General features: G+C 34.2%; 49 protein-coding genes and 3 pseudogenes (1 of these 52 running past the window's edge). 19 read left to right on the forward strand and 33 right to left on the reverse strand.

Annotation, left to right across the window (positions count from 1 at the left end; translation table 11 throughout):
* Window positions 1-509: 509 nt before the first annotated feature.
* From DN393_RS10845 to DN393_RS10860, 4 genes are all read right to left on the reverse strand, one after another.
* Entirely contained in the window at window positions 510-1,268 is a 759-nt protein-coding gene (locus tag DN393_RS10845; protein WP_103655100.1) for a MerR family transcriptional regulator, read from the reverse strand.
* A gap of 38 nt (window positions 1,269-1,306) precedes the next feature.
* A complete protein-coding gene (locus DN393_RS10850) occupies window positions 1,307-2,284 on the reverse strand; it encodes an agmatine deiminase family protein (protein ID WP_103655099.1) in 978 nt (325 codons plus the stop codon).
* 359 nt (window positions 2,285-2,643) lie between these two features.
* A complete protein-coding gene (locus DN393_RS10855) occupies window positions 2,644-3,801 on the reverse strand; it encodes an agmatine deiminase family protein (RefSeq protein ID WP_149173490.1) in 1,158 nt (385 codons plus the stop codon).
* A 238-nt stretch (window positions 3,802-4,039) separates the two neighbouring features.
* A complete protein-coding gene (locus tag DN393_RS10860) occupies window positions 4,040-5,167 on the reverse strand; it encodes a serine hydrolase domain-containing protein (protein ID WP_149173491.1) in 1,128 nt (375 codons plus the stop codon).
* A 262-nt stretch (window positions 5,168-5,429) separates the two neighbouring features.
* Here DN393_RS10860 and DN393_RS10865 point away from each other — a divergent pair, with 262 nt between their 5' ends.
* The gene (locus DN393_RS10865; protein ID WP_064476904.1) at window positions 5,430-5,660 is read left to right on the forward strand and encodes a hypothetical protein; all 231 of its coding nucleotides are present in this window, start codon (window positions 5,430-5,432) and stop codon (window positions 5,658-5,660) included.
* A 109-nt stretch (window positions 5,661-5,769) separates the two neighbouring features.
* Here DN393_RS10865 and DN393_RS10870 read toward each other — a convergent pair.
* Window positions 5,770-6,992 (reverse strand): annotated as a pseudogene (locus DN393_RS10870) (MFS transporter).
* An 85-nt stretch (window positions 6,993-7,077) separates the two neighbouring features.
* Here DN393_RS10870 and DN393_RS10875 point away from each other — a divergent pair.
* The 3 genes and pseudogenes from DN393_RS10875 to DN393_RS10885 all read left to right on the forward strand — a co-directional run bounded on the left by DN393_RS10875 (window position 7,078) and on the right by DN393_RS10885 (window position 9,202).
* Entirely contained in the window at window positions 7,078-7,929 is an 852-nt protein-coding gene (locus DN393_RS10875) for a LysR family transcriptional regulator (protein WP_098112116.1), read from the forward strand.
* Window positions 7,922-8,431, forward strand: a complete 510-nt coding sequence (locus DN393_RS10880) for a DUF3916 domain-containing protein (RefSeq protein WP_098112117.1) — start codon at window positions 7,922-7,924, stop codon at window positions 8,429-8,431. The genes DN393_RS10875 and DN393_RS10880 overlap by 8 nt, the downstream gene beginning before the upstream one ends.
* Window positions 8,432-8,524: 93 nt before the next feature.
* Window positions 8,525-9,202, forward strand: a pseudogene (locus tag DN393_RS10885) (YdcF family protein).
* A gap of 44 nt (window positions 9,203-9,246) precedes the next feature.
* On the opposite strand, the gene DN393_RS10890 reads toward DN393_RS10885, so the two are convergent.
* The gene (locus DN393_RS10890) at window positions 9,247-10,191 is read right to left on the reverse strand and encodes a glycerophosphodiester phosphodiesterase (protein ID WP_064476907.1); all 945 of its coding nucleotides are present in this window, start codon (window positions 10,189-10,191) and stop codon (window positions 9,247-9,249) included.
* Window positions 10,192-10,571: 380 nt separating this feature from the next.
* On the reverse strand, window positions 10,572-12,191 hold the full coding sequence (locus DN393_RS10895) for an FAD-dependent oxidoreductase (RefSeq protein ID WP_064476908.1): 1,620 nt from the start codon (window positions 12,189-12,191) through the stop codon (window positions 10,572-10,574).
* A gap of 516 nt (window positions 12,192-12,707) precedes the next feature.
* On the opposite strand from DN393_RS10895, the gene DN393_RS10900 reads away from it, so the two are divergent.
* The 5 genes from DN393_RS10900 (at window position 12,708) to DN393_RS10920 (ending at window position 17,216) form a co-directional block, all read left to right on the forward strand.
* Complete coding sequence (locus DN393_RS10900; protein WP_064476909.1) at window positions 12,708-13,052, forward strand: ArsR/SmtB family transcription factor; 345 nt, start codon at window positions 12,708-12,710, stop codon at window positions 13,050-13,052.
* Between the two features lie 18 nt (window positions 13,053-13,070).
* On the forward strand, window positions 13,071-14,069 hold the full coding sequence (locus DN393_RS10905) for an NADP-dependent oxidoreductase (RefSeq protein ID WP_064476910.1): 999 nt from the start codon (window positions 13,071-13,073) through the stop codon (window positions 14,067-14,069).
* 178 nt (window positions 14,070-14,247) lie between these two features.
* On the forward strand, window positions 14,248-15,714 hold the full coding sequence (locus tag DN393_RS10910; RefSeq protein WP_064476911.1) for a protein adenylyltransferase SelO: 1,467 nt from the start codon (window positions 14,248-14,250) through the stop codon (window positions 15,712-15,714).
* 222 nt (window positions 15,715-15,936) lie between these two features.
* Window positions 15,937-17,031: a Rap family tetratricopeptide repeat protein gene (locus DN393_RS10915; protein ID WP_064476912.1), complete on the forward strand. Its 1,095-nt coding sequence runs from the start codon at window positions 15,937-15,939 to the stop codon at window positions 17,029-17,031.
* Entirely contained in the window at window positions 17,028-17,216 is a 189-nt protein-coding gene (locus tag DN393_RS10920) for a Phr family secreted Rap phosphatase inhibitor (protein ID WP_064476913.1), read from the forward strand. The genes DN393_RS10915 and DN393_RS10920 overlap by 4 nt, the downstream gene beginning before the upstream one ends.
* A gap of 74 nt (window positions 17,217-17,290) precedes the next feature.
* Here the strand turns inward: DN393_RS10920 and DN393_RS10925 are convergent, their stop codons facing one another.
* The 6 genes from DN393_RS10925 to DN393_RS10950 all read right to left on the reverse strand — a co-directional run bounded on the left by DN393_RS10925 (window position 17,291) and on the right by DN393_RS10950 (window position 21,870).
* The gene (locus tag DN393_RS10925; protein ID WP_064476914.1) at window positions 17,291-17,890 is read right to left on the reverse strand and encodes an FMN-binding negative transcriptional regulator; all 600 of its coding nucleotides are present in this window, start codon (window positions 17,888-17,890) and stop codon (window positions 17,291-17,293) included.
* Window positions 17,891-18,024: 134 nt separating this feature from the next.
* On the reverse strand, window positions 18,025-18,552 hold the full coding sequence (locus tag DN393_RS10930; RefSeq protein ID WP_064476915.1) for a GrpB family protein: 528 nt from the start codon (window positions 18,550-18,552) through the stop codon (window positions 18,025-18,027).
* Between the two features lie 23 nt (window positions 18,553-18,575).
* Window positions 18,576-18,923: a DUF4260 domain-containing protein gene (locus DN393_RS10935; RefSeq protein WP_064476916.1), complete on the reverse strand. Its 348-nt coding sequence runs from the start codon at window positions 18,921-18,923 to the stop codon at window positions 18,576-18,578.
* A gap of 12 nt (window positions 18,924-18,935) precedes the next feature.
* Window positions 18,936-19,904, reverse strand: a complete 969-nt coding sequence (locus tag DN393_RS10940) for a bile acid:sodium symporter family protein (protein ID WP_149173493.1) — start codon at window positions 19,902-19,904, stop codon at window positions 18,936-18,938.
* 4 nt (window positions 19,905-19,908) lie between these two features.
* Window positions 19,909-21,300 (reverse strand): FAD-binding oxidoreductase, encoded by a 1,392-nt coding sequence (locus DN393_RS10945; RefSeq protein WP_064476918.1) that lies wholly within the window; start codon window positions 21,298-21,300, stop codon window positions 19,909-19,911.
* Window positions 21,301-21,471: 171 nt separating this feature from the next.
* Window positions 21,472-21,870, reverse strand: a complete 399-nt coding sequence (locus tag DN393_RS10950; RefSeq protein WP_061677712.1) for a DUF2871 family protein — start codon at window positions 21,868-21,870, stop codon at window positions 21,472-21,474.
* Window positions 21,871-22,125: 255 nt separating this feature from the next.
* On the opposite strand from DN393_RS10950, the gene DN393_RS10955 reads away from it, so the two are divergent.
* Complete coding sequence (locus DN393_RS10955) at window positions 22,126-22,629, forward strand: GNAT family N-acetyltransferase (RefSeq protein WP_064476919.1); 504 nt, start codon at window positions 22,126-22,128, stop codon at window positions 22,627-22,629.
* 468 nt (window positions 22,630-23,097) lie between these two features.
* On the opposite strand, the gene hlyIIR is transcribed toward DN393_RS10955, so the two are convergent.
* The 4 genes from hlyIIR to DN393_RS10975 all read right to left on the reverse strand — a co-directional run bounded on the left by hlyIIR (window position 23,098) and on the right by DN393_RS10975 (window position 27,692).
* Complete coding sequence (hlyIIR, locus tag DN393_RS10960) at window positions 23,098-23,703, reverse strand: hemolysin II regulator HlyIIR (protein WP_064476920.1); 606 nt, start codon at window positions 23,701-23,703, stop codon at window positions 23,098-23,100.
* Between the two features lie 465 nt (window positions 23,704-24,168).
* Entirely contained in the window at window positions 24,169-25,407 is a 1,239-nt protein-coding gene (hlyII, locus tag DN393_RS10965) for a hemolysin II HlyII (RefSeq protein ID WP_064476921.1), read from the reverse strand.
* Between the two features lie 302 nt (window positions 25,408-25,709).
* The gene (locus DN393_RS10970; RefSeq protein WP_064476922.1) at window positions 25,710-26,945 is read right to left on the reverse strand and encodes an N-acetylmuramoyl-L-alanine amidase; all 1,236 of its coding nucleotides are present in this window, start codon (window positions 26,943-26,945) and stop codon (window positions 25,710-25,712) included.
* A gap of 453 nt (window positions 26,946-27,398) precedes the next feature.
* Window positions 27,399-27,692, reverse strand: a complete 294-nt coding sequence (locus DN393_RS10975) for an ArsR/SmtB family transcription factor (protein WP_064476923.1) — start codon at window positions 27,690-27,692, stop codon at window positions 27,399-27,401.
* A 712-nt stretch (window positions 27,693-28,404) separates the two neighbouring features.
* Between DN393_RS10975 and DN393_RS10980 the strand changes: the two genes are divergently transcribed.
* Window positions 28,405-28,770, forward strand: a complete 366-nt coding sequence (locus DN393_RS10980) for a hypothetical protein (protein ID WP_064476924.1) — start codon at window positions 28,405-28,407, stop codon at window positions 28,768-28,770.
* Window positions 28,771-29,135: 365 nt separating this feature from the next.
* Here DN393_RS10980 and DN393_RS10985 read toward each other — a convergent pair whose 3' ends face one another.
* Window positions 29,136-29,576 carry a hypothetical protein gene (locus DN393_RS10985; RefSeq protein ID WP_064476925.1) on the reverse strand — a complete coding sequence of 147 codons (441 nt, stop codon included), beginning with the start codon at window positions 29,574-29,576 and terminating at the stop codon, window positions 29,136-29,138.
* 634 nt (window positions 29,577-30,210) lie between these two features.
* Here DN393_RS10985 and DN393_RS10990 point away from each other — a divergent pair.
* Window positions 30,211-31,464 carry a sensor histidine kinase gene (locus tag DN393_RS10990; protein WP_103655085.1) on the forward strand — a complete coding sequence of 418 codons (1,254 nt, stop codon included), beginning with the start codon at window positions 30,211-30,213 and terminating at the stop codon, window positions 31,462-31,464.
* Window positions 31,465-31,915: 451 nt separating this feature from the next.
* Here DN393_RS10990 and colA read toward each other — a convergent pair whose 3' ends face one another.
* Both colA and DN393_RS11000 read right to left on the reverse strand, forming a co-directional pair.
* A complete protein-coding gene (gene colA / locus DN393_RS10995) occupies window positions 31,916-34,831 on the reverse strand; it encodes a collagenase ColA (protein ID WP_149173494.1) in 2,916 nt (971 codons plus the stop codon).
* Window positions 34,832-35,034: 203 nt separating this feature from the next.
* On the reverse strand, window positions 35,035-35,712 hold the full coding sequence (locus DN393_RS11000) for an MgtC/SapB family protein (protein ID WP_064476928.1): 678 nt from the start codon (window positions 35,710-35,712) through the stop codon (window positions 35,035-35,037).
* A gap of 303 nt (window positions 35,713-36,015) precedes the next feature.
* On the opposite strand from DN393_RS11000, the gene DN393_RS11005 reads away from it, so the two are divergent.
* Both DN393_RS11005 and DN393_RS11010 read left to right on the forward strand, forming a co-directional pair.
* Complete coding sequence (locus DN393_RS11005) at window positions 36,016-36,534, forward strand: GNAT family N-acetyltransferase (RefSeq protein ID WP_064476929.1); 519 nt, start codon at window positions 36,016-36,018, stop codon at window positions 36,532-36,534.
* Complete coding sequence (locus DN393_RS11010) at window positions 36,531-37,448, forward strand: hypothetical protein (RefSeq protein ID WP_064476930.1); 918 nt, start codon at window positions 36,531-36,533, stop codon at window positions 37,446-37,448. Before DN393_RS11005 ends, DN393_RS11010 begins: the two co-directional genes overlap by 4 nt.
* 21 nt (window positions 37,449-37,469) lie before the next feature.
* Here the strand turns inward: DN393_RS11010 and DN393_RS11015 are convergent, their stop codons facing one another.
* Window positions 37,470-38,378: a VOC family protein gene (locus DN393_RS11015; protein WP_142387354.1), complete on the reverse strand. Its 909-nt coding sequence runs from the start codon at window positions 38,376-38,378 to the stop codon at window positions 37,470-37,472.
* Between the two features lie 175 nt (window positions 38,379-38,553).
* The gene (locus tag DN393_RS11020; protein ID WP_064476932.1) at window positions 38,554-39,465 is read right to left on the reverse strand and encodes a VanW family protein; all 912 of its coding nucleotides are present in this window, start codon (window positions 39,463-39,465) and stop codon (window positions 38,554-38,556) included.
* 363 nt (window positions 39,466-39,828) lie between these two features.
* Here DN393_RS11020 and DN393_RS11025 point away from each other — a divergent pair, with 363 nt between their 5' ends.
* Window positions 39,829-40,170 (forward strand): hypothetical protein, encoded by a 342-nt coding sequence (locus tag DN393_RS11025; RefSeq protein ID WP_116480664.1) that lies wholly within the window; start codon window positions 39,829-39,831, stop codon window positions 40,168-40,170.
* 115 nt (window positions 40,171-40,285) lie between these two features.
* The gene (locus DN393_RS11030) at window positions 40,286-41,377 is read left to right on the forward strand and encodes a DUF3900 domain-containing protein (RefSeq protein ID WP_000345047.1); all 1,092 of its coding nucleotides are present in this window, start codon (window positions 40,286-40,288) and stop codon (window positions 41,375-41,377) included.
* Window positions 41,378-41,557: 180 nt separating this feature from the next.
* Here DN393_RS11030 and DN393_RS11035 read toward each other — a convergent pair whose 3' ends face one another.
* Complete coding sequence (locus DN393_RS11035; RefSeq protein ID WP_064476933.1) at window positions 41,558-41,905, reverse strand: hypothetical protein; 348 nt, start codon at window positions 41,903-41,905, stop codon at window positions 41,558-41,560.
* A 253-nt stretch (window positions 41,906-42,158) separates the two neighbouring features.
* Between DN393_RS11035 and DN393_RS32390 the strand changes: the two are divergent.
* A pseudogene (locus tag DN393_RS32390) lies at window positions 42,159-42,281 on the forward strand (hypothetical protein); the annotation flags it as partial.
* Window positions 42,282-42,572: 291 nt separating this feature from the next.
* Here the strand turns inward: DN393_RS32390 and DN393_RS11045 are convergent.
* From DN393_RS11045 to DN393_RS11075, 7 genes are all read right to left on the reverse strand, one after another.
* The gene (locus DN393_RS11045) at window positions 42,573-43,418 is read right to left on the reverse strand and encodes an exonuclease (protein ID WP_149173495.1); all 846 of its coding nucleotides are present in this window, start codon (window positions 43,416-43,418) and stop codon (window positions 42,573-42,575) included.
* A 192-nt stretch (window positions 43,419-43,610) separates the two neighbouring features.
* Complete coding sequence (gene cspB, locus DN393_RS11050) at window positions 43,611-43,811, reverse strand: cold shock-like protein CspB (RefSeq protein WP_001179147.1); 201 nt, start codon at window positions 43,809-43,811, stop codon at window positions 43,611-43,613.
* Between the two features lie 216 nt (window positions 43,812-44,027).
* A complete protein-coding gene (locus DN393_RS11055) occupies window positions 44,028-44,927 on the reverse strand; it encodes a WD40/YVTN/BNR-like repeat-containing protein (RefSeq protein ID WP_000449520.1) in 900 nt (299 codons plus the stop codon).
* 16 nt (window positions 44,928-44,943) lie between these two features.
* Window positions 44,944-45,387, reverse strand: coding sequence for a flavodoxin (locus DN393_RS11060; RefSeq protein ID WP_001062763.1), 444 nt, complete (start codon window positions 45,385-45,387; stop codon window positions 44,944-44,946).
* A gap of 139 nt (window positions 45,388-45,526) precedes the next feature.
* The gene (locus DN393_RS11065; RefSeq protein ID WP_000070921.1) at window positions 45,527-46,147 is read right to left on the reverse strand and encodes an acetate uptake transporter; all 621 of its coding nucleotides are present in this window, start codon (window positions 46,145-46,147) and stop codon (window positions 45,527-45,529) included.
* Between the two features lie 86 nt (window positions 46,148-46,233).
* Complete coding sequence (locus DN393_RS11070) at window positions 46,234-46,629, reverse strand: NUDIX hydrolase (RefSeq protein ID WP_064476935.1); 396 nt, start codon at window positions 46,627-46,629, stop codon at window positions 46,234-46,236.
* Window positions 46,626-46,967: an ASCH domain-containing protein gene (locus DN393_RS11075; RefSeq protein WP_000639513.1), complete on the reverse strand. Its 342-nt coding sequence runs from the start codon at window positions 46,965-46,967 to the stop codon at window positions 46,626-46,628. Before DN393_RS11075 ends, DN393_RS11070 begins: the two co-directional genes overlap by 4 nt.
* A 135-nt stretch (window positions 46,968-47,102) precedes the next feature.
* Between DN393_RS11075 and DN393_RS11080 the strand changes: the two genes are divergently transcribed.
* Window positions 47,103-47,660, forward strand: coding sequence for a CatB-related O-acetyltransferase (locus DN393_RS11080; protein ID WP_149173496.1), 558 nt, complete (start codon window positions 47,103-47,105; stop codon window positions 47,658-47,660).
* Window positions 47,661-47,707: 47 nt separating this feature from the next.
* Here DN393_RS11080 and DN393_RS11085 read toward each other — a convergent pair whose 3' ends face one another.
* Window positions 47,708-55,180, reverse strand: coding sequence for a DUF7507 domain-containing protein (locus DN393_RS11085; RefSeq protein WP_149173497.1), 7,473 nt, complete (start codon window positions 55,178-55,180; stop codon window positions 47,708-47,710).
* Window positions 55,181-55,297: 117 nt separating this feature from the next.
* On the opposite strand from DN393_RS11085, the gene DN393_RS11090 reads away from it, so the two are divergent.
* Window positions 55,298-56,047, forward strand: a complete 750-nt coding sequence (locus DN393_RS11090) for a (S)-benzoin forming benzil reductase (RefSeq protein WP_001271045.1) — start codon at window positions 55,298-55,300, stop codon at window positions 56,045-56,047.
* A gap of 35 nt (window positions 56,048-56,082) precedes the next feature.
* Here DN393_RS11090 and DN393_RS11095 read toward each other — a convergent pair whose 3' ends face one another.
* Together DN393_RS11095 and argH are read right to left on the reverse strand one after the other, a co-directional pair.
* A complete protein-coding gene (locus DN393_RS11095; RefSeq protein ID WP_064476938.1) occupies window positions 56,083-56,916 on the reverse strand; it encodes a GNAT family N-acetyltransferase in 834 nt (277 codons plus the stop codon).
* Between the two features lie 66 nt (window positions 56,917-56,982).
* Window positions 56,983-57,671, reverse strand: the 3' portion of a protein-coding gene (gene argH / locus DN393_RS11100; protein ID WP_149173498.1) for an argininosuccinate lyase. It continues 820 nt past the right edge of the window; only the last 689 of its 1,509 coding nucleotides appear in the window; its start codon lies beyond the right edge, outside the window; its stop codon occupies window positions 56,983-56,985.

Consider the following 57,671-nt stretch of genomic DNA (forward strand, 5'->3'; position numbering starts at 1 on the left):
CATTATTATTCTTACCTCATTAAATCTATCGTAGCACATACGTTCGATAGGTTCAATGAGGTTTGATAGATTTAATTAAATGTATCTCGTTCAACTAAGGGCGCAATTCCTTAGCCAGTTCTCTTATGAACTTCTCATGTTTTCACATGAGCGCAGACTATATGTTTATCTCTTTAGAGATAGAGGATTTTTCCACCACCATAGGCTTGTGGTGTACTCTCGTCAGTTATACGAGATAGTCGTTGAACGTTCATCTTATCCATTTTGACTTAGATGATTCGAGGCGGAAGACCCATTGTTCTAATGTTTAGGATTTAACCTTGCACCATCTGATTGATTTTTTCTGCTTTCGCGACATTCACGCTCGCCATTTCTAGCCACGTTGTAGTTCAATCAGCTTTAGGGATTGCCCGCAGTTAACCCTCACTACTAGCCAATCACTTGACTAGCAGGGCTTACTGATATATTTAATTAACTTTCGTTATAATTGGTTAAATAAATCGTAACAGTTAGTTACCCTTTACGTAGACCTCATATGGTGAACCATCTATTACATAACCATTTCTTTCAATCCATTTTTCTAACGCAATATAAGCGTAGCCTATATAGTCATAACTTCCATAATGCATAGTAGTAACGATTTGATGTGGATTTAATTTTTTTATTTCATATTTTTGTACTATATCTTTATTGTTCCCATGCATGACCGGAATCCTTAATTCAACATCACTTTCATTTGGAATATACTCTTCATCATAAAAGACCGTAGAGGGCGAACCAACTATTTGTAAGTTATGCTTTTGTACTTTTTCATATAAGTCATAAAAATAATCATCCATATCATCTATATTTATTTGCAGTCTTTGAGCAATTACTGTTATTTCATTTCTCATTCCAATAAATATATCGTAATTTCTATGACAAGCAGTATTTAAAGCATGATTCATATTTACCATTTCATTCATTTCTGAAATAACCTGTAAATTTTGTTTTACTTCATGAGATAACTCTATAATTTGTGCTTGCATATGTTTAATAAATGAATCTTGATCTGACGACTGCAGAATGATTTTAATTTTCGGTAGAGGGAACTTATACTCCCTTAACTTTTTTATTTTCAACGCTATTTCTAACTGCCCTTGCTCATAATATCTATACCCATTTTCCGGGTTCACATATGCTGGTTTTAATATATCCTCTTTGTCATAATGCCTTAGCATCCGTGTACTCATTTTACAAATCCGCGAAAATTCAGTAATTGTATACATATACTTACCCCTTGAATACATTTTCTTATACGCTTATTTTAAAACCAATCAAAAATCTTCCTAACTGAAAAATCTTCATTCTGATTGTTCAATCTTTTCATTTTTGAAGGTAACAAATGATGAGGACAATACCACGTTAAACAATTTATTGCGCCTCCCATTGTCGATATTTCTCCTACATGAATTTGAATAGCTTGTTTCTCCGTATGCTTTTGAATATATCGTAACACTTCCCGATCTTTAGCTAATCCAAACTTAGGAACGTAAATCGTATCACATGTTTCTAACATATTTATATACAACCCTTTTGCCGATGCTATTTCTTGATCATATTGTCCCTTTTCTGTATATGATGATGGAACAACTATAAATTCAGCTTCTGGCATTTGCTCTTGAATAACCTCTTGAACATTATATCTAAATTCATGATCTCCTAAAAAATCACTAATAAACATCGTATGTTCATCAATAAATTTAACCATTCCGTCTGCATGCGCAAGTACGTCCCCTTCTTCAGCAGGAATAATAATAACGCGGCTCACATCCAAATCCCATTCCAGTTGCTCTATAATTTCTTCTTCCGTCCAATCATCATTATCATCAAATATGCGTTCCGTTAATATAACAGTATCTTTTTTATTCCAAATAAGATTTCCACCGTCTAATATCAATGGAGACTTCACATATTCAAAGTCGTTCTTTTTCAACCATTTATTAAATTGTTGATCTAAATATCGCCATTGATCTTTCGGTAAGTAATTTGGTTGATATTTAAATTTAACTAAATGATTTATTACAACTGGCGCAACATCCCTTAACCAAATATCATCATACTCAAAAAAGCTTGTATGAAAGCCTTGCTCTTCAACAGATAAAGAAACAAGTTGATCAGTACATGCTTTATTTTCATTTAAGTATTCATTAAAATAAATCAGGTCTTCATAAAATGGTCGATAATACTCATTTGATTTATCTGGTATTGCAGTAAAAATAATTCCATTATGTTTTTGTTCCATAATATTTACCTCGCTTTTTAATAATGGTTAAATAACTAATTTCACTATGCCAACTATTTCTCTTTTCATAACAATTTTCGAAACGTGCACATTTCATGAATGGATTATAGCACGGAGAAATATTATATATTTATATAAAAAATATATAGCCGTGGTTGAGCGAAAAATTGACTCTTGACAGTATTTTAAATAGGAAAGTATGAAATTGAATAATAGAATCATCAGCCCTATCATTATGAAACTAGTTAATATTATTCCTTTCAATGCCCTTGCTCCTTTTTGCGAAAAATAAAACATGACAAAATAGATAAAGGTAACAATGTACCTATTTTGTCGGAAGGTTGCTGAATTTCAATCGATTATTTCAATTGAATCGGTTGTTGCTGTGTAACACAATGAATCATGCCACCATTTTTATACAGCTCTCTCACATCAATACCAACTACTTTACGATCTGGGTATAACTTCTGAATCGTATCGTTTGCGATTTTATCATTCGGATCATTATAATTAGGCACCAACACCACAGTATTACCAATATAATAATTGATATACGATCCTTTATAATCGAGAACTTTTCCATTTTCTAAAGCAACTTTATCTTTACTAAGCGGTAAGTATTCATACTTATATTTCTTTCCTGACGCATTTTTTGCATCTAACAACGTATCCATATCTTTGTTTGACAAACCCCATTCGGCTAGGTCATCTTCTTTCATCGTTACAATCGTAGATTTACCATGGAATTTAGCAAAACCATCAATATGAAAGTCAGTAATATCTAAATTAGGCACCCCGTCTAACCAAATAAAGTTTGTTACCCCAAGGTCACTTATATATTTTTCAATTTCCTTTTCTGATAAATCTGGATTTCTATTTTTATTCGTTACAGCACTCCGGGTTAATAATGCTGTACCGTTGCTGTCTAATTCAATTGCGCCGCCTTCAAGGACAAATTTTCCCCAATCAATTCTTTCGATCCCTAATTGTTTACTAACATTCTCACGAATACGAGCATCATTTTTATAAGGAGTTTTCTTCCCCCAACCATTAAATGCTGGATCTAATATTTTAAGATTTTTATTATTGTCATAAACAAAAATTGGTCCACTATCTCTTGCCCATACATCATCAGTAGGGGCGATAAAGAAATCAACTTTATCCATATTCAGTCCTTTATCTATTAAAAGCTTATTAATTCGCTCTTTCTCCTCCTCATCGTATGCAACAATGTGGACTTTTTCACCTTCAGTTAAAGAGCTTGCCATCTTAACCCAAATCGGTTCAACTTCCTGCTTATACTCTTCACCATATGTGTATTCATGAGGCCATTGCAGCCATGTACCTTCATGTTTATCTTTTTCATCTAGCATCGTATATTTCCCAACTTTTTTCTGTACCTCTACTTTTCCATTCTCTTTGCCTTTTACATTTTCTTTACCACCTTCAAAAGAACAACCACTAATAATCGTTGTGGATAATACACTTATTAAACAAAACTTTACTACTTTTTTCATTTTTTCAACCTCCTGTTCCTATCTCCAATACTGTAAAGTTTCACATAGTGTGAAGCTCAAGCTTTTTCTGCAACGTAAAAATTACCAATTATCCTTTACATTCATATCATTTAACTACCTATATAGATTTATTCAAATATCAACCACCTTTCTCACCTACTTAGTCAGCAAATAGAACATGACTAAATAAAAAAAGTCGGTATTGATAATTACATATCAATACCGACTTTTAAAATTATTATTTTCCTTCTATTAAATCATTCGCCATTTTCCTAAACTCCTGATTAAACGTATCATTCATACCATTTTGTACGTTAGAGAATAATATTACAAACGTTCGTTTATCCCGATTAAAATTATTAAATGTATTCCAACCAGCTAATACACCATGATTATGATAATAATCTGGATTAGTATAGAAACTAAATCCATATTTTCTTACAGATGATGCAGTAAACATATCTGATACACTTTGTTTAGAAATCAACTTTCCATCCATAATAGCCTCATCTAATCTTTTCATATCTTCAACAGTCGTATACATTTCACCACACCCATACAGCCAATTCATTTTTAACCGAGGCGCAGCTATTAACTCGTTTTCTTTTTTCGTATAACCTTCTGCTAAAAAAATATCTTCAGGGAGAGTTGCACCCATTCCAGATTCATGCATTTCAACAGGCGTAAAAATATTTTCTTTCACATATTCAGCGAGCGGTTTATTCGATATCTTTTCTACAATATACGCAAGCACCATATAATTATAATCTGTATATTTCCACCCAGTCCCTGCAGGAAATTGCAATTTTTGTGCACCAATCCACGTTACTAACTTTAATCGTGACGCCGCATCAACCCTACCTTGTCCCTGATCTGGCAACCCAGACGTATGTGTTAACAAATTTCGTAACGTAATGTTTTTATCTGCCGGAAATGATGGAATATACTTATTTACATTGTCTTCAATATTTAATTTCCCTTTTTCTTTTAGCTGCATAATAGATATTGCAACGACTGTTTTCGTAATAGAACCAATGCGATATTTCGTTCTTGGCGTTGTTACTACTTTATCTTTCACATTCGCATATCCATAACCTTTTCGTAAAATTACATGATCTTTACTAGCTACAAGAACACTCCCATTAAATCCTTTATCTTTTAAATATTGATCTAGTTTTCCAGCTGCAACTTCATAGCGCTTTTTCTCATTTGCATCAACTTCTTGCATATCGTCCTTTTGCTTACTATTTACATTAGAAAATGCCTTTATATCATATTTCTTACCTTTATGTGCATGTATTAGTGCAACGACACTCCCACAAAAAATAGCAAAAATAAAGAAAACGATTAACCATTTCTTTAACATACTAGGAACCCTCTTTTATCTAGTTTCAATTAACGTACATCCATTTTGTTCTATATCTTTTAATTTTCAAATATTTTATAATACTACCTATCTATTATTCACCTATTTAAACTAGATTCCTTTTTCTCATATTCAGTTTTTGGCTACTCTCTATTGTATTTCTTTCTTGCAAAATTTCCACCTTACAATCGGATACACCCTACTATAATTTCAACAGCTTATGTAACATTTGTTCCACATACTAAAAAATGGAGTTGTTACGATGAAAAACACTGATAAACGCAATCGTTTAAATGATATGATGTTCCATTACAAAGTAACAAAAAATAACATAGTTTTAATTGAATATTACGGAAAACAAATTAAAGTGTTAAAAGGAAATGATGCTGAAAAATTTTTAAACAAAATAAATCATGCACATAACGATACAGAAAAACAACTCATTATGGCTAAAGTAACAGGTAATTTCAAAAGAGGCAATGAACGTCATTGAAAACGAATCTCATTTATCTTTTGATTATACAACATATAAAAAAGAAATGTCGCACATTCGGCATTTCTTTAGATTTTCTTCATATAAAATTTACATTACTAACTTTCTTTTATTTTTTGTTTTTACTATATAAACTCACTGCCGAGATACATAGTAATAACACTATACATAACCACGCATACGTATAGCCTTTTTCATCTACAATATAACCAAATAAAACAGGTGCAACAACAATCGCAATTTGATTGAATGTAAGTGCCAAACTAACTGTTATTCCAACACATTCTTCACTTGCCAATTCAGCAACTTTGACGATAAAAAGACTAAACCATCCAATTGAAAAGAAGCCTAACAATGCACTTACACCATACAATACTCCACTCGTTACTGTATGTATGCACATTACTACCAATAGAATCAAACCGATAGAAGCGCAGACAGCTATAAATAAAGGTATGCGCCGATTCCCCTTATAAAACAAATCACTAATAGCTGCTAATGCAACACGACCAATCATTCCAGAAAAGAACATCACTGAAAATACGGTTCCAGCTACAATAGATGTGATAGATTGTTCCTTTACTAAAAGTGCCCAACTAACACCATTTGCAATGAAATCATGCAAATACCCGTTATATAAATTGGATACAACTCTTTTTTGCATATCACTACTTTTAGCTGCGTCCAAAAAGAAATTTTAATATGTTCTTTCCTTACTTCCTCCTGAACATATGGCTCTTTATAAAACATAAAAAATAATAAACCTCCAATTATACAAATGCATGCCATACTATTTATCCCGTAAGTCACATTATATTGTATTGTAAGAAAAGGGATTAATACTCCTGCTAAAGCACCACCAATCGGTATACCAGCTTGCCTTATTCCCATCGCTAATCCACGATTTTCTTTTGAGAACCATTTTAAAATCACTTTACTTCCTCCTGGCTGGGAAACACTATAAAACATCCCTACTAATAAAAGTACAAATAACAGTCCATTAAATCCATTTACTATATTAGTTAGTAAAAGCGAACCTCCTAGCAAAAATGAACTTATAGAAATTAATAATTTTTCATTATATTGATCAAGTAGCCGACCGACAAACAGCATACAAAATAGCGGTCCAATATTTACAACACTTACTAACAATCCACTCTCCGTATTCGTAAGTCCATATTCTTCTTTCCAAAATAACGCCAAAACTCCAACACCATACGTTATAAGTGTCGCTGTTGTTTGAGAAATCGTCGCAACAATTAACATCATCCACTTATAATTTCTATTCATCCTTTCTTTGATTAACAAAATAATCCCTCCATCCACTTCCATTGTATGAAAGTTCTGATATCATATAAAATAAAGATTCATTATATAATCCATCAAAAAAAATGATACCTTTTCGGAGGGATACTACGTGGACATAAAAGATTTAACTGTATTTTACGAAGTTGCGAAGGAAAGTAATATTTCTCACGCAGCTAAAAATTTGAACTATGTACAATCCGGCGTAACAATGCGTATGAAACAACTAGAAAATGAATTAGGTGTGCCTTTATTTTACCGTAACGGAAAAGGTGTAACTTTAACTTCTAACGGTGAAATTTTATTAACATACGCTAAACAAATTATCCACTTAATGGATCAATCTATAAAAGCGGTTCAAAGTAATGGAACTGAGCCAAAGGGCACGTTGAAAATTGGATGTACAGAATCTACAACTGCGGTAAGGCTTCCCTCTATATTAACGGCCTACTATGAGAAACACCCAAAAGTCGAATTGATTTTAGAAACAAATACGACCGAACAACTAATTAGGCTAGTGTTAGAAAGAAAACTAGACGGAGCGTTTATAGCTGGCTCTACTCAGCACGCTGAACTTCATACAAGTGTATTTCGTGAAGAAGAATTAGTTCTCATTAGTAAAAAACCTTTACCCTCTCTTAAAGACATAGAAGATATGAATTTACTCGCTTTTAGTCACGGTTGCTATTATAGAAGTTTATTAGAAGACTGGCTTCAAGAAGTAGGAATCTCACCTAAACGAGTATTAGAGTTTGGAACAATTGAAGCGATACTCGCATGTGTAAAATCAAATATGGGCGTAGCAATTATGATGAAATCTATTTTAAATGATCATGCACATAACTTATCATTCAATCCTTTACCAAATAGATTCAAAAAAGTTCCTACTACTTTTATTATTAGAAAAGATCTATATTACTCAGCTGCATTACAAAAATTTATGGAGATGATTCACAATGCGTGAAAAGAAAATACGTGGGATGAAGCGTAAAACAAATACGATGATAAAGCGAATTGAAGAACATACAAAAACGTTCCCTTCTGCTTTCTATGACGATGAATATTGGTATATGCTATTACCAGTTTCTCAAGCTTTTATCAATTCATGTAAAACACCTAGCAAAGTAAAACGATTGTGTATACAAACCTTATTAAATCAAGCACAGCATTTAATAAAAATAAAACCGAGCGATACACATACATATCGAGTTGTTGTTTTAATTTCTATAGAAAATTTATGGAGATCGCAAATTATCGTATTTAAAAACGATGACTACTTTCAAAATTTTTTCAATAGAAATAATGAATTTCAAAAATGGATTCCTCTTTCAAATGAGTCTGATTTTTGGAAGACATGGGGAATTTCAATTTGTCCTACTGTCCAAACATTGCACTTTGAAGAAGTCATTTATGATGAGGATGCAATCGATGAAAAAGAGATTTGGTTTGTTGGAGAATTATCTTAAAAGGGGTACTTTCAAATGAAAAACTTCCCTTTTTCCACTTAATAAAATCGCTATATAATGAATTTATCATTTTACTATATAGGAGGTTTTCACATGGTAATCCCTAAATATCCTGATGTCCCTACTCTTACGAAAAAACAAATCTACCAAATTACAGAAATCACTTTTCTAAAAGAAATAACACCACAAAAATGTGATGCCATTTTCGTTTTCGGCGGTTCTCATTCTGGCAATTGGCAAACTCCACTAAAAGCTTATCAACAAGGTTTAGGAAAGCAAATTATCGTTACAGGTGGTACTAGTTTGCATGGCATGAAGCATCCGAGCTGGAATTACGGGGAATTGTCAGAAGCAGGAGTAATTGTAAATAAATTAATTGAACATGGCGTACCAAAAGACGCTATCCTATTCGAGACAAACTCCCTCCATTCTATTGCTAATGTAATTGAAGCGAAAAAGATTTTTGATTTCACAAAGATTAATCGGCTACTATTTGTATGCAAAAGTTTAGGAGCTGGTCGGCAATATAGAGTATTAAAAAAACATCTACCTAAAACTATTACTTGTATCCCATATACATTTGATACAAGTTTCGATGGTTAGTTTATAATGAATAGATATAATTGAATGGAAGATGAAAAGAGTCGCTCTATGATTTTTGGAGAATACTTGAGAAATGTTTGCTACGGTAGAAAAGACGGCATTGAGCCACCTGAAAAAGAAGTTCAAGGTTTAGAGGAATATGTATCCTACTACTATAATCTAGCATAATAGAAAAAGGTATACCCAAAACAACGGTATACCTTTTCACCTATTTATTTTTCCTTTAGCACACTATGTAATCGATCAGGATAATTTGTAAACATTCCTGTAGCACCCCATTTAATTAATAATCTCATATCTTGTTTCTCGTTAATTGTATACGGGTGAATTAACAATCCATTTTTCCTAGCCATTTTCATATATGACTCATCAATAATTAGTTCTCCGTTATCATTACGTAAGTTCGGTCCAATACCAACTGCATACTTTTTAATTTCTTGAAAATCATCATTCGTTACACTTTTCGGTTCATGTGTAATACCAGACCATTCAACAATCTCATTGTTTTCATTTGGATAATACCAAAGCAGTTGAACTAACGGAATATTTTTATTCATACTATGAATCTTTGTTAAACTATCTTTACTAAATGATTGAATCATAACACGACTAGATGACATGTTTTGACCTACTAAATTATATTTATTTAACAATGCTAACAATTTCTCTTCCATTCCTGGATACACATCTGGTGATTTTGTTTCAATGTAATACTTCATGCTTCTACCGTACTTTTGGAAGATTTCTTCAAGAGTCGGAACTTTTTGACCAACGTACTCTTGCTTAGCCTTTTCTGGATAAGCTTTATTGAACCAAGATCCAGCATCTAAGCTCTTTATTTCATTTAACGTTTTATCTCGTACTTCACCTGTTCCATTTGTAGTACGATCAACTGCTGTATCATGCATTGCAATTAATTGGCCATCCTTAGTTAATTGAATATCTAACTCCAAATAATCCGCTTTCATTTTTTTCACAAGATCATAAGAAGCAAAAGTATGCTCCGGTGCATGTCCACTTGCTCCACGATGTGCAATGTTTAAAAATTTATTCGTATTCCATTCATGCTTCCCTTCTACTTTCGCATGAACAGCTCCCCCAGCAAAAACACTTCCCATCGTAAAGAAAATAACTAATACGCTAATAATTTTTCTCATCCTTCTAACCCTTCCTACGTTGCAAATTTCAACAAGTTAATGAGATTTACACGAAATAGAAGATATACTTTTATTATTTTTATAAGTTTATATTAAAATTCCAATCTTACAAATATAATTCCCCTATGTTATTACTATACTATTTATTTTCTTTATCCCTCCTTTTACATGTAACCCCCTACTGTTTACTGTTCGTTCAATAAAAAAAGCCATAAATTATTTAGAGGACACTTCTGTATCCCTAAATAAATTTATGGCTTATCTCAAATATCTCCGGCCTCGATTAACTTGTCGAAATTAATCATACCAAACCTATTAATATTTGTGAATATTATTTTTCCAGTAAAATGAAGCATATAAAACAATACTTCCGTAGTTACTTAAAAATCACATAATAAATTACTCATTACCTCCTCCAGCATTACAGCTGGATTTACCACTGCTTTTTCCGAACGCCAACCTATAAAGCCATCTGGTCTAATTAGTACAACTCCTTCATTCTCTATCCCATATAATTCACGAAAAACATTTTCTTGAGCAATAAAGTCTCCACTTACCCCTACTCGATACATTTTAATAATTATTCCTAATTTAAATGAAACATCAAATACAGCTTCAACCCAAGAACTATTTTCTACTTCAGTAAGTAATACAAAATTGTTACCGAATAAGTCTAATATAGAAACCTTCTCCCCTTCATACATTCCAAAAAAATGAGGTGCTCGCGTTCCAGGTCTTCCGTTCAAATCTATGATATCCATTCTATGTGGAGTAGCTGGGTCATCTATTATTACTTTTGAACAATACTGATACCCGACAGTTACAGCTAAACCATCCATATTATTCAAACTACCTTCTTCTCTATTCGCAGCACGGAACAATAAACTACTCGCATACTCCGTCGTTAATTTTGCAACAGGATATCTCTCTTCATGATATGTTTCTAACAATTTGGTTTTTGCCTTCCCTTTTATAACAGCCGCTAATTTCCAAGCTAGATTGTGCGCATCTTGTATTCCTGTATTTGAACCAAACCCTCCAGTTGGCGGCATAATATGTGCAGAGTCGCCAACTAAAAAAATGCGATTATCTTGAAATTTTGTAGCAGTACTTTCAGTCGCTTCCCACGGTAAAACACTTACTATTTCTGACTCAACATTTGTGCTTCCAATTGCGGTTTGAATAATTTGTTTACAACGTTCTATAGTGAAATCCTCTGGTCGCTCTCCTTTTAATGGATCGTAGGATACATGGTAAATCCATCTTCTTGCGTTATCAACTGGAATAAGCGCACCAAGAACTTCCGGATGAAGTACCATAGAAAAACCAAATGCATCTCCTTGTATAAACTCACTTAAATCCGCTTCAAAATAAATATTCATATAATAGCCACCGATTGTACCTCTTCCCTCAGTACGTATCCCTAGCTGCTCACGTATTTTACTTTTTGCCCCATCTGCTGCAATTACATAGTCACAATGAATAATACTTTCTTCTTCCGTTTCACGATTCCGAATCGTCGCTATTACTCCGTGCTCATTTTGTTCATAAGAAGCTAATTCATGATAAAAAGATAATTCTCCGCCTAATGTTCTCGCTTTTTGTAACATCATCTCTTCTAAAATAATTTGATAACAAGCCGTTTGTTTTGATGGACTAATCTCTTCTATTTTTTGAAGTAACTTCTCATCGTTTCCATACTGATTCGCCCTCATTTGTGCCAATTCTTCACTATTCACCTCAGCTATTGTATGAACTGCTATTCTTCCTCGGCAATTTTCTAACGCTTTACCCGCCAATCTAATTCTTTGTTCTAAACCTAATTCTCGAAATAACTCCATCGTACGAAAAGTGATTCCACCTGCTTTCGGATGAATTGCAGTAGACGGGTGCCTTTCAACCAGTAAATAATCCACGTTATGTTTTGCAAGGAATAGCGCAGATGCTAATCCTGATAATCCTCCTCCAACAATTAAAACTGGTACGTAATTCGATTTCATAAATTTACCCTCCATATCATTGTTCTGAGCTCAGTGACATAAATATAATCAAAAAAACAACAAAGATATAGACTTATATTTCATTTTAAATTATCATATAGATAGATTACGCCCCAAATTACTTTTACTTTTTCATATATCAATAATCTGCTTGCATTATGCATGTATGAAAGAGTAAAACGAAACAACTCACTTTAGTAAACACCAAAATAATAAAAACATTATAAGCGGTCGTAACCCTGTAAAGTTATAAGGGGTTACGACCGCTTATTTTTTAAAAATCCTTACCCTCTATCATTTATAAACAACGTATTATTAAATCATTTTTTATTTTTAAAACTTCATCCATTTTAATATGCTATTCTTTTCTATCCCCTACCATTTTCAACACATAAAATTTCATTCGTCTCGATTTTCTTTCCCAATATTGCAGCTCATACAACAATCATGTAGCATTACCGTATCGATGTAATGGTTCATCATCTTAAACCTTTCGACTAATTACCAGGAGGTACAGTGATTGAAATGAATAAACAAGAACAATTAAATGTTATAAAAAAAGATTTTATTGATTCTCAAAAAGTATTATTGGCAATTGGCGATGAAACACGTCAAGCTATTTTGTTAGTTCTCATGGAAACGGAATGTCAAACCGGATTACGTGTAGGAGAAATTACGAAACAAACACACCTTTCTCGACCAGCGGTATCACATCACCTTAGAATTTTACGAGAAGCCGATATTATTTTAATGCGAAAAGAAGGTACAAAAAATTTTTATTATATTGATATACGTACAAAATTAGGTGTATTAAAAAATCTTGTACTGGATATTGAAAAGCTATTGCACGACTTTTATTGAAATGTGGAGGTATAAGAAATGAAAGCAATGATAATTGATAAGTATGGAAAAGTTCCTATGCGTATGGCAGAGGTACCTACTCCTGAAATAAATGAACATGAAGTGCTCGCAGAAATTCATGCAGCTAGTATTAACCCAATTGACTTTAAAATACGGGATGGAAAAGTAAAAATGTTACTTAAATATGAAATGCCCCTAATCCTTGGTAATGACTTTTCCGGTGTCATCGTAAAAGTTGGATCAAAAGTGACTCGTTTTAAAGTTGGTGATGAAATATATGCACGTCCAAGAAAAAATAAAATCGGTACTTTCGCGGAATATATAGCCATTCATGAAGATGATATAGCTTTAAAACCAAAGAATTTAAGTTTTGAGGAAGCGGCGTCGATTCCACTCGTTGGCTTAACATCATATCAAGCACTACATGACATCATGCACTTACAAAAAGGACAAAAAATATTAATTCACGCTGGATCTGGTGGTGTTGGTACTTTCGCAATTCAGTTAGCAAAAATAATGGGTGCCACTGTTACAACAACTGCTAGTGAAGCTGGTTCCGATTTAGTAAAGTCTCTTGGCGCAGATGAAATTATTAATTACAAAACAGAAAAATTTGAAGAAATACTAAAAGATTATGATGCAGTATTTGATACAATCGGCGGGACAACACTTGAAAAATCATTCAATATTATAAAAAGCGGCGGCAACATTGTTTCCGTTTCAGGAATGCCAAATGCTCGTTTCGGTAAAGAGTTTGGTTCAGGATTTTTTAAAACATTCTTATTTTCATTAGCAAGTAGAAAACTTACTGCACTTGAAAAGAATCATAATGCGCAATATTCATTTTTATTTATGAAGCCAAGCGGCGATCAATTACGCACTATCGCAAATTATATTGAGGCAGGAAAAATCAAACCAGTAATCGATCGAGTTTTCCCTTTTGAAGATGCTCAAAAAGCAATGGAATATTCAGAGGCTGGAAGAGCAAAAGGAAAAATAATCGTAAAAATTAAGTAATAATAAAAACTCCATTTTTTTAAAATGGAGTTTTTATATTTGCTGTTAAATAGACATAGGGCAATGAAGTCCTTACAATAGATTGCAAGGGGAAATATCATATTATACTTTTAGCTAACTTTACAAAGAATACATACGTACAAATACATAATAAAAAAATAAACAAGGAGGAGATAAAATGACTAAAAATAATGAAGCTGGTTGGAATTTAGATAATAGTTATAAGACTTTACCACAATCATTTTATACAGAAATACCCCCTACTCCAGTAAGTTCACCGGAGCTAGTTAAACTAAATCATTCACTAGCAATATCTCTTGGCTTTAATCCTGAAGAATTGAAAAAGGAAGCTGAAATTGCTATTTTCGCTGGTAATGCACTCCCAGAAGGAGCTCATCCATTAGCACAAGCGTATGCCGGTCATCAATTCGGACATTTTAATATGTTAGGCGACGGTCGTGCTCTTTTAATTGGCGAACAAATTACTCCTTCAGGTAAACGTTTTGACATTCAACTGAAAGGTTCTGGCCCTACTCCGTATTCACGACGCGGTGATGGTCGTGCTGCACTCGGTCCGATGCTACGTGAGTATATTATTAGTGAAGCAATGTATGCACTCGATATTCCAACTACTCGCAGTTTAGCAGTTGTTACAACTGGCGAACCAACATATCGTGAAACAAAGTTACCTGGAGCAATTTTAACTAGAGTCGCTAGCAGTCATATACGTGTCGGCACATTTCAATATGCTGCAGCTCGCGGTTCTATCGAGGATCTTCAATCACTAGCTGACTATACGATAAAAAGGCATTATCCAGAAATTGAGGCTCATGAAAACCGATATACTGCATTACTACAAGAAGTCGTAAAGAAACAAGCAAGTCTCATCGCTAAATGGCAACTTGTTGGATTTATCCATGGTGTAATGAATACTGACAATATAACGATTAGTGGAGAAACGATTGATTACGGCCCTTGTGCATTTATGGACAATTACGACCAAGGAACTGTATTTAGCTCTATTGATACACAAGGTCGCTACGCATATGGGAATCAGCCATATATGGCCGCATGGGACCTTGCGCGATTAGCAGAATCTTTAATACCTATTCTGCACGAAGATGAAGAAGAAGCATTAAAGATTGCTCAAGACGAAATTTCAAAATTTAGCGTACAATATGAAAACAATTGGTTCCTTGGAATGAAAAAGAAATTAGGACTATTTAGCAACGAGGAACAAGATCAATCACTTATTGAGCAACTTTTAAAAATGATGGAGAAACATAAAGCCGATTATACAAATACATTCCGTTCATTAACTCTTCATACGATCGAAAATACAGCTCTATTTGAAAGTCCTGAATTTAACGAATGGTACAAACTATGGCAATCTCGATTAGAAAAACAAGAAGAATCGAAAGAAAACGCCTACGAAATGATGAAAAATAATAACCCATCCATCATCCCAAGGAACCACCGCGTAGAAGCAGCACTAGAAGCAGCTGTCACAAATGGCGACTATAGCGTAATGGAAAAACTTCTTGAAGCTCTATCAAATCCTTATGCGTATACTACAGATCAAGAAGAATACTGCGTTCCACCTGTACCGACGAATCGTCCTTATCGTACTTTTTGTGGGACTTGATTGTTTAATATAAAAAGGTGTGTTCATACAAATTGTGTGGGCGCACCTTTTTTATACTCTCTCCTCCGCTCTTTCTTTAACCAAAAATAAAAGTCACTCTATTCCAATGAGCTTAATAATAACTCTACTATACAAATGTTGAGAAATATAAAACATCATTTCTAAATATTGTTATTTTTGATACTATATTTTATAAGAATATTCAAAAAGTGAGGGGATTTCATGAACGTTCAACTACAAGGTAATGAACAAATTACGAAATTATTTAATGATTGGTATTTAGCTATGCTTAAACAAGATGTGTCTCAGGCGACAAACTTAAAGCATGAAATTGAGGAAAAGGAACTAAACTTTGAGGAAGATGAAAACTTAGCATTATACTATTCTCTATTAAATTTTCGTTTCAAAGTTTTAACTGATGGTTTAAGTATTACAAAAGACAGTTTCAATAAGATAGATTCTTACTCGATTCCAGCTAATCACCAACTTTCTTACTACTATCATTTATTTAAAGCAATTCATGCTACTTTAACAACAAATTATAATTTAGCAGGTGAATATTATGAAAAAGCTGGGAAACTACTAGTAAATGCCATTGAGGATTTAGAAAAAGGTGAATTTAATTATCGAATGGCTATTTTCCACTATCACTTTTACCAGCCAATTGAAGCTATTGAATATGCAACCAAAGCGAAAGAATCCTTCATAAAAGCTGTAGGGTATGAAAAGAACGTTGCCTCTTGCGAAAGCGTATTAGGTGCAGCTTTTGTATATTTAAAACAATACGAGCAAGCAGAGGAAAAATATAATTCAGCAATCAACATTTTACAGAAACAGGATGAAGAATCATTACTATTAAGAGTGCGTAATAATTTAGGATGGCTATATGCCAATCAAAACTTATCGACACTAGCTATTCGTCATCTATCTGAAGTAACGACAAAAATGCCTACCCATTTCAAAGCTATTTTCTTACAAGCTAGAGAACATTCTAAACTTGATGAAATAAATATTGCTGATCAATTCATAAAAAAAGGATTAAAAATTTGTACAGAACTAAACAATGAAGAATATATGCTTCACTTTAAAATTTTAGAGTCTCTTAACAATAATGAGTCCACTGAAGACTTAGAAAATATTATTCTTGAAGGAATTGCGTATTTCGACAAAGAATCCTTATATAACTACACTCAAGAATATTCAGAAAAATTAGCGGTTAAACTTTACGATGAAAATAATCATATAAAAGCTAGTGAGTATTTTCATAAAGCATTACAAGCAAAAGAAAAAACGTTTGAGAAGGGGGCATTAAAATGATAAAAAAAATTAGTTCTATCGTTTTAGGGTTATCTGTTATAGGCATTGTATCTATCGGTCTCAATAGTTCATTTACATATCAAGCAGGCCATGCGGATTTCCCGGCACCACAAAGACCTGACTTTGTTCAATCTGTTGACGTAAGTAAAGACTACAACTCAACAACAGCTGAAAAAGCACTTTAAAAAACGAAAGACCTTCAATTTAGAAGGTCTTTTTTAAATATGCTTATTTAGAATGTTTCCCTTTCAAGTAAACTTTATTTTCTCATCAACTCCGCAATCCCCCTACTCCCCTCACTACCAACTTTCTCAAGTTCCTCCACAACTAAATTCCGTCTCTCTACAGAATGATTTTGACTTAACTTCGCTTTTCCTTCTATTTTATTTATCTTTATTTTAAAGCCCACTATACCTTTACTTAATCCTGCCATATAATTCGAATCTACCTCATTTAGCGAGTAGGTACTCTGTGGATCTTCATATTTATGTACTAAATCTTGAAGAGAATCTATTAATTCCTGTTCATCCTCAACAATTTCCAACTCTCCATATACATGCACTGTAACATAATTCCATGTTGGTACTGCATCGTTTGTTTCATACCATGAAGGCGATATGTAACTGTGTGGCCCTTGGAATATAGCTAGTACTTGTTGATTCCCACTATCATTCCACTGTTCATTCGGACGTGCGAAATGGCCATGTAAAGTTAGAGTCTCCCTATTTAATAACAACGGCAAATGCGTTGCATATGGTTCCCCGTTATGTTGAGAAAATAATGTCGCAAAGCTATTTTGTTCAATTATTTCGTACTTCATTTCTTCATCTTGTATTGCGAAATATTTTGGTATGTACATAAGCTCCCTCTTTTCCGGTCTTTTATTTCTCATTATATTTAAGTCTCGTAGCATTCAACAGGGCCAGTTTGTATTTGTTTTACAATGGCAGCTTTCAATTTAAAAAGAATAGGCCGCATGTACTCAATGCGACCTTAGTTTATTTCCTCCAGTATACTTGTAATAAATGCCGTCTTACCTTCACTATAACTGGATCGATTTTTTGATTCTCTTGCTAACTCTTTCTTTAAACATCCATATTCAACAGCAACATCGGCATGTTCACGAAGGTAATCCCGAAACGCTATATGTCTTCTTAACTCTTCGCTATTTTTGTCACACACATACAAATGATGTTCCATCCAAACTGTACTTTCCCCGTTCCATGGAACGAAAGCGTCCTTTCTGCCAAATACCTCTCTTCCTTCGAAGCTCCAGTCTGCTTGATGGTAATACCCTATCGTTTCAAGCCCTTTTACTACTTCAGGAAAAATTTCGTACTCTTCTATTACTATATCAATATCTAATATTGGTTTTGCTGCAAGTCCTTTAACAGATGTACTCCCAACATGTTCAATGGACAAAACAAGTTCTTTTATTACATTATTAATGAGCGATTGTAGTTTATAAAATTCACTTTCCCATAGGATGTTATATTCTTCGATAGTTATTCTCTGTTTCAATGTATCTCTCTCCCAAAAACAATTTATAACCTTTGAATATGAGTATCTTTAAAACCCTTCTCATATTTCAATCCATATCCAAACATTCGATCCATCCCAATATGTGCTGTCCATATTAATCCTATCATAATAACTGTGTCTATCTTAAAGAAGAAACCTATCATAACAATTAATGTCGATATAATATATGTGTGAAAAATATTATAAATTTTAGCACCTACATGATTATTTATCCCATACGCTAACATGAATACATCCGGTGCTAAAAGGAATACCAAAAATATAATCCAACTAAATTCATATATCGAATACGTATAAATTGTGGCTAATAAAACAGCTAGTCCTTCAAAATGTACAATACGTTTTTGCATTTTTTATCATTCCTATTTTTCTATATTTATTGATAAATTTTCATCACTAAAATTTCTCTTTGCATTTTTTGACCAAATGGTTGCTAAAATCGGTCCTGCAATGTTATGCCATACTGCCGCTAATACACTCGGAAGTGCAGCTGCTGGTCCAAAATGTGCTGTTGCCAGCGCAACACCTAAGCCTGAATTTTGCATTCCTACTTCTATTGAAATAGCCCTTCTTGTTCCTTCGTCTAGTCCAAGTACGAACGCTGTTATATATCCGAGTAAAAAACCAAATGCATTATGAAGCATCACTGCAATAAAGATAAGCAGGCCTGAAGAAATAATGCTACTTACATTCGCTGAAACAACTGCAGAAACTATAATGATAATTGCTACAACTGATATGAAAGGAATAACAGTCATTCCTTTCGTAACAGTTGTAGGGAAAAACTTCTTCACTACTAATCCTAAAATAATAGGTAGGATAATGACTTGTACTATAGAAAGAAACATAGACATAGCATTCACTGGCATCCATTGTCCTGCAAGTAATAATAAAATAAGAGGTGTAGCAATTGGTGCTAGTAACGTTGATAATGACGTCATTGCAATAGACAACGCTAAGTTCCCTTTTGCTAAATAAACCATAACATTTGATGCAGTGCCACCCGGTACTGAACCGAGTAACACTAATCCAGCTGCTAATTCGGCTGGCAGATTCATAACGTAGGCTAGTACGTATGCGACAAGTGGCATAATAATAAACTGAGCACATACACCGATAATAACTGGCAATGGTTTTGTAGCAATGATTTTAAAGTCAACAGCCTTTAATGTTAATCCCATCCCAAACATAACAACGCCAAGTAAAATTGTTATGTAACTAGTTAACCCGAGAAATGGTCCAGGAATGAAATATGCAATAGCTGCAATACAAATAACCCAAAATGCAAAATACTTTCCAGCTATAGTACTTATCGCTTCTAGTACTTTCACCCAATCATCCCCTATCCTTCAACTGAAAAACTTTATTCGGATTCAAAATATTTTGCGGGTCAAGAGCTTTCTTTATTTTTTCCATTACGAGTAATGCCGCCCCATGTTCCACTTCTTGATACTTCCGTTTTCCAATCCCAACGCCATGTTCTCCCGTACACGTTCCACCTCGTTTAAGAGCATATAAAACGATACTTTCATTTATTTCGTCGCCCTTTTCCACTTCTTCTTTATCGTTCGGATCAATCATTAAGAGCACGTGGAAATTCCCGTCTCCTACATGACCAAGAATACCACCGACAAGACCTACTTTATCTAATGTCTCTTTCGCATGTTGGATTGCACCAGCTAATTCTGAAATTGGTACACATACGTCTGTACTCATAAGCTTCTTACCAGGATAGCTATGAACGTAAGAATATGCTAGATTATGCCGTGCATCCCATAATTTATTTCTCGCCGCAGTTTCCGTTTCAAAAGCAACTTCTTTACATTTATGATCAAAAACAATTTCCTTCGTAAATTCTATATCTTGCTTTAGCCCTGCTTCATTACCGTGAAACTCTAAAAACAGCGTAGGCTCTTCTCTGTAACTTGTTTCATTATAATGATTTACTTGTTTCATAGATAATTCATCTACAAGTTCAATTCTCGCAATTGGAATACCCGCTTGTAATATATTAATAACAGCTTCTACTGCATCATTTATAGTTGGAAACGATGCTCTCGCAGCCATAACATGTTCTGGTATGCCGTATACTTTTAACGTTAACTCTGTAAAGCATCCAAGCGTACCTTCTGACCCTACGAAAACACCATTTAAATGGTAACCTGATGATGACTTCGCTGCTAAATTTCCAGTATGTATTACTTCCCCATCAGCAAGAACGACTTCTAAATCACGAACTTGATCACGCATTACCCCATACTTAACTGCTGTCGTTCCGCTTGCATTTGTAGCAGCCATCCCACCTAACGTTGCGTCTGCTCCTGGATCTACACTAAAAAACAATCCATACTTTTTCAATTCTTTATTAAGCTGAGAGCGAATCACTCCTGGCTGTACTCTTACAAGGAAATCTTTCTCTCTTATTTCGAGTATTTTATTCATGAGCGAAAAATCCATTGTAATTCCTTTTTCATATGGAATAACATGTCCCTCTAAACTAGAACCTACCCCAAAAGGAACGACAGGTTTTCCATGCTCACTCGCTACTTTCATTATCCTACTAACCTCTTCAGTCGTTTTCGGAAAAACAACTACATCAGGTAAACTACTAGTATGATAAGATTCATCTTTACTATGTAACTCTCTTACTGTCGTATTTACAACTACTCGATCTTCGGGAAGTACACCCTTTAATTCATTTACTAAACGCTCTACCGTTATTTCCATCGTATACTCGCCTACTTCCTATAAATTTGAATTACAAAATATGTTAACTATTTTATACATAATAATCCGAAAAATTAAATAATTCAAGTTTTATACATATGAAATTCGTTTCTTACTGTCGAATAAACAAAAAGAACTTGCAATAACTATTGCAAGTTCTTTTCTATAAAACTACATTTTAAATGACTTCTTTATTAACAACATAAACCAAACTAAAGTAACTGCCATTAACGAATGGGAAAACCCTACAATATAAGTTAACCCTTTAAAATCCGCCCCATTTAGCTGAAGAAGCCCTCTCGCTGCCAATGAGCCTAGCATTAAAGTTAATGCAATGTTATGTAAAACAAACCACTTATTAAAACTTTTTGCTTCATGAAACGCGAATACTTTTGCTAATCCTAAGGCAATTAAAAAAAAGAAAAAGCCGAGTACAAGTGTATGTGTATGCAAAAGATTTAACAAAGTAGATCCTACAATCCCTTTATACTTTCCATACTCTCTAGCGAAAATTCCTGATAATAAACCGATAATCAAATACGTAAACGATGCATTATATAATTTTTTCATTATGTACCTCCTTGAATAGAATGTGTAGTGTGTCATATTTAGTAATAATGATAGTTATATAGTAAAAACTCCTAGTTACCTAGGAGTCATTGTATAAGTATCTCACTCTTTACAATCAATTCTAATTATAAAATATCCCTTTATACAAAACAAACGAACTTTATGTGAACAAGTAGAGCATAATGAAAATATGTTGCACTTTTGTATTTCGCAACCCATACTAATTGTTATAACTATTAAAGGTGGTGCAATGGATTGATAGTTCTTGAAACTGAACGACTCGTTATTCGCTGGTTCGATATAAAAGACGCTCCATTTATTCTTGAATTAGTAAACGATCCTGCATGGATTCAGTTTATTGGTGATAAAAGGATTAAAAACTTAGAAGATGCAAAAAAATACATCTTAAACGGACCCGTTGATATGTATAATAAAATGGGCTTTGGTCTTTACTTAGTAGAACGAAAAGAAGATCTCACTCCACTTGGTATGTGCGGGCTTATAAAAAGAGATTCATTAGAAGATGTTGATATCGGCTTTGCCTTTTTAGAGAAATTCCGTTCAAAGGGGTATGGCTTTGAATCAGCTTCTGCTGTAATAGACTACGGTGTACAAAAGCTTGGTCTGAAACGAATTGTAGCAATTACTACTATTGATAACATCAATTCAGGAAAGCTTTTAGAAAAAGTAGGATTGCAGTTTGAAAAGATAATTTCAGAATCAGGAGAAGATTTAAAATTATTCGGGTATAACATATAATAAATTATCAGATTTCTCTTTCAATCTAATCAAAAAACATTTCTTACATATACATTCCTAAAAGTTATTATAATTAAAATACTCATCTATTTTTTAACGTTATAACCACACTAATTTAAATCACAACTCTAATTTTCAGTACTGTATTTATTCTTAAAAATCCTCTATCTTGTTCTTAAAGTTGTCAAAACTCTTATGTAGTTAAATGAAAAGTTTATGCTAATATGTTACTAAGAAACTATGCGTTCCCTTAACCCTGTATCCGGCCCTGGACTTTTTACAGGGCCTTTGTTTATTTAAATTACTTATCACGTGCTTATACACATTAAAAGTCATTTCAAATGTAATAAACGATAAATAATAAAATAACTTAAGAATGAAGTGTCGAAAAAAGCCTAATTTCTCTACAATACATTGAGGAATTAGGCTTTTTAATAGGAAAATTAAGATTCATAAACAATGAGTAATTTATATATTAGGCTTATCTGTTAAAGCGGAAATAATCCTGTTCACTAAGTCTTCTGGCATCCATTCATGATTCATATCATTCGTTTCATTTGGTCCTAAAGAATCAATGAACTTTTTGAACTTTGGAAATAAAACAATTGAAGTGATCCAATGTATCGTATGATTTATAGAGAAGAAATGAAAAACTCCTTGTTTTTCGCCCTCCTGTAATATTGCTTTTAACTGTTCAAAATTACCTATGAAATATGGTTTAATCTTTTCTAATCTTGCACTTTCCTTAATAATCTCCTCATATGCCAATGCTCCAATTTCAGGATTTTCTTTTATATGTGTAGCAAAGACTGTTAAATATTCTTTAAGAGCATTGATAGGATTAAATTGATTCTTCTCAAGAAAATTAGGTAACTCATTAGCAAGGCCATATTTCTTAAACACTTCATAATACAGGTTTTCTTTCCCATTAAAATAGTATGAAGCCATAGCAACATTTACTTTCGCTTCTTTTGCAATTTCTTGTATGCTTGTACCTTCGTAACCACGCTCTCCAAATTTTTTCTTAGCAGCCTTCAAAATATTTTCCATCGTCTGCTCTCGAGATTTCCCCATTTCACACACCTCAAATAATATATATTTCACTTCAAAAATCCAATAAGGACTTTTAATAGAGTATCTTTTTAATGAAATTTAATTATATATTTAAAGTAGTAACTTAACAACCGATGAAGTCTTGATTACTTTAAACAATTCCCCACACAACGTACACCTCAAAAAGAAACATCTCCTGAATCTCTCCTACCCTATGTCACCATACAAAGAATTCTTTTAAAAATGAAATAAAAATAAACACCATACTTAAAAACAATATCCCCCTGTGTAGCATGAATAGCTTTCAAATACTTCATGCTCTTTTCTAATTGAGTATAAAAATGAACAAAAAAATAATAAGGACCCGAGTTTATCTATTTTTACAGATAAAATTGGATCCTTTCATTACATTATACAAACTTTTAAAAACCTTTATACTCATATCTTGATGAAATAATTCTCCATCAATTGTACCTCATTTACTGATTAGATTTGTTTAATCTCAATATAAGGTCCTTTGATGTTTAATTTGTTAATGTCATTTGAGATATTACCTACAGTTGTTTTTTCATTAAACGTGTAGATCTTTTCACCATTTACAAAGATACCCCAATTTCTATCTTGGTAACTGATACCATAACCAGCATTGCTAGATGTCGCTTTGAGTTGATTTCCATTCATTGAAAAAGATAATTTCCCTTTTCCTTTGTTAAGTTGGTTATTCACATTGTTGATACTACTCATTTGTTCTTCAAGGGCTTTATGGTTATCAAGAGTAACTTGATGGTTTTTCCAGTCTAATTTATAGTTGTTTGTAAAGAACTCATTATATGTATCTTTATTATTTGTTCCCCACCATTTTGAACTTACCCATTCGATATTGTACTGATCTGAAATTCTACGATTTGTTATTTTTAAATCAGATGTAGATTCTGTTTTATCAGCAGTAATAACTGCTACTACATTAGGAGAAAAACCGTATCCTGTTAAAGCTGGTACTGTATCTTTTGAAACAAAATTATTCGTTCCTTCATTATAACTACGTGATTTCATAAATAGTTGATTACCATAGAAAGTATTAAATGTATCACGATTATAAATTCCCCACTCTGGGAAATTAAACGATTGGAATCCTACTTTCCAATTTAATTTTTTATCTGTGTGAGTCTCTAATACCGTTTTATAGTCTACTTGATCATAAGATACACTTTCTTTCCAAGCGAAGCTACCTGTAATACTTGCATCGGCATTTGGCCCTTTATCATTTACCCCAACTTTAACACTTCCACCAAGTGTATACCCTACTTCAGAAGTAACCTTTGCTGAAGTCATTGTATTAACTGGGGCAGCTTTATGAAATTGAGCGCTATCAACACTTGTTATTTCTGCTTCAGTATGATATGCTGATGGCCATTTTAAACCTGCGTTATAGTATCCGCCATTAATTGTATATTTAGCATCTATATTACTACCATCTGTTGTAACAATTGCGATTTTTTTATCTGCATAAGGATCCTCAATAAAAGAAACCTTTATTGAATTTTTGATATTCTGCTTCATGTCATAAGTAGTTTTAAAACTATTATAGACTTTTCCACCATTTTGAAGATTTTCTACAGTTCCTTTAGAATCTGCAAATGCAGATGTTGCTTGTACACCAAGTAATCCAGACATAATAACGGACCCTACCGCAACACTTTTAACTATTCCCTTTGCTTTTTTCATACAGACATCCACTCCTTCTTAAACATTTAAAAGGTATAAACATATTATTTTTAGCTCTCAATACTAGAGATAGGTTCATAACTTTACAATGTAGAAATTTATTAATCTTTATGACAATAACTATCAACACTTGTTTTTCTAATTTCCATCTCTTTTTTTACTGATAACTATTATCAATATTATTAAAACACATAATAACGATTTAAACAACAATTTTAAATATGTATTTAAAATTGTTGTTTAAAAAAGTGCAAAAAAATTATAGAATTCTTTATTTCGAGAATTACTATATTTTCATTTACTTATTGCAACCTATATTCAGATACATTATTCCCTTTCCATTCATAATAATCTAAAATACCCTCATAAATGGCTTCTGCTGCGACCTGCCTTCCGTTTTCTGTAGATAACTTACTATAATCGATACCATTATCTATAAAAGCAAGTTCCGTTAACACAGCTGGCATTTCATTTTCTCTTATAACATGAAGATCTCCATGTTTAACGCCTCTATCACGTGTTTGAAGAGCATCTACTAATCGAGTTTGAATTTTTTCAGCTAAAACACGACTTTCTTCCACATGAGGATTTGTTTTTTCAGATTTAGAAGATTTATAGTAGTATGTTTCTGTCCCTTTTGCATTACCATTATAAGCATTTGCATGAACACTTATAAAGATATCCCCCTGATTTTGTTTAGCAAATTTAACACGTTCCTGTAAAGAGCTTTTTTGATCATGTCCAGGTCTAGTATCAGATTCACGAGTTAGTAAAACTGTAAATGGTGTATGTTTTTCAAGCAATTGTTGTAGACGTAAAGAAGTGTCAAGTACAATCTTACTTTCAGGTAATCCCTTTGTGTCTTTTCCAGGATCTGCGCCACCATGTCCGGGATCAATAATTATTGTCTTATTTTCTAAAGGATTACTTTGACTATATTGAAGCATATCTGTTTTTGCGGTTAGTTGTGCAGCTTCAGCACGTGTTATGAACCTATTTGGTTGCCAACCATTATCTGTACCAACTGAAATTTTTAAATCAATTAAAGTATTTGCGAACCTTTCACCCCAATGTCCCTTTAAATCTTCAAATTTACTTTGTCCATTGCTAGTGTTTTTATTTTGTAGTTTATATGCATTCACTAGCATAGTAGCCATAGCAGCACGAGTAACTTTTCCAGAAGGATTAAATATTCCATTTCCTTCACCTTTAATGATTCCTGCCTTTTCAGCTGCGGCGATATAAGGGGTTCCCCAGTGGTTTTGTGAATCTTTAAAAGATGGTTTTGCATTTAAATCAATGTTTATACCAAGAGCCCTTGTCATAATGGTTGCTGCAGAAGCTCTATCTAGTGTATCACTTGAACCAAAAGTTCCATCTGGATAACCACTCAATACTTGTTTATCAACTAAATAATTAACGGATTTGTCAGCCCATGCAGGAACATCTGGGAATTTGTGAGTATCTGCAAAAATACTAGTAGAATAAGATAGTAAACTTCCAGCAAGAATTCCTGTAGCAATTAATTTGTTCTTCAAAATTTAGCACCTCTAAAAAATTATTACAAGTTGGTAAATTATGTGTATTATAGTTAATCTTTAAATAATATGAATTCGAATAAAGTATAGATTAAGTTGGCATCATCACCATATTATAAGATAAAGAATCTAGTATAGAATTATCATTCCGAAAAGAATCCTTCGACATACACTTATAGATTGAGACTATTACATTTATTCACCAACATTGTGTAACTAGTATAGTTACTTATATATACGAGTGTCAATTGAAACAACCTTACATTTTTGTAAGGTAACCAGATTAATAATATATCAAGTAATTATTAAATAATGTAAATAATTATCTTTTATTTTAAGAACAGATTGATTTAAGCACACTCCTTCTAAATTATCATTGATGCCTCTTTCAATTCCTAATGTCCCTCTTAAAAAGGGCACTTTTGAAAAGTGCTCTTTTTAAGAATTATGAAGCTACAAACCTAGAATTCCTACAATCTGGCGAGCCTTAACATTATCAATATAATAATGCATCTCTAATCCTCGTCTTTGTACACGGAGCACAGTTCCCCTTAATTTTGATAGATGCTGTGAAACAGTGGATTGTGGGATTCCTAATATTTCTGTCAACTGTGTCACATTACACAGTTTATGGTGCATTAATTCATTTACAATTTTTAATCGAACGGGATGTGCCATTACCTTTAATACATATACATCTTCCTCTCGGATTTTAGCTAGATCTCTATTAGATATTAATGTTTTCATTTCGCATTCCCCTTTATTATTAATTTCTATTTTCCAATTATCCTTATAAGTAGTAGTTATAGATATTTACCATTTGTCCTGTTGAGAAAATGTATTCTCGTTCTTAAACAAAAAAAGACACCAATCCAATAAACAGCTTTTACTGTTCCAATGAATTGATGCCCTCTAATTTTTAGCCAAACTATATTTTGTTTTAAAAGGATTATTTTATAGTCTATTATATGATTTTAAATGAGACGTAACATTCTTTGTTACATAAAAAGTAATACTTTTCTCCCTAGTTTAAGTACAAATTTAAATTCTGATTTTTCTTTCTCACATTGTAAAATTCAGATGAAATGTTTCTTCATTTCATCTTATACAGCATATATTATGTATTTCTCAACACCAATAAACGTAGCTAAATCCCCTATAATGGTACCTCCAGATGGTAGCTGTCATTCCTTTTTAAAAGACCCTTTTCTTTAATTATAGGGCTTTTTAACTTTCCTCAATTAAAATATCCTTTTTATTTCATTATCTTGTTAACCCCAATGATATGTAAACCTCTTTTAATCTATTAATCCCCTATTACGCTCCTTCATGTAGAGATAAGGGAGACTTCTCGTTCAAATAATAAATTATGCAACATTGCATTTGATACCATTTTCGTTGTAATTATAATGATTACAGTGATGCTATTAATCCAAATACTCTACGTGGAGGTTTTATTATGTTTAAAAAATTTATTGTATCTTCTATGGCGCTTACTATGTTGGGTGGGGCTGTAACTATGCTAGAAACACCTACTGCTCAAGCAGCTTCTTATAACTCAACATCATCTTCTTACTTTGATGTCACTCCCGAAGAAGCAGCTGCTTTTTATCAATCTCAGGACTATAAAAAATTAAAAGCCTTTATGGATGACTTTGAAGCTAGAAATCCTTATGTTCCTGGTGGAGGCTATGCTCAAGGTAGTGTCCGTATGCAAAAATTCAATGATGCCCTTAGAGCTGTTAAATTAACAAATGTATACCAAGAATTTATTAGAATTTCGTACTACAATCATTATCCAGAACCAAATAATCAAAACAAATAAAATGCTTATTACTTTAACTTAGCCTAATTTTAAATGTATAGCCTAAAACTAGAAAAAACCACTTATATAAGGGGATTTTTCTAGCTTCCTATGTAATTCAGCTGAATACTGAGTTATTTTTATTTTAAGATTACTTACAACCGACATCCTCTTTTTTACACAAACTAGTAAATTAGCTATAAAAATATCAAAATGTATTTATAAATTGTTGAAAACAATTCCCTTCTGTTTAATAGTAAAAAGCGAGCACCTTCTCGTAATTACATAAGGTGCTCGTTTTTATTTTCATGTGTAATTCTCGATTTAATATAGTTACTTTCTAGTAAGTAAAAACTAAATTAACTTATAAACAAGGCTTTTTAAATTTAATTTATAGATTTTACTGCAACTTGGAATTGTCCCTTAGAACCATCATCATTTGAAACGTAAATTTTATACGTTCCAATTGGTAATGGAGATAAAGCATTCCGTACATTTGTAACATTATTTTTTTGTTCTCCAGGTTTTATATAACCACCAACAATTAGCTCCATATTTGGACCTTTCACACTATATCCCATTGTATTTTGGCCATTATTTTTCATAAAGAAGCTTAAATTTTCACTCCCATTATATACAAAAGAAGTTACAGCCTCTCCACTATAATCCATTGTTTGATTTAATAATAAGTCTACAGGAACATGTTCGACTATATGAATTTTATCATTCGTTTTGTGTATTTCTTCAGCATAAGTATTATTTCCTAACACACCAAGTGTTAATGCTGAAATTACTCCACAACTAAGCACTAGTTTATTTAACTTCATTTTAAGTTCCCCCTTGATGTTTGTAATCTATTACCATCATACCTTCTTTTTCAAGTGCGTTTTTATGTAATAATTCATATCTTTAAACCTATATATTTTAACTTTACACCTTAATAGTTATTGAAAAACTCACATTGATAAAGCTACAGTATTATGATATTAAAAAAGAACATGCAAATTTCAAAGTCCTTTTTAACAAGAATTCATACAATTAAGTACCAAAGCACTCAAATAAATAGCATTTCCATTTTAGATAAAATATACTAATGAAAAATTTTGAAATTTCCACTTTATAATTTGATATATTCCATGTTAATATAACGTAGGCTACAAAATATGATTCACAAGATATATTTTTTCACAGAATATCCATACTTAAAAACCCATTATTTTATTAGTAACTCAATCCCAGTTTTACCTATACAAAAGTTAATTTCTAGTTTCATATGTATAAATATCTAAGTAGATTTTTTATCTATTATTTTTCCTAACTTCCTTATCAATTCTAATACGATTAATATAATAGTACTTTTTCAAGTGCCCTTCCTTTTTTAGATAGAAAGTCTACTGATACTAAACATCTAAGTTTAACTCATACATAATCCAATATACAAACTATCGGAGATGCAAAACTATGGGAATATCTACTCTTTTATTAAATACCTTTATAATAATAATTTGTATCCTTAGCTACCACGTATTTTGGCTAGAATTTAAAGAAAAAATAACATGTAATAATATATTGATTTCTATCCTTTCCTCCATTGCTATTATTTTTTGCATGACTTTTCCTTTTCATCTACATGCTGGATTTATTTATGATTTACGTTTTATTCCTATCATATTAGTTTTTCTATATGGAAATACAAAAAACATTGTTTTTATAGGAATTTTATATCTTTCTTATCGATTTTTCTTAGGCGGAAATGGAGTTCTTCCATCATTTATTATCTTTACTATTATTTCTGTTATAACAATGCTCTTTCGTTACTTATTACCAATGTATGTTAAAGAAAAAAAGATATTATTAAGCTTGCTTCTTATTTTATTATGTACAACTTCACTTTCTATCTGCGGTATTGTAACTCAAATAAATACAGGTGGTAAAATTGACTCTACTCTCATAGAATTTTTATTAAATTATATAATCATTAATATATTTACAGTATTATTATCAGTGTATTTAATAGAGGGAATGATCGAGAAATATAAAATGAAAGAAAAGCTGCAACGGGCTGAAAAATTTTATATAGCTAGCGAACTAGCCGCGTCCATTGCACACGAAATCCACAATCCACTAACCACAGTACATGGATTCACTCAATTGTTAAATGAAAAACATGCCTCTAAGCTACCTCAGGATCAGTACTTGGAAATCATGTTAATTGAAATGCAACATATACAATCTACTATTAATAACTATTTATCTTTAACAAAACCACAGAACACCCTAAAAGAGAAAATAGATATTAATCATATTTTAAATCAAGTGAAAGACACTTTTTCACCACTCGCTCTATCATACAAAGTTGAAATAATACAAAATAGTACAAATTCCTTTTATATAAATGGAGACCCCGAAAAATTCAGGATCTGTCTAAACAACATCATACAAAACGGAATTGAGGCCATGATAAATGGTGGAGTATTACAAATAAATATACAGAAAATTAAAGGTAATATTATAATCGATATTATTGATTCAGGGGTTGGAATGTCCTCTCAACAAATAAAGCGGATTGCTTTACCATTCTATTCAACAACAGAAAAAGGAACTGGGCTTGGTACTATGATTGCCTATAGTATTATTAAAGAATTAAACGGTGATATAGAAATAGAGAGTAAATTAGGTCAAGGTACACGATTTTCCATTAGTATCCCCTGCTAATATGACGTAATAAGTTAAATAATGAAATTTTTCATTTAACTTATTAAATAAATTTCAAAAATGCCGCTTCTTAACTCATTAATCATCTTGATTTCGTGAATAAATTAAACGTAATAAGGACCAGAGTATATCTGTTTTTATGGATAAACTCTAGTCCTTTAATTAAATCAAACATACTTAAATTTTATTACTTTGCTCACATCTCTATGAAATCATAATTCATCGATTGTATCTCATTTACTGATTAGGTCTACTTAACTTCAAGATAAGGTCTCTTAATACTTGATTTCTTAATATCATTAGATACATTACCTATAGTTATTTTTTATTTTAAATATTAAATTTTTAACATTCGTAAAGGTACAATATCTTCATAACTGATATTGTAACCTGTATTACTTGATATAGACTTAAATTGATTTCCATTCATTGAAAGACAATTTCTCTTTTGCTATTTCACTTCTACCGTATAATTCCCTGTTCCTCCGCCATACTGATACACATGTAAATAATATTTTCCTGGATACGTGTAGTAACTTCCTACTAATTTATTTCCTTCTTGCTGGGCATACGTAACATAATTATTTAAATCCGCTTCTGAATAAAGAACCCAGTTTACTCCGATATTATTTTCCTTCGTTACATTAATTTGTAGGTTTTTCGCAGTTTCCACATTTATTTCAAAGTAATCACTCGTATCACCGTTTCCTAAACTAGCACGTAAAACTTGATTTAACTGCAGTTTATTTGCTGTTTGGAATGAATTATTTGGCTCTTTTTCTACACTGTTATCTTCTTTCTTTTGAACCGTTACATTCGTTGTAACAGTATTCGTTAATCCTTTGTCATCTGTTACTGTTAATTTTGCCGTATATGTTCCTTCTTTTGTATACACATGAGTCGGATTTTGTTCATTACTTACAGTACCATCACCAAACTCCCATTTATAAGCAACAATTTTCCCATCTTCATCTTTTGATCCATCGCTTTTAAACGAAATTGCTTCATTTATATTTCCACTATATGGACCATTTATAACTGCAATTGGTGCTTTATTCACAGCACCTTCTTCTGTATTGATACCATGGAATACAACGTCATATTCAAATTGTCCTGATGCATTCACACGATAATTCACAAAGTACGCTGTTACTGTTTTATAGCCTGTCCATTCTTTTGCACTTAAACGTTTTAACGTATCATTCACGTTTTGTGTAATTGTTTTCCAGTCTTCATATTCCCCTTTCGCAGTAGTACCTGTATACGTTCCTTGTAGTGTAAATGTATTAAAGAACTGTGATTTATTTTTCTTAACTGATACATTGCTTAATTTTGCTTCTGCTGTAATTTCTGCCGCAATATCTGAAACTGGTTTTGGTGCATGAGTTGCTAAATAATCATCTGATACTAATGGAACATTATATTTCTCACGGTTATCGACTAACATTTGCATATAGTCTTGATACTCTTTATTTAAATTCGCATCTTTACTTAATGCAGAACGGTATGCATCATATGCTGTTACATCATTTTTTCTAATAAGATCATGAACTTTGTCAAACATATCGTACCTCTTATTGTACATGTACGATTGTAAAGCGAAGGAATAATTGTAGAAATCCCACGTTCCATACTTTGCATTTAACGTTCGTTCTGCCGTATAACGTTCTGCTGGATTTGAAGATATCCCTCCTATAATACTCTTTCTCGGTACAACATTATCTGTTCTCGTTGCCCCTGCAAAAAACTCCGCATTCCCTTCTTCAAACCAGGATAATCTCTCGTTCTCATACATCTTACCTTGTCCCCAAAGCCCTGGTACTTCATATCTACCTTGCAAGTAATGCGTGAACTCGTGTCGGAACAATTCTTCTAAACTATAAATACTTTCTTCTGGCGTACGTTCATAAGTAAAGAACGTACCTGTTCCTTCTATATAAAGACCTCCGTTATTCGTTTCATACCCGTACAATTGACGGTTAAATTGATACTCAGCTGGACTATTATAAATAACCATCGTTAATACATCATCAGGATTTCCTTTTTCTAAAGGTTGATCACTTTCAACCGTACGATGGAATTGTGCCTTCACTTCTTTTGCCGCCCAATATAGACGTTTTACCTTTTCTTCTGTCACTTTATCTCCAGCTTTTAAAACAATTGCACCATCATCAAACGTATACGTTTTCGGCAAATACTTTTTCTTCCCATCTTCTCGTATTTGATCTAAATTAACAACATTTCCATTTGCATCTTTCCCGCCATAATTCGTCGCGATTTGCTCAGCCGCTACGAAATATTGCTCTCCTAAATACGGATACATTTTCATCGCGTCTGTTACAACTTGCAATCCTTTCGTTCCTGTACTATGGAACGTACCAACTCTACCTGTATAATAAATACCATTATTAATTAACCAACCACTCTTCTCTGTCACCGTTCCAATTAAAGAAAAACGACTTAATTCATTAATATAGCTATCAATTTTTTGGTACCATACTGTATCTTTCGGTGCTTTTCTCGTATCGTACAAATACGATTGAATGTCGTAATCAACACCTTGCATAATATCGTAAATCGCATTTCCAACTGATAGATTGTCTACCAATGTAGAAAAATTATCGTTATATTGTTTGAAAATCTTTGCAGCTGATGTTATCGTTTCCACATCACTCGAAGCATTTCCTATTAATTTTCCGTATGATGATACAACTCTATTTTGTTCTAACGTACCAAGTTTAAAATTCGGGTTATTCGCAATCGTTTTTAATGCAGGTAAGCATGTATCATGATAGCTCCGCTCATTTAGTTTACTTAATTCTGTATGATAAAATCCTAAATAAAACCCTGAACGTAATACCTCTACTAAAGTCTCAATCCCTTTGGAATCATCTTTCGTATAAGCTTGTCCTTGCTGCTTCAATTTATCAATAATTTCCTGCATCCTACTATCATTTTGATAGAATGCAAGACTATCCTTATTAAACTGAAATAGACCCGTAATTTGCTCCCAATTGATTGTTACAAGTAAATCTACTAACTGCTGATTGCTTAATTGATTTAATTCAGCAATTGTATAAGTTTTCGCTGCAGCTAATTGCTTACTTTCCTTTTTCACTTCAGGCGGTCTTTGCGACAAATCAGCAAATTGTAGCCTTTTCTCAAAAGACTTGCTTTCAAGCACTTTTGATGAATGAGCTAATTCTTGCACTGGTAGTTGTACACCAACTGGCTCCATTTTGAGCACATTCCGATAAGAAACTTGCTCTCCCTTTGTACTTTCTGCCAATGTGCTCCCTTGAAAACTTCCTAACATTAAACTAGCAAAACTTACCCCTACTAACACTTTTTTTGAATAGCCTTTCATGCTCTCCCCTACCTTACATTTTTTAGTGTCCTGCACCATTATTTTACTATTCTTACTTTTTATTCTGTATTGAGAAAAAATAAGGGAACGTTCACATATGTATCCATTCCTAGCAAGATTAACCCTTGACTTTATGTGAATTTTATATCAAAAAAAGATAGATAATAGCGAAATTCCTGCTATATCTATCCTCGTTTTCAACGCTATGATTTTAACTTTATAAACGTAACTTCCGGTAATGTTTGCATATGCTGAATAAATTCATTCTTTTCTTCTGACGATATATTTTTCAGCTGCATCCCTACCTTATAAACTATTTCCGTACCTCGCTGTAAAGCTTCCACTTCATATGACAGTATTGGAATGCCTTTCACTTGAAGCATTTCTACTATTTGCTGTACCGCCTCATGTTTATTTATACACATTTGCACTGTTATATTTTGCGGAAATAAAAATTGCACCTTAAAAATACGACTCACAATCTCTAAACCAATTAAAACGAGAATCGTCGCTCCAATGCCTACTACATACATGCCAGCCCCTATTGCTAATCCAATTCCTGCTGTAGCCCATAAACCAGCCGCTGTCGTTAATCCTTTCACTGCCTGTTTTTGAATAATAATTGTACCTGCACCTAAAAAACCTACTCCACTAACAACTTGCGCTGCAATACGGCTCGGATCAAGAGCCATATGTTCTTCATTCATAATATCTGAAAAAGCATATTTCGAAACGACCATTATTAATGCACTTCCTACCGCTACTAGGAAATGTGTTTTTAATCCCGCTTCTTTTGATCGAATTTCCCTTTCAATACCGATTATTGCTCCTAACAAACCCGCAACACCGATTCGTATAATCAAATCAAAATTTACACTCACGAGCCCTTCCCCCTTTCATTCATTATAGATAGATAAAACAAAAATTATCACACACATCCATTTATCGATATAAAAACATTTCATTAAAATATACTTAATATCCTAGGTGATTTATGTTAATATTTTCAATATTAACATAAATAGAATTCAGCCCACTTTTTATACGAAAAACCATAAACTTTACTTTCCATTTAAAAACGGGATATGGATTGCATAAAATGAGGTTGAGAAAGTTTAGAAAACGCTTACATTTCGCGCCGTGTTTTTTTATACATACTACATAAATAAAGGAGCTTACTAACAATGAACGTCTCTTTACTTACACCTACTATCGATTTACAAGAAGAATACTTAGATTTTTATAACGAATGGAAAGATAGCGGTGAAACGATGATTCCGTGGGTTATCTCAAAAGATCCCTCTAATTTCACGGCAATGATTCAAGAACTTCACGATGCACATAACGGAATAAACCTCCCTGAATCTTGGGTACCAGACTCTACGTATTGGCTCGTTACAGATGAAAATAAAATTGTAGGAGCTGTTAATATACGTCATAGTTTAACCGAACATTTATTTAACGCTGGAGGTCATATCGGTTATGGCATTCGCCCTTCTGAAAGAAGAAAAGGTTATGCTACGAAGTTATTAGAATTATCGCTAGAAAAAACGAAGGAATTAAACATCGAGAAAGTACTTGTCGTTTGTGACGAAGTGAATACAGGATCAGAAAAAACAATTTTACATAACGGCGGGCTTCGTGATGATGATTTCATTGAGGAAGATGGAAATGTAGTAAGAAGATTTTGGATTAAGCTATGAAAAAGTCATCCGATGAAAATAACCTTGTTATAGAGAAATATAGTAGAAGTAATGAGCTAAAAGTAAAACAATTTATTGATTTATACAATGAAGACTCTTATCTATTTAACTTATTACGAGATAATAAAACAAGATGTGCGTATGTTGCCTACTATAAAAAAGATGTAGTAGGCATCTTTCTCACCTGGAACAATAACTTCCATCCATACTGCACATACTTTCGAATATATACGAACCCTTTCTATTCAGTGCTACACATAGAACAAATCTTATTAACCGAGATTCTAAAACGAGAAAACTTCAAATTACCATTACAAACCTCTATATGGGAAACATCGGCTCATTTAAAAGACTATTATGAAGAACATAATTTTACGGAAATCCGAAAAACATATATGCCGATATTAGACGTACGAAAAATCATAGCTATCGATACAATGCTTCATTCAAATTATGATGTACAAACCTTATCAAACATCTTGTCTAATAATAGCTTCTTTGAAAAGCTAGCTCACTTAGTAAAAACGAATTATGAGGATACTCACTTAGCAAATCCCGTTGCCTCATACCCGCTCGAAACTTGGAAAGAACAGATCTTAACTGATGATGTGTTACTAGATGGGAGCTTTGTAATGATAGATGAAGAGAATAAAATTATTGCGTACTCTTTCCTCCATACATCAGAAAAAGATAATACGGTAGAACTAGGATGGTGTGGGACTCACACTACAGAAAATTTATCCTTACTGAAACTTCTCGTTTTCAAACAAGCTATGTATGCAAGTGAACATGGTTATTCTTTCATTCAAGGTGAATTCGATTCAACGAGTATATATGCAATGGAGATATTAAAATCCTTTCCTTTCAATCCTTGTGCTACTTGGATTACGTATCAAAAAGAAGTCGGAAAGTGATTATACACCTTCCGACTTCTTTTATGCTGTCTCTATTTCAAACTGCACTGTAATATCACTAGGATCTACTACTGTAAATCCGTTTGTACTTTCGTTTACTTTATGTTGTTTTTCTATTAATCTTTCTTTCACTTCATCTAACGCTTCTTTATGTGGTAATACAATTGTATATACCTTAAGTCCAGTTGCATACGCTGGTGGATGTGGATTATTTACTCCGTTCCACGTATTTGCACCTATATGGTGATGATATCCTCCTGCAGACATGAATAAGCAGTCATCTTCACGCTGTTGCACTTCAAATCCTACTGTCTCTACATAAAACTCGTGTGACTTCTCTACATCCGCTATTCGTAAATGTACGTGCCCAACGACAGTATTAGCAGGCAACCCATCAACCTCATAATCAACGAGTGTTGCCAGTTCTTTTAAATCAAGCGGCGTACTGCCTCCTGCTCCTTCTCCCCATTGATCGCGCGGACGGTCTGCATAAATTTCAATACCATTTCCCTCTAAGTCTTGTAAATAAAAAGCTTCGCTATACGTATGATCACTTGCACTATTAAACCTTGAAATTGGTAAAATTTCATTTGAATATGTATAACGCCCTTCTTGCTCAGCCGGGCTATCAATTACATTCTTATTTCGAATCACACCAAATAATGCCGAAGCAAACGCCTCACGAGTCGGAACTAAAAAGGCTACATGATATATACCAGTCGTACGCGGCTCTTGCAGTACCCCGTCCTCTAACTTTTCAAGAACAAGTAACGTGTTCTTTCCACCTTTTCCTGATAAATATGCTTTATTCGCCTCTTGCTTAATTACTTCTAAGCCTACTACATTCTCATAAAATGCAATTTGGCGCTCTAAATTTTGCACTTTAAATTCAACATGACCAATACGTGTTTTCGGATGAATTTGTACCATGAATAACTCCATCTCCTTATCCTGATATTTTCCTATTTCATATAACCGTTACTATGAAGGATACAACTAAAATCATCCTATGTAAATAAGAAAAGTCGGAATTTACAATCATTTTTTATTTTCATAATAAAAAAGTCACCTCTTCTAACTTTCAGAAAAGGTGACTTTATAACTATTATTTCATTTTATGTACTTCAGCAACTAACTTTCCACCCTGAATGCCCATATAAAGTTTCACAGGTGCATCATTCGTGTTTTCAAACACTAAGTCTAAGTATGGATATGCAATTGTAGCATCTCTTCCTTGTGGAACATAACCTACCGTTTTAGAATGTGTCGTTCTCTCTACCATTTTCAAACCAGCTTGATCTGCTGCATTATATAAAGTTGATGATGTTTGACAAACACCACCGCCGTATCCATCTACTAATTTACCATCTACAATTTCTTTTCCTAGTTGATATCCTTTATCTGGCGTTGTATCACCAATTAATGCATTGAAAGAGAAACTGTCTCCTTTTGCTAATACAACTCCATTTATGCTCGCTGCTGACAAACGGATATTCTCAATACGGCCACCTGCTGAGCCACCTAAATTCGTTTCATATCTACCAATTACCGTACCACTTCCTTGCGCATCACTTAATGTTGCGACAGGCTTTTTCTCAACAATAGGTAATTGATATGAAGAATCCCACATACCAACGTTTAATAATTTATTTACTAGCTCTTTTTCCATTAATTCAAAAGAAGGCTTTCCTTCTTGCCAACTTCCGTCAGATGCTAAACGTGAAGGAACCATCTTTTTGTCAACGTTTTTACCAACTTCCTTAGCAACCTTCTCTACCGATTTTTTAAATTTTGCTTCATCTTCAAAATAACCTAGACTCGATAAATCTAGCTTTTTCACTTCCGTACCTGTACGACCATCAACTAAACTAATAGAATCCTGTACTTCTGCTTTAGCCTCTACCGTGTGGCCACCAATGTCACTTACTAATGCAACATCACTTACTTTTGTGCCACAACCACTTACTACAGCTACACATAACACCCCAACTAATATACCCTTTACTTTACGGAACAATAGACTCTCCCCTTTTTCCAAACATTACTTTTATATATTATTTCATTTTTATGTATGTTTTGTTACAATCATTTTACAATATATTTATAAAATGTTACAAGTTATTTTTTACTCTATATAAATTACTCTTTTCTTTTGTAAATGTCTATACATATTTACATAAAATTTTGAGTTTGATAGAATTGTAACTTTTATGTAACCTCACCCTATTATCCAGTATATACCATAAAACAAAAGAAATACAAATGTAAAAACTCCATATTCTTATTTATAAAGAAACATCCCGTGAGCATAAATAGGTATTTGCCGTGCCACACTCCGCTTTTACACATACATTATGGTGAATTAACCTATTTTAAAGAAATGGAGGATGTTTTTATGTACCCCTACAATCCATACGATCCATATAACCAAAATGGTTATCAGCCTCAATATGATTTACAAGCACAATACCAACAATATATAGATCCAGCAGAACAAGTTAATCCATATGATCAAAATCGACAATTCCAACTTCCAATCTCTTTTCCTGGTACTGGAAACCGTCAACTAGAAAGACGAGTAAATGAGCTTGAGCAAAGAGTACGTCAATTAGAAAACACGGTTGAGCGTCATACACGTAGATTAAACCGCTTAAACCAACGTTTACGTACAATTGAAAACAGACTAAACATTCCATTTTCAGCATTAGAAGACGGATTTTAATTTCAAAAGTAAAAAATATATAAGGAAGGGGCTCACCCTTCCTTATATAAATTGACGAAAGTTTTTTCCATCTCTATACTGATAAGAGTTAATGAAATGAAACAAGGTGATAAATATGGATTTTGAAATAAATTATCTTTCCTTTTATGTTGTACAAGTAGAAGGAAAAGGTGAAGCTGTTGATAAACGCTACAAACATTTTCAAACGTTAGACGCTGAAGAGTATGAAGATAGCTCCTTAAAAGAATTTTTAAATGGTGAATTATTAAAAATTTCAAAGCGAAAAGTAGAACGTCATGCGAAAACAGAACAAGCTCCGACAAAGATCGGTCGCTTCATTGTAGAAGAAGGGCACGAACTTGATTCAAACCCTCATTACAACCTCTTTAATCGCATTCGCTTTGCGGAAACAAAGGAAAACTTCAAAGATATGAGTGAACCTCTCGTTTATACATATCTGGACACAAGCGCTGTACGCGGTGGTGTATTTTTAATTGCGCAAGCAAAACTACGCAAATACTTTGATGATCCATTCGTTTTCGTTATGAAATGTGACTTCGAACCGAAAGTCGCTTCTATTTCAGATGAATCCACACTGATTCGTAACGTTGAAATGGCCATCACAACAAAAAACATGAAATCTATCCAATATCCGTACATGCCTGAAGAAGGTATGGTCGAAGTGGGTGAGCTAAAAATTCACCAAGCATCACACGCCCGCTACTTTGAAGACTTCTTAAAATTCGTCGAGTACGAACGCTCTATGCCTGAAATTATGAAAACACAAGTAATGGACATGGTATACGACCAAATTGAAGATGTATTTGAAGAAGGTACGGAAGAACGCGAACAATTCGACCAAGCAATGGAAGTATGGGCTGCCAGTCCGAAACGCGAAATTATGGAACAATTTTCAACCGAAGAAGTAATGGAAGCTACCGCTCAAATCGTCGAGCACGCTCCTGAAGTGGAATTAAAGCTAAAAGCAGATCATATCTCCGTAAAGGCCCTGCTTGCTGATTTCGGGGATCAAATACATATCGCAAAGGTAAATGATCGATACGTATTAATGATTGAGGCTGATACACTTACGTTTGAGAAAGGCTTCTCTCCAATTGAGTTTTTGAAGCCGGATGAGTTGCAAGATGTGATTGAACGGATTGAGAATAAGCAGCAGTATTCTTATGATCCGAACGGGATTGAATAAATCCTTCCATATCCCTATTTTTACTGAGCGCTGTTAACGAGCGCTCTTTTATTTGGGACATATTTTTTAATTTTTTTAACTCAAGATGATATTTGTTGCGGAATCAAGTAGATTCCTTCCTTGTTGTACAAGTGTATTTCCATTAGAGTAGTCACTATGTATATTGGTAAAATGAAAATTTCACTTCACTACCTCAAATTTATTGTACCCATAAAAAGATAATTGAAAACGATATTCTGGATGCTCTCTCACCCAATCGTAAGCTTCTTCTAAAATATCCATTTTGTTTTGTAAGTCATTAAGTTCACTACATTCGTCCCTTTTCTGTTTGCACAGAGGGCAGAATCCATTCACTATTTCGGCACTCGTCGCCCTAATAGTTTTACTTTCTAAGTCAACTACTAGACTAAGAAGAAGAGAATGCTCTTCTTTTGTAGTCACCGTCATTTCAGCAAGCCCATCCTCATTCCAAAAGACTCCGTTTAATTCCATCTGTACCGTGACGTCTTTAATATCCATGTCTATCACTATCCCCCCTTGTATAAAACTTTTATCTTATTCTTCGATTTTAATCTTTAATACACCACGATTTAAAGATATATTAAGCGTTTCCATTTTTTCTAAATTCAGTTACCTTTCATTTATACATATACTACTATAGATTAAATTTACTTTAATAGAATGGAGGATTTATATGGGGTGTTACAATTCATCAGAAAGAAAGATATACGAACTTGAACAAAAAATAAACAAGTTAAACTTTCAGGTGAATAACTTAAATGAAAGAGTTCATCAATTAGAAAATACAGTTGAGCGACATACCCGTCGGTTGAACCGTTTAAACCAACGTTTACGTACTGTAGAAAACAAGTTAAATATTCCATTTTCAGAAAGTGAATATTAACTCGTTAATTCGAACAATGTAAACAATGCTATTCCTATTATATTTCAAACTAGAAATTCACGTTATCTCTCCCTAAATACTGAATCCTCTGCGTAATTTGCTCCCTATTTTGTTCTATCCCTCACACTACTCTCCATTATCTTTCTCAGAAAACAAATAATTTGTACATTCGTACTAAAAACAATAAAATACTCCATTCCTAATACGGGACGAGCCGTGAATTTTCCAACTAAACTTCTGCGACTTAATCCTGAAGTTTAGTTGTACATATGAATAAAATTGGTTATATTACTAACTTTCTTCTACTACTTTCTCCATCTCAGCCAAATGCCTAATCTGCCTTTCCGCCTTTCTCACCGCCGTACGAAAATGCTTTTTCAGAAGTTCTATTGTAGCTTCACTTATATAATATCTTTCCGTTATACTTTCCCACGTGTCACTACTTTCAAATGCACTCCAAACGAAAGGACGCTCTGTATTTTTTCTCATTTCTTTAAATACCCATTTTCGCATCTTTTTTTTCGCTTTTTCTGTTAGTTTTCCGTTCTCTACAAGTTCAAGCTCACCATGTCTTTTGTACCGTTTATGAATGTCTCTCTCGCTATATACTTTAAGAAGTATATTCGCTGTATTCTCAGCATCCGCTAAAGCTCGGTGCTGCTTCCCTTCCCACGTTAAACCGAGCTGTTCTACTGCAAATTGTAAACTTGGTATATGCTCAAATAACTCTTCATACGCTTGGAAAACAAACTTCTGCAAATCAAATTTGCTCTCTTTTTCCATACATGGGCATTCTACACCGTATAACGTACAATCATGAGATAGAAAACGATAATCTTCTCTACCCCATGAAACAAATACAGAGTCTTCTCCGATAAATTGAATAAATTTCTCTATAATTTGTGGGAATTTCTCCACACCAATTAAATCTTTCTTTGTAATTCCCGTTAATTTTGTCGTATGACGAGTGAGTCGTGCACTCGGCTTTACTAACTCCGAAAATTCTCCAATTACCTTCATTGTACTTGCTTCTATTTTTACAGCTCCGATATCAACTATCTCTGACGGATCTTCTGATTTATACGGCCTGAAATTTCTCTCTATATCGAACACAATAAAATGTGTAGCGTTTTCCAATTTATTTACCTCTTTCTAAATTCCTTTTCACACACATACTCTATTTTCAGTATTTATTTATTCATTCATGCACTTTATGCATGAAATACTTCGTCTAATAAACAAAAATTTAATCTCATTATTATATGTACATAGGAGGTTATTCAATAAAAATGCAAAAAAAAGAAGGGCAAGCCCTTCTTTTTTCCGTAATTACTTCTTGTTTACGTTTGTAGCTTGAGGTCCACGGTTACCTTGTTCTACTTCGAAAGTAACTTCTTGACCTTCTTCTAAAGATTTGAAGCCGTCGCCTTGGATAGCTGAGAAATGAACGAATACGTCTTCTCCGCCTTCAACTTCGATGAAACCGAAACCTTTTTCTGCGTTAAACCATTTTACTTTACCGTTTTGCATTTAAAAAATCCTCCTACAATGTACCTATATGTACATATTCATTTTCAACCACTTTACAATAATACTTCAAACATTAAAAAACTGCAACCCCAGAGGAGATTTAACATTGCTATCCTCCTCGGAAGTTACAGCTCATTTAAATCTCTATATTATTAAAAGTAAAATGGTTTAAAGTAACTATATCATATCAATATAATAAAAGTAAAGTTTTTTTTGCTATATAATTTTTTTCTTCCATTGCATCGCTTTTGATTCACCTGATCCAGCTACAACATAACCCTCTTTTTGGTTAACGATGCGCCAGCCATGCCCTTTAACTGAGTCACATACTGTAACAAGTTCTTCTTCTAGAAGTACACGACAAACCGTACTAATCCCCGCCTTATTTTGCGTTGACGTTGTATATAGCACATGTTGATCTACACTCAAGGCTAAATAGCTACTTGCTTTCTGCTCACTTTGACATGTATGCCAATATGTTTTTTCACTCTCAATACTTTCATCTATTTTACAAAAAGAAATATTCCCGCTAATACCCTTGCATGATCCACTCGCTGCTACTATATAAGAATTGTGTACAGTCAACGCTGAGATCATCTGATTCATCACGATTTTAATCCTCTTTAATTTACGTGTCTCCAAATTAAAGAGCCAAACACCACCATATTTAGCATGTATTTTCGTACCGATAAATAAGTAATGTTTATATAAAAATAACGATCGAATAGATGGTGCCCCGCCACCATACTCAAGAAATGGATGAATGGTTTCCCATGTCGAACCAAAATCATTAGAATGATACAACGTTTTATCTCCATGAGCAATGACTGTTCCTTGTACATTACTACAAACATTCCAACTCGTTGCTTTTGTTGGAAAACGCTGAACCGTCCAGTTCTCTCCACCATTCATACTACGAATAAAAATCCCTTCGTCACCTACACCATACACTACATTATCTTCGCTATGTAAATCCCTAATTCGTTTTTGAAAACCATTTAATATTTGTTTCCATTCTCCGTCTCGTTCAATAAATAAGCCATTATATGTAGTAGCTAACATAAGTTTTCCATCTCTTAACTTTGTAATAGCGGTTGCACTTAACATTGTCTCCACGTTGACACTCCCATTCTTAGAACTTCTCAGCAAATGCAATTGCAAAATTACTGCATTTTTCAACATCCTCTTCATCTTCTGGAGCTAGTTCGATTTTCAATCCTTCTTGCACAAGCTCTGCACCGCGTTCTACAAGTCTTTCTTCAAATATCGTTACCGCTTCACAAAATAGTTCATACGCCGTATCACCTGATCCGAATACCGCTACTTTCTTCCCTGATAAATCTATATTTTCTAAGTCCTCATGGAAATCTTCCGCCTCAAACGGTAATTCACCATCGCCCCACGTATAAGATCCTAAAATGATTCCATCATAGGCTAATAATTCTTCAGCATCCATGCCTTCCATTTCTTGCAATACTACTTCATGATCAAAAGCATCTAAACTAACTTTTATTAAATCAGCAATACTCTCTGTATTTCCTGACATACTTGCATAAGCTATTAAAATTTTTGCCACTTCGGCATCCCCCTCTTACAATAAATGATTCTCATTCTCATTATATTAATAATGAGAATCAATTTCAATTATATTTTTCATTTTTATTTATTCCATACAAAAAAGCACAGATGACTATACAATCACCTGTGCTTTTTTATTACTTTTTAAAAATACCAAACGGCTTTCCAACTGGTAATACAACTTTACCGAAGTGTGTATTTAACACTGCTGCTGCTGAACCATAGAAAGATAATAATGAAATACATAGTTCAGAATACGCTGCTAAATTATGCATTGCATGCGGCATAACACCTAAAGTACTTAATGAAAGACCAATAAATAAGAAATCAATAAGGACGAAAATCATAAATAATACTTTATGTGTTTCCATTGCACCAATTGTCATAAAGATTGTGAAAATCAAATATCCAATAAAGGCTACACCCAGCTGTTTTGAATCTGCAGCTTGTGCTAATTTTTCGCCAAATACTCCAAGTTGAATTAACCAAGTCATTCCAACACCTAACCAAAATAGGCCGTATGCACCGAATGCTGTTGTACCGAACGTATTGTTATGCTTTGCATCGTGAATGCACGCAAAGATTTGTGCAAATCCTCCTAAAAAGATTGCCCACGGTAAGACAAGTGAAACGCCATCTGTTAAGCCTAACTTTTGAGATGATGCTACAAGTGTTACCATCGCTAATCCAAATAGACCAATTCCAGATGGATCTGCTGTTGTCATTTTCACATGATGTGTAGTAGATTGATTGCTCATATAAACCTCCTGATTATAAACATACTCGAATACAATACTTAAATCAGAAGACTATGTCAATGGTTTTTTTTGTATGTTGTCAGACCTTACTTTTTATAATGATTGAATATGCTTCCGACCACTTCATACGGTTTTATATTCACTTTTTCCAACTCGTGTATCGGCAACCACAACGGAATATAACTCCCTCTATCTTTCAGCTTGAATTCTTCAGCTTTACCACTTCCGAAAACTCCATCTATAATATGGGCATTAAAATAATACTCCGTACCTTTATACTCCACCTTTGCAATCAGTTGCTCCACTTTTATATGTACCCCTAATTCTTCATAAATTTCTCGCTTCGTTGCTTCTTCAGCTGTTTCTCCTTCTTCAATTCCTCCGCCTGGAAAAACATAATATGTTTCCCCTTCTCGAATACGTTTTATAAGAGCAATTTTCCCTTCCTGCACAATGATAGCCCCGCCGCGATTTCTTATCATTTTATTACCTCAATACGAATCGCAACTGTTCCCCACTTTTTTTCTTGTTCTTTCGTATATATTTTGTATGTACTTTCTAGCATTTCCTCTAAACTATCATTTTCACAATCCAATAATTTTTTATCAATTTGTTCGTACATTGCTTTAAAGCTTTCGTATCGTTTTATTTCCGTCACTTTGACAGTCATCGTTGCTGCTGTCGTAAGGTTCGTAAATACAATATGATCGCCTTGTTTTATAAGTTGACGTTTTGCATCGTATAAACGTACTTCATATACTTTTTTTCCTGATTTAATTGACTGAAAAGGTTTATTATATAATCCCATTTTGTATATCATTCATTCCACTCCCTTTTTATTCGTTGCACCTACTAATTGTGTATTACCAATTCATACAACACAGTTCGACTTATTCCAAGTTGCATATAATGTTCCATATCCATTACTTGCTTTAGAGAGGATGCTAAATTTGTTATGTTATTTTTAAATCAAAAACCTGAATATAATAAATATGATATTGGTGATTATACTTATAGTAAAGTAGGTCCAACCATTTTTTCTTGGAATGATGAAACGAAATTAAAAATAGGTAAGTTTTGTTCATTAGGAGAAGAAGTCGTTTTCATACTTGGCGGTGAACATCGCGCAGACTGGATAACAACTTACCCATTTAATGCATTTTTTAATGAAGGAGCACATATTACTGGTCATCCTTCTTCAAAAGGTGACATCGTAGTCGGCAACGATGTATGGATTGGTTATCAATCCTGCATTTTATCTGGTGTTACAATTGGTAACGGAGCCATTATTGGGGCAAAGAGTGTTGTCACAAAAGACATACCTCCATATGCAATTGTAGCTGGTAATCCTGCAAAATTTATTCGATATCGTTTCCCGCAAGAAACGATTGACAAACTAGAGAATCTTGCATGGTGGGATTGGGATATTTCTGTAATAAAAGGAGCCCTTCCATTTCTACTTTCCAACAAAATCAACGAGTTTTTTACCTCGCCCGAAAATGAATCTATGTGATTAATACCAAAAGAGCATCCTGAAAGAATAGGATGCTCTTTTTTGTTTTATTTTTTATGTTCGTGCAACTGATTACACGGAGAACATTGAAATGGAATTTTATCTAAGCAATTAAAGTTTGTTTCACAAATTTGTTCGATCGTTGGAGCAAATAGAATGATAACCATATTACTTTCTACTATTTGTGTAACAGGTGGCAATACTGTTCCTACTTGATGTTCGAAACGAATACTCGCTTGATTTATATAATTTCCTGAACCACTTGGCGCGCTCTGAACTACTACTTGGAACGAGACTGTGCGTGCTTCACCTGGATTTAAACTTCCTATAAGAAATCCTGATACTGGATTTACATTTGGCACTAGCGTATTATCAACCTTTACAGTTCCAAGAACAAATCGAACACTACTATCTAACATATCTTGAAAACGAATATTTTGTATGATAGTATCCCCCGTATTTGTAATAACTGTCGTAAACGTAATAACATCTCCTATTGTTGCTGTTTGATGATCCGCTGTTTTTACGACTGTCGTTGAGACATTTTGAGGAATAAACGGGATAACAACTGTATTGCTATCACCTTCAACTACTACAGGCGATTCATTTGGATTCACAGTTGCAAACCCACTCGCTGTCGCTGTATTTGTAACTAAGTTATTGATTTGCCCTCCTGTTATTACAACTTGGAAATTAATAATAGCTGCATCATTTGGCTGAAAATCACCTAACGAAATACCAGTATTCGGATTAGCAAATGGAAAAGGTACATCATTTACTGTTACCGTGCCATTTATAAATAACGTATTCGGATCAATGATATCCGTTAAAACAATATTCGTCACAGGAACTGTACTATCATTTATAACAGCAATTCCGTAAGTGACAACATCTCCTACCATCGCTACTTCAAAGTTTGCTCCTTTTGCAACAAATAAGATTGCAGTATTTACCGTTACAATAACTGTATTACTCGTGTCCATCACTGTAACTGGCGGCTCTCCTGGTACTAAAATATATTCTGCTGATGCCCCAGCAACGTTCACTACTGTACCACCATCTGGAAAACTCGTAATCGTAGCTTCATATGTTACAATCGCCGTCTCACCGACTGGAATGTCTAAAATCGTAAATCCAACCTGCGGATTTACTCCCGGACGCGCTACTCCATTTATCGTTACACTATTTGGTACAAAAACAGCTTCCGGAGATAGTACATCAATAAATTTAACATTCATTGCATCAGCCGTACCAGTATTTAATATGCGAACACGGTACGTTACCGTTTCTCCTACTCCAACAATTGAATGATCTACTTCTTTCAGCATATCTAAACTGCCTCTATTTACTGGTGTGACTGTCGTATTACTTGAATTCGTAATTGTAAACGGTGGTTCTCCTGGAATCAATTCGAAATCACCAGTTACTCTCGCTGTATTCATAATGCTACTAGAAGGCGGAATTGCGATTACGTTTACTTCAAATGTGATTAATAAGCTATCCCCTACTGCAAGATCAGGTAATGAAAAGCCTACAAAAGGATCTAAACCTACTTGTGGAATCCCATTTATTTGCACACTTCCTGCAACGAATTCTAAACTAGGCGATGGGACATCAATAAACTGAACATTCGTCGCAGTTACCGTTCCCGTATTTGTAACTTGCACACTATACGTTAACGTATCTCCTAATCGCGTTGCTTGCTTATTCACGGTTTTTATAACATTAAAGCGCCCTCTATTTACCCTTGTTATCGTCGTATTACTCGGTTCAGTTACTACAACAGGTGGCTCTCCTGGCACTAAAGTAAAGTTTCCTGTTATATTTGCAACGTTCGTAATTGTTCCTGATGACGGGATGGTTGTAACTATCGCTTGAAACGTCACTATAACGGTTTCACCAACGAGTATATCTCCAACTCCAAATCCAGTAATCGGATTTAAGTTTGGTTGCGAAACTCCATTTACCGTTACACTACTCGATACAAATGACGCTCCTGCTGAAATTGTATCAATAAACTGAACATCATTTGCTGTTACTGTTCCTGTATTCGTTATTTGAACTGTATACGTTAATACATCTCCAACGAGAGTAGCTGCTCTATTTACTTGTTTAATAACATTAAATCGTCCTCTATTTACAGTTGTGAGCGTTGTGTTACTTGGCTGATTTACTATAACTGGTGGTTCTCCTGGTACTAATATAAAGCTTCCAGTAACATTTGCCGTATTGGCAATTGTTCCGTTTGATGGAACACTAACAACGTTTACTTGGAATGTGACTTCTACACTTCCCCCTGGATTTATATCTGGCAGCGGGAATCCATTATTAGGATTGAACCCAGGTTGTATCACACCACCTATCGTTACACTATTCGGCACGAATGCTATAGAGGAAGGTAATACATCACTATATTGAACATTCGTCGCCGTCACTGTTCCCGTATTTTGAACTACTGTCGTATATGTGATTGTATCGCCTACTGCAACAATCGGCTCACTTACTGATTTTAAAACATTCAAACCAGATTCATTTATTTCGGTTAATGTCGTGTTACCTGTCGTCGTCTCAGTAATAGGCGGTTCTGTTTCACTTACAGCAAATGTAGCGGTAACGTCTACAAAGTTAACAACTGTACCACCTTCTGGTATGCTCGTTACCATCTCTTGATATGTGACAAGCACAAAATCATCTACAGGTATATCTGGAACTGTAAAGCCGATGAACGGATCTAATCCCGGTGCTGGTACCCCGTTTATGCTCACACTTCCCGGTACAAATGCTACACCCGCGGAAGTAGTATCTATAAATTGAACATTCGTCGCTGCCACTGTTCCAAAATTAAAAATCAATACATCATACGTTAAAATTTCTCCTACAATCGCTACTTCTTTATCTACTAGTTTTAACGGAAAAATAAACGCTATATTAATTGTCGTAACGACTAAATTTGTTAATATCGTTTCCGTAATCGGTGGTTCCTGCGGATTTGGTTGTGAAGTAAATGTAACGTCTGCATCATTTAATATGACTTCATTATCTGGAATTTCTGTAATCGTCACTCGGAACGTTACCTCAATACTTCCACCATTAATTAATAATGGAGTAACTGTAAATCCTATTTCTGGATTTACACCAAGTTGCTGCACCCCACCTATCGTTACACTATCTTCTACAAATGTCGTTCCTTCTGGTATGACATCTTGGAAGAACACATCTGTAACAGGTATAATTCCTACGTTTGAAATTAGCACGGTATACGTTAATACATCCCCAACCGCTCCAGTTGCAACGTCAACTGTTTTTGTTGCTGTTACTTCACCAGGAGGAGGTAACGGTATCGTAACTACTGTCGTATTACTTGAATTTGTTGTTGTTACAGGGGGCTGTAAAGGATTTAATAAGAAAGTAGCTGTTGCAGATGCGGTGTTTAGTACGGCTCCACGCGTGGATGGTGCAACTACTGTTACTTGGAACGTTACAGTCAATGATGTGCCAGCAGCTATATTAGGAAGCGTAAAACCTATATTTGGATCAAATCCAGGTTGAGGAGTTCCATTTATCGTTACACTATTTGCTACAAATGTTGTTTCTGAAGCAATTGGATCAATGAAAGAGACATTCGTCGCTGTTACCGTTCCATTATTTCTAATGACAACAGAATACGTGTAAATTTCTCCAAGTGCCGCTTGTTGTACAGATGAAGATTTTTGTATATTTAACTGCGCTGTGTTTACTTGCGTCACGACGAAATTGCTATTCGTAACAGTTGTTATTGGAGGATTGGCTGGATTTATAAGAAAACTTGCAGTAACGTTCGATTGGTTTCTTATATTTCCACCACTCGGAACGCTCGTCACTGTAACTTGAAACGTAATCGTAGCCGTTTGCCCGACAGGAATATTTGGTACTGGGAAACCTGCCATAGGATCCGCGCCTTGCTGAACGACTCCATTTATCGTCACACTATTTACTACAAACGCAGTACCAGACGGAATTGGATCTTGAAAAATAATATTCGTTGCAGGAACAGTTCCTGTATTTTGAATACGAATCGTATACGTTAACGTATCTCCTACACCTGCTTGTGGTGTAGTTACACTCTTTATTACATTAATTGATCCTACATTCACTCGTGTCACAACAATATTACTAATCGTTACAATTGTAATTGGCGGCTGCAAAGGACTTACTTGAAAATCAGCTGTTACATTCGCATTATTCGGAAGAACTCTATTTGGTGGTACACTCGTGATCGTCACTTGAAAAGCAACTGTTACCGTTCCTCCTACTGGAATATTAGCAAGCGGAAATCCAGTTGTTGGGTTTAAAACTGGTTGAGACGTTCCGTTTATTGTTACACTATTTGCTACAAATGTTGTTCCAGATGGAATTGGATCAAGGAATGATACATTTGTTGCTGCTACTGTTCCACTATTTTGTATACGAACTGTATACGTTAACGTATCCCCTACACCTGCTTCACTAGCACTTACGCTCTTCATTACATTTAACCCTGAAGAATTCACCACTGTCATAACAGTATTACTTGGCACTGTTACAGTAATTGGTGGCTCTGTTGGATTTACAAGGAAATCTCCAGTGACATTCGCATTATTGACGACATTATTTCCTTGGGGAATTTCATCAATTAATACTTCAAACGTAACAATTACACTCGTGCCAGTAGGCAAATTATTTAATGGGAATCCAAGTTCTGGATCTGCCCCTTCTTGTAAAACACCATTAACCAATACACTATTTTCAATAAATAAAGTCCCTTGCGGAATTGAATCTTGGAAAAACACATTTGTAGCTGTTACACTACCTGCATTAATTATTTCGATTGTATATACTAAAACATCCCCTACCGTTGCAACATCCGTATTCACTGCCTTCACAACTTCAAAGTTCCCTGATTGTACTGTTGTATTCACAACATTACTCGGAACATTGATTGTTACTGGTGGTTCACTCGGATTCACTTGAAAACTCGCTGTTACATTTGTTTGATTTAAAATATCTTCATTTTCTGGATCCTGTACAATTAATACGTCAAATGTGACTACAACTGTTTGAGCCGCAGGAATATTTGGAAGAGAAAATCCTGTATTTGGATTCAATCCACTTTGTGGTACTCCATTAATTGTTACAGAATTTGCAACGAATGAAACAGCGGAAGGAATAGGGTCTTGGAAAAATACATTTGTTAACAGTACGTTTCCTGTATTTTGGACGGCAATTGTGTATGTTAAAGTATCCCCTACCGCCGCTTGCATTGTATTCACTTCTTTTATTACATTTAAACCGCCTGTATTAACTTGTGTCACAACTGTATTCGTTTGTCTATTAATCGTTATCGGTGGCTGATTCGGAATAACGACGAAATTAGCAGACACATTTCCACGATTTGCAATCGTACCTCCTGATGGTGTAGATGTCACTCGTACTTGAAAAGTCACTGTCCTACTTCCGCCAGGAGATATATTCGCTACGGTAAACCCAGTCGCAGGATTTGCCCCAGGTTGTGAAACCCCATCTACAGTCACACTATTTAGGATAAAAGTCGTTCCAATTGGGATTGGATCTTGAAAAATAACATTCGTCGCAAGTACATTCCCGGTATTCTCAATTGTAACGGTGTACGTAAGAACGTCATTAACTGTCGCAAAAGCTCTATCTACTGTTTTTCTCGTTCTTATATCAGCTATATTAATTGTAGTAAATACAGTATTACTTGTCGCTTGGCCTGAAATTGGTTGCTGACCAGGCACTGGAATAAAGTTAAATGTTACACTCGCACGGTTTGGAATTGGATTTACAAGAGGATTAGATGTTACTCGAACTTGAAAGCGCACTACAGTCGTTTGCGAAGCATTAATACTTCCAAGATTAATACTACTTGCCGGATTTGCTCCTGGACGCGCTACTCCATTTACCGTAACACTATTTGTTATAAACGTTGTTCCAGCAGGTATACTATCAACAAAAATAACATTATTTGCAGCGACATTCCCATCGTTGGTGACATTCACTGTGTACGTTAATACATCATTAATTGTTGCCGTCTGTAGATCTACAGATTTTTGTAAACTTACATTTGCGCGATTTATCGTCGTCTGTACTGTATTTGAAGAAGCTGTACTTGTGATAGGAGGACTTCCAACAAAAGGACGGAATTGGTATGACACCATCGCACGATTTGAAATTGGATTCGGATTCGGGAATGACGTAACTCTCACTTGAAACGTGACAACTCTTTGAGCATTATTCGGTATCGTTCCTAAATTAATTCCACTAGCTGGATTGGCGCTCGGCTGAGTTACTCCACCTACTGTAACACTGCCTGCTATAAACGTAGTTCCATTCGGAATACTGTCTTGTAATACAACGTTTTCTGCACTTCCTGTCCCTGTATTCGGAACAGTAATCGTATAGGTGAGAATATCACCTACTGCTGCAACGGTTTTATCAACAGATTTAACAGGATTTATAATTGGCCCTGTCGCATCAATTTGAACACCAAAACCAGCTGCAGCATATCCATCTCCATTTGTAACGAAGCGAACAGTCGCTGACGTTTGATTATTTACTAATGATGACGAGGCATCTACATTCGTAATATCCCATCCTTGTCTTCGGACGGCTAAAGCTATCCCTAACGGCTGATTCAAATTTCCAAAGGTGCCAGTTGTATCTAAATTCCCACTATCATTACAAATTTGTGACTGAAAGAAATTATTTGCGGGATTTCTCGGTCCGAATAAAGCAACTGTAGCATTCGCATTCGGTCCAAAGCGAAGTTGATCTCCAACAATGTTAGAATCACCTTCTTGAGCAGTTACAAGTACTCTTCCTGTAACAGAACCTGTAGATGGAGTTGCGAAACCTGAAATAGTAGCATCAACTGGTGGTGATGAAGCATCAATAATTTCTTGGCCTGCATACACTGACAAATTCCGAAGTGGTAAACTTGTATTTTGATAAACTACCTCAAGCGTCCAACCAGCTGAACGACTGACCGTTGGATCAGCAGAAGTTCTTGTAGCCGGTACAGCACCCGTTGTATATGTTCCCGCTCCCCCTGTATTAACAAGATTCGTTACGTTAGCTGAACGTACGTAATAAAACTGGTTCCCTACTGAACCTTGCTGCGCAGTTGCAGGATTTGGTGTAACAGAAAACGTTCCTGCCGGTGTTGTAAATGTAATGTTATCATTTAAAAAAGCTGAAACATCCTCTGTATCGGTCCGGTATGTGCCGGCCCATACTAGTTCTGCGTATAAAATACTACTCCCTGCCGGAAGATTCAAAATTGCACTTGAAGAATTTAATGGCCAGTCATTCGTCGTTCCTGCTGGGAATCCAGGTACTTGGAGCGATGTATTTACCGTTGTAAATACATCAATCGTACCGAAATTATTATTTGGTGCAGGCGATGTAGGACTTAGTCCTAACGTGTTCCCAGTGAACGTGACGGCACCAGTTACTGTTGTTGTAAAGCGATTCATAAAAGGCACACAATCATCTCATTTCAATTATAGTAAAAAGTGCTCTATACTATAAAATGTAGACAAACTATACAATGTACGTTGTCCAACAAAATTCCACATATATGGAGAGGAGTTTACTACACTATGCGCTACGTTATCATAACAGGAACTTCACAAGGTTTAGGTGAGGCAATCGCCACACAGTTATTAGAAGAAAATACAACCGTCATCTCTATTTCTAGAAGAGAAAATAAAGAGCTTACTAAACTCGCAGAGCAAAATAACAGTCATTGCATTTTTCATTCCTTAGATCTTCAAGATGTACATAAATTAGAAACTAACTTTAACGAGATCCTTTCATCTATGAAGGAAGACAATATATCATCTATTCATTTAATTAATAATGCAGGCACGGTTGCACCAATGAAGCCAATTGAAAAGGCAGAAAGCGAGCTTTTCATTACAAACGTTCAAATTAATTTACTTGCACCGATGATTCTTACCTCTACTTTCATGAGATATACGAAAGACTGGAAAGTAGATAAACGTGTTATAAACATTTCATCTGGTGCAGGAAAAAATCCTTATTTTGGATGGGGCGCTTATTGTACAACGAAAGCTGGTGTAAATATGTTTACACAGTGCGTAGCAACCGAAGAAGCAGAAAAAGAATATCCAGTAAAAATCGTCGCTTTTGCACCTGGTGTTGTTGATACAAGTATGCAAGCACAAATTCGTGAAACAAATAAAGAAGACTTCATAAATTTAGACCGCTTCATCGCACTAAAAGAAGAAGGAAAACTACTGTCACCTGAATACGTTGCGAAAGCAATTCGTAGCTTACTAGAAACTGAGAATTTCCCGCAAGGTGAAGTCATTCGAATTGATGAATAACAAAAAGGCACGCTCTAATAGCGTGCCTTTTCATTTTATTTCTCTAAAAATATAAGTACAGACTCCGCAATTTTTTCATAACCAATTTCTTGATAAATTTTATTAGACGTAGGGTTTGCTAGATCAGTATATAACGTAGTCGTCTTATATCCTTCATCTAACATACGTTGACTAAGTGCAGCGACACAACTAGATGCGTACCCTTTTTTCCGCGCTTCTTTCGGTGTATATACGAAATTAACTGTTATATTGTTTGTAGTTGGTCTCGTTTTTGCAGCTACAGAAACAAGCTTCCCATCTACTTCTAAACCAAATAGACGACGGTTCGTAATTAATGTATGAGCGGTTTGTTTCGCTTCTTCTTTCGTAGTAGGAAGCCTTACATCTTCGCAAAATTGATAAATCCACTGTTCTATTAATGGTAGCTCATCACTACCTATTTCTCGAAAATCCCCATCCTCGGTCCACTTCTTCTTAACTTGTTGTAATGCATACACACCTTGCTCCATTACAACATTCGTTTTCTTATTTTCTAACACGGCAGTCTCTTCCGCTAATTTCTGTACAATTTTCTTATTACCAATCAATCCAGGAACATTTGAATATACTTTCGTTAATTTTTTTGCAAGTTCCACGATATCCTCTTCCGCAATTTCAGACGTAGCAACAATGATTTGTTTCTTTTCTTCTGTTTGAAGAAATACAACTACAATTTCTTCCTCTTGTTTTGCTACCCCCATAAATATCGGTTGTTGGACCATTTGTAATACACCTAATATGAGATTATTTTCCTGCTCATTCTTTTCTAAAAATGGTGTAACCTCTTCTTTAAAATTAAGAATCTCTTCGTATACATGTAATTGAATCATCGACAATCTCTTCCCTCTATTTATAGTTTCATTAAGTATTGGCGATTAATTCATTAAATCCCTCTTTTACGATTCAATACTATGCGAAGTTAACATATTCAAATCAGTTTCAGCTTGTAAAATTCTCTGTTTTTCTTTTTCAAATACCTCTTCTTCTTTTTGAAATGACTCTTTTCGATTTTTAATCATACGCTCCATTTCTTTTTTACTCGGTCCACCGTATACATTTCTTTTTTGAATAAATGCTTCTGGCGATATAATTTCATTCCACTCTTTTTCCAATAAATGTATTTTGAATTTTTCTTGTAAGTATATATTTACATCTTTTAAATGTAATTCATGCAGCTCCTTTTGCTGCTCCAATGACATATTCGCAATAACACTCGCTGCATGATGCGCATGCCGAAATGGAATGCTATAGTTTTTTGTTAAAACATCTGCGAAATCAGTTATCGTAATTGCATGTTTATAAGAACGACTTTTCAACGTTTCTTCTTCTACTTTCATCGTTCGAATCACTGCATTCATAATACAAAAAACACGAATGGTCTTTTCAATTCCTTTATATAAATACGGCTGCAAATCATCTTCTGTATCGACAATATCACCAAATGGTGTATTATGAATCATTTGAAATACTGTAAATGCTTCTCCTAAAGCGCTACTCGTAATCGCACGGGCGTGTTCAATGGAAACTGGATTTCGCTTTTGCGGCATAATGCTACTTATTTGTACATATGGCTTTGCAACAGTAA

Origin of the sequence: Bacillus sp. BPN334, from assembly GCF_008368885.1 — a bacterium.
GTDB classification, from domain to species: domain Bacteria; phylum Bacillota; class Bacilli; order Bacillales; family Bacillaceae_G; genus Bacillus_A; species Bacillus_A wiedmannii.

What these genes read in the sequence shown, in the direction of transcription:
- DN393_RS10845 (WP_103655100.1), bottom strand. Translation starts at nt 1,268, where the DNA reads ATGTATACAATTACTGAATTTTCGCGGATTTGTAAAATGAGTACACGG.
- DN393_RS10850 (WP_103655099.1), bottom strand. Translation starts at nt 2,284, where the DNA reads ATGGAACAAAAACATAATGGAATTATTTTTACTGCAATACCAGATAAA.
- DN393_RS10855 (WP_149173490.1), bottom strand. Translation starts at nt 3,801, where the DNA reads ATGAAAAAAGTAGTAAAGTTTTGTTTAATAAGTGTATTATCCACAACG.
- DN393_RS10860 (WP_149173491.1), bottom strand. Translation starts at nt 5,167, where the DNA reads ATGTTAAAGAAATGGTTAATCGTTTTCTTTATTTTTGCTATTTTTTGT.
- DN393_RS10865 (WP_064476904.1), top strand. Translation starts at nt 5,430, where the DNA reads ATGAAAAACACTGATAAACGCAATCGTTTAAATGATATGATGTTCCAT.
- DN393_RS10880 (WP_098112117.1), top strand. Translation starts at nt 7,922, where the DNA reads ATGCGTGAAAAGAAAATACGTGGGATGAAGCGTAAAACAAATACGATG.
- DN393_RS10890 (WP_064476907.1), bottom strand. Translation starts at nt 10,191, where the DNA reads ATGAGAAAAATTATTAGCGTATTAGTTATTTTCTTTACGATGGGAAGT.
- DN393_RS10895 (WP_064476908.1), bottom strand. Translation starts at nt 12,191, where the DNA reads ATGAAATCGAATTACGTACCAGTTTTAATTGTTGGAGGAGGATTATCA.
- DN393_RS10905 (WP_064476910.1), top strand. Translation starts at nt 13,071, where the DNA reads ATGAAAGCAATGATAATTGATAAGTATGGAAAAGTTCCTATGCGTATG.
- DN393_RS10910 (WP_064476911.1), top strand. Translation starts at nt 14,248, where the DNA reads ATGACTAAAAATAATGAAGCTGGTTGGAATTTAGATAATAGTTATAAG.
- DN393_RS10915 (WP_064476912.1), top strand. Translation starts at nt 15,937, where the DNA reads ATGAACGTTCAACTACAAGGTAATGAACAAATTACGAAATTATTTAAT.
- DN393_RS10920 (WP_064476913.1), top strand. Translation starts at nt 17,028, where the DNA reads ATGATAAAAAAAATTAGTTCTATCGTTTTAGGGTTATCTGTTATAGGC.
- DN393_RS10925 (WP_064476914.1), bottom strand. Translation starts at nt 17,890, where the DNA reads ATGTACATACCAAAATATTTCGCAATACAAGATGAAGAAATGAAGTAC.
- DN393_RS10935 (WP_064476916.1), bottom strand. Translation starts at nt 18,923, where the DNA reads ATGCAAAAACGTATTGTACATTTTGAAGGACTAGCTGTTTTATTAGCC.
- DN393_RS10945 (WP_064476918.1), bottom strand. Translation starts at nt 21,300, where the DNA reads ATGGAAATAACGGTAGAGCGTTTAGTAAATGAATTAAAGGGTGTACTT.
- DN393_RS10950 (WP_061677712.1), bottom strand. Translation starts at nt 21,870, where the DNA reads ATGAAAAAATTATATAATGCATCGTTTACGTATTTGATTATCGGTTTA.
- hlyIIR (WP_064476920.1), bottom strand. Translation starts at nt 23,703, where the DNA reads ATGGGGAAATCTCGAGAGCAGACGATGGAAAATATTTTGAAGGCTGCT.
- hlyII (WP_064476921.1), bottom strand. Translation starts at nt 25,407, where the DNA reads ATGAAAAAAGCAAAGGGAATAGTTAAAAGTGTTGCGGTAGGGTCCGTT.
- DN393_RS10975 (WP_064476923.1), bottom strand. Translation starts at nt 27,692, where the DNA reads ATGAAAACATTAATATCTAATAGAGATCTAGCTAAAATCCGAGAGGAA.
- DN393_RS10980 (WP_064476924.1), top strand. Translation starts at nt 28,405, where the DNA reads ATGTTTAAAAAATTTATTGTATCTTCTATGGCGCTTACTATGTTGGGT.
- DN393_RS10985 (WP_064476925.1), bottom strand. Translation starts at nt 29,576, where the DNA reads ATGAAGTTAAATAAACTAGTGCTTAGTTGTGGAGTAATTTCAGCATTA.
- DN393_RS10990 (WP_103655085.1), top strand. Translation starts at nt 30,211, where the DNA reads ATGGGAATATCTACTCTTTTATTAAATACCTTTATAATAATAATTTGT.
- colA (WP_149173494.1), bottom strand. Translation starts at nt 34,831, where the DNA reads ATGAAAGGCTATTCAAAAAAAGTGTTAGTAGGGGTAAGTTTTGCTAGT.
- DN393_RS11005 (WP_064476929.1), top strand. Translation starts at nt 36,016, where the DNA reads ATGAACGTCTCTTTACTTACACCTACTATCGATTTACAAGAAGAATAC.
- DN393_RS11010 (WP_064476930.1), top strand. Translation starts at nt 36,531, where the DNA reads ATGAAAAAGTCATCCGATGAAAATAACCTTGTTATAGAGAAATATAGT.
- DN393_RS11015 (WP_142387354.1), bottom strand. Translation starts at nt 38,378, where the DNA reads ATGGTACAAATTCATCCGAAAACACGTATTGGTCATGTTGAATTTAAA.
- DN393_RS11025 (WP_116480664.1), top strand. Translation starts at nt 39,829, where the DNA reads ATGGAGGATGTTTTTATGTACCCCTACAATCCATACGATCCATATAAC.
- DN393_RS11030 (WP_000345047.1), top strand. Translation starts at nt 40,286, where the DNA reads ATGGATTTTGAAATAAATTATCTTTCCTTTTATGTTGTACAAGTAGAA.
- cspB (WP_001179147.1), bottom strand. Translation starts at nt 43,811, where the DNA reads ATGCAAAACGGTAAAGTAAAATGGTTTAACGCAGAAAAAGGTTTCGGT.
- DN393_RS11065 (WP_000070921.1), bottom strand. Translation starts at nt 46,147, where the DNA reads ATGAGCAATCAATCTACTACACATCATGTGAAAATGACAACAGCAGAT.
- DN393_RS11070 (WP_064476935.1), bottom strand. Translation starts at nt 46,629, where the DNA reads ATGATAAGAAATCGCGGCGGGGCTATCATTGTGCAGGAAGGGAAAATT.
- DN393_RS11075 (WP_000639513.1), bottom strand. Translation starts at nt 46,967, where the DNA reads ATGATATACAAAATGGGATTATATAATAAACCTTTTCAGTCAATTAAA.
- DN393_RS11080 (WP_149173496.1), top strand. Translation starts at nt 47,103, where the DNA reads ATGTTATTTTTAAATCAAAAACCTGAATATAATAAATATGATATTGGT.
- DN393_RS11090 (WP_001271045.1), top strand. Translation starts at nt 55,298, where the DNA reads ATGCGCTACGTTATCATAACAGGAACTTCACAAGGTTTAGGTGAGGCA.
- DN393_RS11095 (WP_064476938.1), bottom strand. Translation starts at nt 56,916, where the DNA reads ATGATTCAATTACATGTATACGAAGAGATTCTTAATTTTAAAGAAGAG.